This is a genomic window from Vibrio proteolyticus NBRC 13287 (assembly GCF_000467125.1).
Lineage (GTDB): Bacteria > Pseudomonadota > Gammaproteobacteria > Enterobacterales > Vibrionaceae > Vibrio > Vibrio proteolyticus.
This window is the reverse complement of sequence record NZ_BATJ01000011.1, coordinates 57,672-114,109: the sequence shown is the minus strand read 5'-3', so window position 1 is coordinate 114,109 and position 56,438 is coordinate 57,672. Positions and strand designations below refer to the sequence as shown.

General features: G+C 51.2%; 57 protein-coding genes (2 of these 57 cut by a window edge). 24 read left to right on the top strand and 33 right to left on the bottom strand.

Translation table 11 applies throughout. The features are described 5' to 3' along the window. From VPR01S_RS14440 to VPR01S_RS14415, 6 genes are all read left to right on the top strand, one after another. On the top strand, positions 1-146 hold the final stretch of the coding sequence (locus VPR01S_RS14440) for an efflux RND transporter periplasmic adaptor subunit (protein ID WP_021706090.1). It extends 742 nt beyond the left edge of the window; 146 of the gene's 888 nt are visible here — the last part of the coding sequence; the start codon falls outside the window, past its left edge; the stop codon is at positions 144-146. A gap of 26 nt (positions 147-172) precedes the next feature. Continuing rightward, positions 173-859: a potassium channel family protein gene (locus tag VPR01S_RS14435; RefSeq protein ID WP_021706089.1), complete on the top strand. Its 687-nt coding sequence runs from the start codon at positions 173-175 to the stop codon at positions 857-859. Next, a complete protein-coding gene (locus VPR01S_RS14430; RefSeq protein ID WP_021706088.1) occupies positions 852-1,988 on the top strand; it encodes an AI-2E family transporter in 1,137 nt (378 codons plus the stop codon). Before VPR01S_RS14435 ends, VPR01S_RS14430 begins: the two co-directional genes overlap by 8 nt. Before the next feature lie 390 nt (positions 1,989-2,378). Then, complete coding sequence (locus tag VPR01S_RS14425; RefSeq protein ID WP_021706087.1) at positions 2,379-3,344, top strand: OmpA family protein; 966 nt, start codon at positions 2,379-2,381, stop codon at positions 3,342-3,344. A gap of 77 nt (positions 3,345-3,421) precedes the next feature. Then, positions 3,422-3,772, top strand: coding sequence for a hypothetical protein (locus tag VPR01S_RS14420; protein WP_021706086.1), 351 nt, complete (start codon positions 3,422-3,424; stop codon positions 3,770-3,772). Positions 3,773-3,844: 72 nt separating this feature from the next. Then, positions 3,845-4,768 (top strand): LysR family transcriptional regulator, encoded by a 924-nt coding sequence (locus tag VPR01S_RS14415; RefSeq protein ID WP_021706085.1) that lies wholly within the window; start codon positions 3,845-3,847, stop codon positions 4,766-4,768. A 24-nt stretch (positions 4,769-4,792) separates the two neighbouring features. On the opposite strand, the gene VPR01S_RS14410 is transcribed toward VPR01S_RS14415, so the two are convergent. The 4 genes from VPR01S_RS14410 to VPR01S_RS14395 all read right to left on the bottom strand — a co-directional run bounded on the left by VPR01S_RS14410 (position 4,793) and on the right by VPR01S_RS14395 (position 7,992). Next, on the bottom strand, positions 4,793-5,821 hold the full coding sequence (locus VPR01S_RS14410; protein ID WP_021706084.1) for a zinc-binding alcohol dehydrogenase family protein: 1,029 nt from the start codon (positions 5,819-5,821) through the stop codon (positions 4,793-4,795). Positions 5,822-5,847: 26 nt separating this feature from the next. After that, positions 5,848-6,138, bottom strand: a complete 291-nt coding sequence (locus VPR01S_RS14405; protein WP_021706083.1) for a putative quinol monooxygenase — start codon at positions 6,136-6,138, stop codon at positions 5,848-5,850. Positions 6,139-6,140: 2 nt separating this feature from the next. Next, a complete protein-coding gene (nfsB, locus tag VPR01S_RS14400) occupies positions 6,141-6,794 on the bottom strand; it encodes an oxygen-insensitive NAD(P)H nitroreductase (RefSeq protein ID WP_021706082.1) in 654 nt (217 codons plus the stop codon). A gap of 106 nt (positions 6,795-6,900) precedes the next feature. Next, positions 6,901-7,992 (bottom strand): alkene reductase, encoded by a 1,092-nt coding sequence (locus VPR01S_RS14395; RefSeq protein WP_021706081.1) that lies wholly within the window; start codon positions 7,990-7,992, stop codon positions 6,901-6,903. A 392-nt stretch (positions 7,993-8,384) separates the two neighbouring features. Between VPR01S_RS14395 and VPR01S_RS14390 the strand changes: the two genes are divergently transcribed. Beyond that, a complete protein-coding gene (locus VPR01S_RS14390) occupies positions 8,385-9,680 on the top strand; it encodes an alpha/beta fold hydrolase (protein WP_021706080.1) in 1,296 nt (431 codons plus the stop codon). A gap of 155 nt (positions 9,681-9,835) precedes the next feature. Then, positions 9,836-10,819, top strand: a complete 984-nt coding sequence (gene trhO, locus VPR01S_RS14385) for an oxygen-dependent tRNA uridine(34) hydroxylase TrhO (RefSeq protein ID WP_021706079.1) — start codon at positions 9,836-9,838, stop codon at positions 10,817-10,819. Positions 10,820-10,891: 72 nt separating this feature from the next. On the opposite strand, the gene VPR01S_RS14380 is transcribed toward trhO, so the two are convergent. The 7 genes from VPR01S_RS14380 to VPR01S_RS14350 all read right to left on the bottom strand — a co-directional run bounded on the left by VPR01S_RS14380 (position 10,892) and on the right by VPR01S_RS14350 (position 17,334). Beyond that, the gene (locus VPR01S_RS14380) at positions 10,892-12,109 is read right to left on the bottom strand and encodes a Bcr/CflA family multidrug efflux MFS transporter (RefSeq protein WP_021706078.1); all 1,218 of its coding nucleotides are present in this window, start codon (positions 12,107-12,109) and stop codon (positions 10,892-10,894) included. Between the two features lie 78 nt (positions 12,110-12,187). After that, positions 12,188-13,036: an MBL fold metallo-hydrolase gene (locus VPR01S_RS14375; RefSeq protein ID WP_021706077.1), complete on the bottom strand. Its 849-nt coding sequence runs from the start codon at positions 13,034-13,036 to the stop codon at positions 12,188-12,190. Between the two features lie 142 nt (positions 13,037-13,178). Next, positions 13,179-14,081 carry a LysR family transcriptional regulator gene (locus tag VPR01S_RS14370; RefSeq protein WP_021706076.1) on the bottom strand — a complete coding sequence of 301 codons (903 nt, stop codon included), beginning with the start codon at positions 14,079-14,081 and terminating at the stop codon, positions 13,179-13,181. A 172-nt stretch (positions 14,082-14,253) separates the two neighbouring features. Then, on the bottom strand, positions 14,254-15,510 hold the full coding sequence (gene tyrS, locus VPR01S_RS14365) for a tyrosine--tRNA ligase (protein ID WP_021706075.1): 1,257 nt from the start codon (positions 15,508-15,510) through the stop codon (positions 14,254-14,256). 91 nt (positions 15,511-15,601) lie between these two features. Then, positions 15,602-15,748: a hypothetical protein gene (locus VPR01S_RS14360; RefSeq protein WP_040902812.1), complete on the bottom strand. Its 147-nt coding sequence runs from the start codon at positions 15,746-15,748 to the stop codon at positions 15,602-15,604. Between the two features lie 341 nt (positions 15,749-16,089). Continuing rightward, entirely contained in the window at positions 16,090-16,302 is a 213-nt protein-coding gene (gene cspE, locus VPR01S_RS14355) for a transcription antiterminator/RNA stability regulator CspE (RefSeq protein ID WP_021706074.1), read from the bottom strand. Positions 16,303-16,515: 213 nt separating this feature from the next. Beyond that, positions 16,516-17,334 (bottom strand): helix-turn-helix transcriptional regulator, encoded by an 819-nt coding sequence (locus tag VPR01S_RS14350; RefSeq protein ID WP_040902833.1) that lies wholly within the window; start codon positions 17,332-17,334, stop codon positions 16,516-16,518. 195 nt (positions 17,335-17,529) lie between these two features. On the opposite strand from VPR01S_RS14350, the gene VPR01S_RS14345 reads away from it, so the two are divergent. Then, the gene (locus VPR01S_RS14345) at positions 17,530-17,988 is read left to right on the top strand and encodes a carboxymuconolactone decarboxylase family protein (RefSeq protein WP_021706071.1); all 459 of its coding nucleotides are present in this window, start codon (positions 17,530-17,532) and stop codon (positions 17,986-17,988) included. A gap of 12 nt (positions 17,989-18,000) precedes the next feature. After that, entirely contained in the window at positions 18,001-18,765 is a 765-nt protein-coding gene (locus tag VPR01S_RS14340) for an AraC family transcriptional regulator (RefSeq protein ID WP_021706070.1), read from the top strand. Positions 18,766-18,816: 51 nt separating this feature from the next. Here VPR01S_RS14340 and ppsA read toward each other — a convergent pair whose 3' ends face one another. Then, positions 18,817-21,207, bottom strand: a complete 2,391-nt coding sequence (gene ppsA, locus VPR01S_RS14335; RefSeq protein ID WP_021706069.1) for a phosphoenolpyruvate synthase — start codon at positions 21,205-21,207, stop codon at positions 18,817-18,819. 159 nt (positions 21,208-21,366) lie between these two features. Here ppsA and ppsR point away from each other — a divergent pair, with 159 nt between their 5' ends. After that, a complete protein-coding gene (gene ppsR / locus VPR01S_RS14330) occupies positions 21,367-22,200 on the top strand; it encodes a posphoenolpyruvate synthetase regulatory kinase/phosphorylase PpsR (protein ID WP_021706068.1) in 834 nt (277 codons plus the stop codon). Positions 22,201-22,258: 58 nt separating this feature from the next. Here the strand turns inward: ppsR and VPR01S_RS14325 are convergent, their stop codons facing one another. Next, complete coding sequence (locus VPR01S_RS14325) at positions 22,259-22,834, bottom strand: aldolase/citrate lyase/malate synthase family protein (protein ID WP_021706067.1); 576 nt, start codon at positions 22,832-22,834, stop codon at positions 22,259-22,261. Positions 22,835-23,026: 192 nt separating this feature from the next. Between VPR01S_RS14325 and VPR01S_RS14320 the strand changes: the two genes are divergently transcribed. Next, positions 23,027-24,550, top strand: coding sequence for a DUF3612 domain-containing protein (locus VPR01S_RS14320; protein ID WP_021706066.1), 1,524 nt, complete (start codon positions 23,027-23,029; stop codon positions 24,548-24,550). A 291-nt stretch (positions 24,551-24,841) separates the two neighbouring features. Here the strand turns inward: VPR01S_RS14320 and VPR01S_RS14315 are convergent, their stop codons facing one another. Next, on the bottom strand, positions 24,842-25,276 hold the full coding sequence (locus VPR01S_RS14315) for an Mpo1 family 2-hydroxy fatty acid dioxygenase (protein ID WP_021706065.1): 435 nt from the start codon (positions 25,274-25,276) through the stop codon (positions 24,842-24,844). 54 nt (positions 25,277-25,330) lie between these two features. Next, positions 25,331-26,698, bottom strand: a complete 1,368-nt coding sequence (locus VPR01S_RS14310) for a diguanylate cyclase (RefSeq protein ID WP_021706064.1) — start codon at positions 26,696-26,698, stop codon at positions 25,331-25,333. A 237-nt stretch (positions 26,699-26,935) separates the two neighbouring features. Here VPR01S_RS14310 and VPR01S_RS14305 point away from each other — a divergent pair, with 237 nt between their 5' ends. Both VPR01S_RS14305 and VPR01S_RS14300 read left to right on the top strand, forming a co-directional pair. Continuing rightward, positions 26,936-27,541: an alpha-ketoglutarate-dependent dioxygenase AlkB family protein gene (locus tag VPR01S_RS14305; protein ID WP_021706063.1), complete on the top strand. Its 606-nt coding sequence runs from the start codon at positions 26,936-26,938 to the stop codon at positions 27,539-27,541. Positions 27,542-27,641: 100 nt separating this feature from the next. Beyond that, on the top strand, positions 27,642-28,727 hold the full coding sequence (locus VPR01S_RS14300; RefSeq protein ID WP_021706062.1) for a DUF3541 domain-containing protein: 1,086 nt from the start codon (positions 27,642-27,644) through the stop codon (positions 28,725-28,727). Positions 28,728-28,789: 62 nt separating this feature from the next. Here VPR01S_RS14300 and VPR01S_RS14295 read toward each other — a convergent pair whose 3' ends face one another. Then, positions 28,790-29,725, bottom strand: a complete 936-nt coding sequence (locus tag VPR01S_RS14295; RefSeq protein ID WP_021706061.1) for a DMT family transporter — start codon at positions 29,723-29,725, stop codon at positions 28,790-28,792. 91 nt (positions 29,726-29,816) lie between these two features. Here VPR01S_RS14295 and VPR01S_RS14290 point away from each other — a divergent pair, with 91 nt between their 5' ends. Continuing rightward, positions 29,817-30,719: a LysR substrate-binding domain-containing protein gene (locus VPR01S_RS14290; RefSeq protein ID WP_021706060.1), complete on the top strand. Its 903-nt coding sequence runs from the start codon at positions 29,817-29,819 to the stop codon at positions 30,717-30,719. Here VPR01S_RS14290 and VPR01S_RS14285 read toward each other — a convergent pair. Continuing rightward, positions 30,700-30,972, bottom strand: a complete 273-nt coding sequence (locus tag VPR01S_RS14285; protein ID WP_021706059.1) for a hypothetical protein — start codon at positions 30,970-30,972, stop codon at positions 30,700-30,702. The two genes, VPR01S_RS14290 and VPR01S_RS14285, sit on opposite strands and share 20 nt — an antisense overlap. 179 nt (positions 30,973-31,151) lie before the next feature. On the opposite strand from VPR01S_RS14285, the gene VPR01S_RS14280 reads away from it, so the two are divergent. Then, the gene (locus tag VPR01S_RS14280; RefSeq protein ID WP_021706058.1) at positions 31,152-32,000 is read left to right on the top strand and encodes a pirin family protein; all 849 of its coding nucleotides are present in this window, start codon (positions 31,152-31,154) and stop codon (positions 31,998-32,000) included. A 110-nt stretch (positions 32,001-32,110) separates the two neighbouring features. Here VPR01S_RS14280 and ppnP read toward each other — a convergent pair whose 3' ends face one another. Then, a complete protein-coding gene (ppnP, locus tag VPR01S_RS14275; protein ID WP_021706057.1) occupies positions 32,111-32,395 on the bottom strand; it encodes a pyrimidine/purine nucleoside phosphorylase in 285 nt (94 codons plus the stop codon). A gap of 216 nt (positions 32,396-32,611) precedes the next feature. Here ppnP and VPR01S_RS14270 point away from each other — a divergent pair, with 216 nt between their 5' ends. Both VPR01S_RS14270 and VPR01S_RS14265 read left to right on the top strand, forming a co-directional pair. Then, entirely contained in the window at positions 32,612-33,937 is a 1,326-nt protein-coding gene (locus VPR01S_RS14270; RefSeq protein ID WP_021706056.1) for an ABC1 kinase family protein, read from the top strand. Positions 33,938-34,106: 169 nt separating this feature from the next. Then, a complete protein-coding gene (locus tag VPR01S_RS14265) occupies positions 34,107-34,547 on the top strand; it encodes a DUF2850 domain-containing protein (protein WP_021706055.1) in 441 nt (146 codons plus the stop codon). 1 nt (position 34,548) lies between these two features. Here VPR01S_RS14265 and VPR01S_RS14260 read toward each other — a convergent pair whose 3' ends face one another. Then, positions 34,549-35,916, bottom strand: a complete 1,368-nt coding sequence (locus VPR01S_RS14260; RefSeq protein ID WP_021706054.1) for a TrkH family potassium uptake protein — start codon at positions 35,914-35,916, stop codon at positions 34,549-34,551. After that, positions 35,913-36,575: a potassium channel family protein gene (locus tag VPR01S_RS14255; protein WP_021706053.1), complete on the bottom strand. Its 663-nt coding sequence runs from the start codon at positions 36,573-36,575 to the stop codon at positions 35,913-35,915. Before VPR01S_RS14255 ends, VPR01S_RS14260 begins: the two co-directional genes overlap by 4 nt. 201 nt (positions 36,576-36,776) lie before the next feature. Here VPR01S_RS14255 and VPR01S_RS22680 point away from each other — a divergent pair, with 201 nt between their 5' ends. After that, on the top strand, positions 36,777-36,938 hold the full coding sequence (locus VPR01S_RS22680) for a hypothetical protein (RefSeq protein WP_021706052.1): 162 nt from the start codon (positions 36,777-36,779) through the stop codon (positions 36,936-36,938). A 27-nt stretch (positions 36,939-36,965) separates the two neighbouring features. On the opposite strand, the gene VPR01S_RS14250 is transcribed toward VPR01S_RS22680, so the two are convergent. Next, positions 36,966-38,216 carry an MDR family MFS transporter gene (locus VPR01S_RS14250; RefSeq protein WP_021706051.1) on the bottom strand — a complete coding sequence of 417 codons (1,251 nt, stop codon included), beginning with the start codon at positions 38,214-38,216 and terminating at the stop codon, positions 36,966-36,968. Between the two features lie 166 nt (positions 38,217-38,382). Then, positions 38,383-39,546, bottom strand: a complete 1,164-nt coding sequence (locus tag VPR01S_RS14245) for an MBL fold metallo-hydrolase (protein WP_040902804.1) — start codon at positions 39,544-39,546, stop codon at positions 38,383-38,385. 110 nt (positions 39,547-39,656) lie between these two features. On the opposite strand from VPR01S_RS14245, the gene VPR01S_RS14240 reads away from it, so the two are divergent. Both VPR01S_RS14240 and VPR01S_RS14235 read left to right on the top strand, forming a co-directional pair. Then, positions 39,657-40,262, top strand: a complete 606-nt coding sequence (locus VPR01S_RS14240) for a TetR/AcrR family transcriptional regulator (protein ID WP_021706049.1) — start codon at positions 39,657-39,659, stop codon at positions 40,260-40,262. A 242-nt stretch (positions 40,263-40,504) separates the two neighbouring features. Then, a complete protein-coding gene (locus VPR01S_RS14235; protein WP_021706048.1) occupies positions 40,505-41,833 on the top strand; it encodes an anaerobic C4-dicarboxylate transporter in 1,329 nt (442 codons plus the stop codon). Between the two features lie 54 nt (positions 41,834-41,887). Here VPR01S_RS14235 and VPR01S_RS14230 read toward each other — a convergent pair whose 3' ends face one another. Further along, positions 41,888-43,087 carry an MFS transporter gene (locus VPR01S_RS14230; protein ID WP_021706047.1) on the bottom strand — a complete coding sequence of 400 codons (1,200 nt, stop codon included), beginning with the start codon at positions 43,085-43,087 and terminating at the stop codon, positions 41,888-41,890. 100 nt (positions 43,088-43,187) lie between these two features. Here VPR01S_RS14230 and VPR01S_RS14225 point away from each other — a divergent pair, with 100 nt between their 5' ends. Next, the gene (locus VPR01S_RS14225; protein ID WP_021706046.1) at positions 43,188-44,093 is read left to right on the top strand and encodes a LysR family transcriptional regulator; all 906 of its coding nucleotides are present in this window, start codon (positions 43,188-43,190) and stop codon (positions 44,091-44,093) included. A gap of 46 nt (positions 44,094-44,139) precedes the next feature. On the opposite strand, the gene ahpF is transcribed toward VPR01S_RS14225, so the two are convergent. The 4 genes from ahpF to VPR01S_RS14205 form a co-directional block, all read right to left on the bottom strand. After that, the gene (ahpF, locus tag VPR01S_RS14220) at positions 44,140-45,708 is read right to left on the bottom strand and encodes an alkyl hydroperoxide reductase subunit F (protein WP_021706045.1); all 1,569 of its coding nucleotides are present in this window, start codon (positions 45,706-45,708) and stop codon (positions 44,140-44,142) included. Positions 45,709-45,853: 145 nt separating this feature from the next. Continuing rightward, the gene (gene ahpC, locus VPR01S_RS14215; protein WP_021706044.1) at positions 45,854-46,411 is read right to left on the bottom strand and encodes an alkyl hydroperoxide reductase subunit C; all 558 of its coding nucleotides are present in this window, start codon (positions 46,409-46,411) and stop codon (positions 45,854-45,856) included. A gap of 175 nt (positions 46,412-46,586) precedes the next feature. Continuing rightward, positions 46,587-47,195, bottom strand: a complete 609-nt coding sequence (locus VPR01S_RS14210) for a bifunctional 4-hydroxy-2-oxoglutarate aldolase/2-dehydro-3-deoxy-phosphogluconate aldolase (protein ID WP_021706043.1) — start codon at positions 47,193-47,195, stop codon at positions 46,587-46,589. Between the two features lie 9 nt (positions 47,196-47,204). Further along, positions 47,205-48,581, bottom strand: coding sequence for a GntP family permease (locus tag VPR01S_RS14205; RefSeq protein ID WP_021706042.1), 1,377 nt, complete (start codon positions 48,579-48,581; stop codon positions 47,205-47,207). Between the two features lie 153 nt (positions 48,582-48,734). Here VPR01S_RS14205 and VPR01S_RS14200 point away from each other — a divergent pair, with 153 nt between their 5' ends. Next, the gene (locus VPR01S_RS14200; RefSeq protein ID WP_021706041.1) at positions 48,735-49,256 is read left to right on the top strand and encodes a gluconokinase; all 522 of its coding nucleotides are present in this window, start codon (positions 48,735-48,737) and stop codon (positions 49,254-49,256) included. Further along, positions 49,253-51,049, top strand: a complete 1,797-nt coding sequence (gene edd, locus VPR01S_RS14195) for a phosphogluconate dehydratase (protein ID WP_021706040.1) — start codon at positions 49,253-49,255, stop codon at positions 51,047-51,049. Before VPR01S_RS14200 ends, edd begins: the two co-directional genes overlap by 4 nt. Before the next feature lie 48 nt (positions 51,050-51,097). Here the strand turns inward: edd and mdtI are convergent, their stop codons facing one another. The 6 genes from mdtI to VPR01S_RS14165 form a co-directional block, all read right to left on the bottom strand. Further along, a complete protein-coding gene (gene mdtI / locus VPR01S_RS14190) occupies positions 51,098-51,427 on the bottom strand; it encodes a multidrug/spermidine efflux SMR transporter subunit MdtI (protein ID WP_021706039.1) in 330 nt (109 codons plus the stop codon). Continuing rightward, positions 51,424-51,801, bottom strand: a complete 378-nt coding sequence (locus VPR01S_RS14185) for an SMR family transporter (RefSeq protein ID WP_021706038.1) — start codon at positions 51,799-51,801, stop codon at positions 51,424-51,426. The genes mdtI and VPR01S_RS14185 overlap by 4 nt, the downstream gene beginning before the upstream one ends. Positions 51,802-52,026: 225 nt before the next feature. After that, entirely contained in the window at positions 52,027-52,941 is a 915-nt protein-coding gene (locus VPR01S_RS14180; protein ID WP_021706037.1) for a LysR family transcriptional regulator, read from the bottom strand. 27 nt (positions 52,942-52,968) lie between these two features. Further along, a complete protein-coding gene (locus tag VPR01S_RS14175; RefSeq protein ID WP_040902829.1) occupies positions 52,969-53,976 on the bottom strand; it encodes a substrate-binding domain-containing protein in 1,008 nt (335 codons plus the stop codon). A gap of 133 nt (positions 53,977-54,109) precedes the next feature. Beyond that, positions 54,110-55,633 (bottom strand): DHA2 family efflux MFS transporter permease subunit, encoded by a 1,524-nt coding sequence (locus tag VPR01S_RS14170; RefSeq protein ID WP_021706035.1) that lies wholly within the window; start codon positions 55,631-55,633, stop codon positions 54,110-54,112. Positions 55,634-55,645: 12 nt separating this feature from the next. Continuing rightward, positions 55,646-56,438: the 3' portion of an HlyD family secretion protein gene (locus VPR01S_RS14165; protein ID WP_021706034.1), read on the bottom strand. Its footprint extends 272 nt past the window's final position; the window shows 793 of its 1,065 coding nt (coding positions 273-1,065); the start codon falls outside the window, past its right edge; the stop codon is at positions 55,646-55,648.

Sequence of the window (56,438 nt, the reverse complement as noted above, 5' to 3'; positions counted from 1 at the left end):
TAAACCCGGTCTTTCAGTGGATCCGTCTCGCACAGCGGATTCCGGTACGAATCACCATCACCGAGCTGCCGCAAGGCGTGGACCTGAGGTTCGGTCTGACCGCCTCAATCATGGTCATCGCCGACGATCAAAGCACTCAGCAGTGAACCGGATATCAGCACAGGAAAACAACATGGCAATCGGACAACCGCTTAAAAACATCAATCAGGAAAATAATTTTTTCTATCTTACGCTGGCCCTGACTTCGCTTTTGATCAGCGCCGCTCTGGCGCAGGTGGTCGGCAGTGGCGTACTTGAGCAGATTCTGACCCTGTTTACGATCGTCACGTTCATCGTCTGCCTGGTCAGTTTGCGTTTTGATAAAAACTGGTACCGATTTCTGGTGACGCTGGTGTGTGCCTGGGTCGTCGCTATCGCAGTTCGCAACCTGCTGGGTGTCAAGAGTATGGATGTGGTGTCGCTGCTCCTGACCTTCGCATTCTTCTTCGGTACTTTTAAGTCCATCGCCCGGCAGATTCTGTTCAACGGAAAAGTAGATACCAACAAAGTCATCGGCTCAGTCGCCTTGTTTTTATTGCTCGGTCTGATGTGGGCGATTGTCTATCTGGTCATTCTGGAATTCTCTCCTCAGTCGTTCACCGGACTTACCGCCCAGTCCTGGGGAGAGAATTTTTCCAATGCCGCCTACTTCAGTTTCGTCACCCTCACCACGCTGGGTTATGGCGATATCAGCCCAATCACACCGATCGCTCAGGTCATCGTTTATCTGGAAGCCATTGCCGGCGTATTTTACATGGCGATCGTGGTTTCCAGCCTTGTCAGTTCTAATATTGAAAATCAGGTAAAGAAAAATGGATAAACAACTGGAACAGCAACAAAGCAAGATTTTCATCAGCAATATGGTGGAATCAGCGATTCGTATCGGCTTGCTGCTGATACTGCTGATGTTTACATACGATATTATCAAGCCGTTTATCATCCCTGTGATTTGGGGAGCGATTATCGCCGTCGCCCTGATGCCACTCACATTGAAAATGCAACGCTGGTATGGTGGGCGTCGTGGTCTGGCAGCCACCACCATCGCCCTGCTGGGGATCGCCTTATTGGTGACACCGTTTGTGATGATTTCGGGCTCCATTTATGAAGGAGCAACCCGGGTACTTGAAACATTGCAGCAAGGCCAAATTACCATCCCGGGGCCAAGCAGCAAAATCTCTGCTATTCCGGTGATCGGCGATAAGCTGTTCGAGGTATGGGATCTGTTCGCCACCAACCTGGAAAAAGCCATTCAAACCTTCCTGCCGGAAATCAAATCGGCGGTATCCTCATTTGCTGGTGTGCTCGGCGGTGCGCTCGGCGGCCTGCTCCTGTTCATCATCTCGCTGGCGATTGCCGCGGGTTTTATGACCTACTCCGAACAGATCGCTAACTCGCTGAAGACCGTTGCCGTGCGCGCTGCGGGTAAGAATGCGGAGCGTTGGACATCGCTGATTGCCGCAACCATAAAAAGTGTCTTGCTGGGCGTGGTCGGTGTCGCAGCCATACAGGCGCTGTTAATTGGTGCCGGATTCTTCGTCTTTGGCATCCCGGCTGCAGGCCTGCTGACACTGATCCTGATGATTTTATGTATTGCTCAGCTCCCGGCGCTGATTGCCGTTTTACCAGTCATCATCTACATGTACGTGATGCAAGACAGCACCACCGCCACCCTGTTTACCGTTTGGGTAGTGGTCGGCGCCCTGTCGGAAAACCTGCTTAAACCTATGTTAATGGGCCGTGGCGTAGACGTGCCGATGCCCATTATCCTGATTGGTGCGATTGGCGGCATGTTGTTCTATGGCATTGTCGGCCTGTTCCTGGGAGCGGTCATACTGGCAATTTGGTATGAACTGTTTGTGTTTTGGATCCAGCTCGAACAACAGGAAGACGCAGCGGCCAATACACTGGCTCAGCCAAATACAGTTAATTCAGAAAAGGCTGACACATAAATAGATTTAATATGAGTCCATCCTTTTTCTTATAACCATGTTTTTTCTTTATTGCAGTCCTGATTAAGGGCTGCTTTTTTACATAACTTTCACCGTCGGACATAAACATGACGTTCATTGTTCGATTAAAGATGAACAATGAATAATAAATTCAATAAAAATCAAACAAATAACAAAAAACACTCGCCTGATGATTTTTTCATTTCCCACATAATAAAAAATTAATATCTTTCGTTAACTTGCATAAAACCTAACAATTACTTTCGGCACAAAACCTAGTATCTCTAACGAAGACACATGACGCGTCTTTTATTTCCCTACAAGATAAAAAATTTAGCACAGCGAATATTTCCGCTGATCAAATGCTAATCATTAATTAAGGAAAATATAATGAAAAAGCTAGCAGTCCTAATTTCAACTTCGCTCATGTTTGCATCCGCACCTTCGTTTTCAGAAGTGTATGTCGGAGCAAAAGTAGGTAAATCATGGTTAGATGATTCCTGTACCAGTTCGGTGTGTGACGACGAAGACTCAACCGTCGGCGCCTTCCTCGGTTATCAGATGTGGGACTTCCTCTCTTTGGAAGCAGGATACGATTACCTAGGCGAATTTCAGAATGGTTCAATGAAAGATGATATCAGCGCCATTACGCTCGCCCCAAAAGCCAATCTTGCATTAACGGATGACATCTCGCTTTACGGTAAGCTCGGTGGGGCTTATGTCGATTATGGCAGCAAGAACGACTGGTCTTACTTAGGGGCTGTGGGCCTGGAGTTTGACTCTCATCAGAACGTACTGGTTCGTCTGGAATACCAGACACTCACCGACATGAACAATGACGTGGTGCGTGCTGCCGGTAATTCCGCAACGCTTGGCGTGGTATATACCTTTGGTGGAGCATCTCAGGCCGAGCCAGCCCCCGTTGTCGAACCGGAAGTAATGGTGGTCGAGCAACCTGAGCCGGAACCGGAACCTACATGGGTCGACAAAACCTACCAGACGACAACACTAGGTGAAAGTTACTTTGCACTCAACAGTACCGAGTTAAAACCAGAAAGCGCTCCGGTGCTGGATAAACTGGTCGATTTCCTGGCAGAGTATCCGGAATCTGAAGTCGTGATTATCGGCCATACCGATTCCACCGGCAGCGAGCAGTACAATCAGATGATTTCAGAAAAGCGCGCCCAATCGGTCTCGGACGCTCTGCAACAACGTGGCATCGAACAACAACGGATTTCGGTTGAAGGGCGCGGTGAACTTGAGCCGAAATCGTCCAACAAAACACGTGAAGGCCGCAAACAGAACCGCCGTGTCGAAATCGTCATTCCTTCCTTCGATTACCAGATCCAACAATAAATCTACGACAGAGCCCTGCCCATCAGGGCTCTGTGCCATCTATACTTAAATCAGGTTACGCAGGTGAGGATGGCACAATGCGTTATTTCACATCCAAAGGACTTATCACGCTGGCGCTGCTGACGATCAGTCCGATTACGCCCGCTCAGTTCAATACCGCCCCGCTAAGATGTGAGTTGACGGACACCGCCGATTATTTTCTTTTTTATCAGGATCAACTGGTTTATCAGAGCGATCAATTCGCCATCTTTCAGAATTTCAAAGGCCGGGTCAGTAGTCAGGTGGACCTGAAAACTGGCGAACTGGTTCGTACCACCTACATCGGTGAACCGTTTGAACCCAAAATTCAGATTCTTTATGGCCACTGCATGAATCCACAGTCAACCTTGAAAATGTGGGAAATGAGCAAAGTCCCGTACGACGACTAACCCACAGACAGCGGTTCAGTTCGTCTGGCAGATGTTTTATAGTCAAGCCTCCCCAACCTTTTCGGATCAGACATGAAGGCACTGAACGACCTCAATATCTTCGTAGAGACATCACGACAAGGCAGCTTCTCTAAAGCCGCCAACAGCATGGATTTGACACCGGCCGCCATCAGCGCTTCAGTCAAACGACTGGAAGAACAGATAGGTTTTCCACTCTTTGTCCGCTCAACTCGCAGTCTCCGCCTGACCAATGAAGGGGAGATATTCCTCACAAAAACTCAGACGGCACTGCACGCTCTGCAAGAAGGTCTGGACCAGATCGCCAGCTCAAGGGGAGAGCTGGCCGGCCATCTTTACATTACGGCCCCGTCGGATTTTGGCCGCAATATGCTCCTCAACTGGATCGATGAATTCATCGAGTTGCATCCAAATGTTCACATCAAACTTGAGTTGTCAGACAGTCTGACCGACATGTATTCCAAACCCGTCGACATTGCGATCCGTTATGGTGAGCCTGCCGATTCCAATCTGATTGCCATTGCGCTGTGTACGGCGAATGAACGCATTCTGTGTGCTTCTCCGGAATACGTCGCTAACCACCCGGCGCTCACTCAGCCCGCCGATCTGCTCGCACATAACTGCTTGTGTTACATGGTCTCCGACAGCCTGTATAACAAGTGGACGCTTAACCATAAGCAGGACACCGAAAGCGTGATTGTCAAAGGTAATCCAACCAGCAACGACAGTGAGGTTGTGCATCGTCAAGCCCTCAAAGGCAAAGGCATTGCCAATAAATCATTGATGGACATCAGCCAGGACATTTTGGATGGGAAACTGGTGCGAATTCTGCCCGAATGGGACGGTGGGTCAGTGCCCATTTACATGGTGTGCGCAGACCGTCGTCTGTTAACGCCGACCATTCGCGCTTTTCAGGCGTTTGTGCGAGAAAAGTGCTGCCAGCAACGCAAAATGGTTCTGGCAGCCATCGACGTTTAAGTGTCTGAGTTTACTGGTGTATCGTTAGTCGAAGTTAACGGCGATCTTACCGATAGCACGGCCACTTTCAATCAGCTCATGAGCCTGCCTCAGTTGCTCGGCGCCAAAACCTTCAATGGTGTCAGTCAGCGTGGAGCGAATTCGGCCGGCATCAATCAGATTCGCAACCTGAAAGAGAATATCTCGCTGTTTGGCCATGTCGTCGGTTTTAAACAAGGTACGGGTGAACATCAGTTCCCATATAAAACCAGCCGATTTGCCCTGCAATTTGGATAAATCCACCCCGCCATCAAACTCAACAATAGATGCAATCATTCCCTGAGGCGCGATCAATTCCGCCATCGCATCCCAGTGGCCTTTGGTGTCGGCGACATTGAAAATGTAGTCCACCGTTTCCAGCCCTTGCGCTTTCATTGAGTGGACCAAGTCACGATGATCAACCACGTGGTCTGCACCCATCTCCCGGACCCATGCCTGAGTTTCAGGTCGCGAAGCAGTTGCAATCACCGTAAGATGAGTCAGTTGTTTCGCCAGCTGAATGGCAATCGAACCAACACCGCCCGCCCCGCCAATAATCAGCAGAGATTTTTTCTCGCTCGGCGTAATCCGTAACCGGTCAAACAAAGCCTCCCAGGCTGTTAATACCGTTAGCGGCATTACGGCCGCTTGTGGGTCCGTCAAGCTGTGCGGTGCGTGTGAAGCAATCCGAGCATCCACTAGCTGATACTCCGCGTGAGAACCTTGTCGCGTCACATCACCGGCATAGTAGACCCGGTCACCTGGCGCAAAACCGTCGACCTTGTCCCCGACAGCCGCTACGATACCCACCGCGTCATAGCCAACCACTCTGGGGGTTTCGAGCACTTTGTCAGCAGCGGCGCGGCAACGAATTTTCGCATCCGCCGGATTAATGGACACCGCGTTAACTTTCACCTGAAGATCATAGTCACCCGGTGTCGGTACTTGCGTGTCATATTCGAACAAGCTTTGCTCATCGCTGATCGGCAGTGAGCGAGTAAAACCGATCGCTTTCATTGTGGTAGGCACAGACATCATCATTCTCCCTAACATTTTTATTTTTAGCCGATGAAATTCATCGGACGCAGTTGTACGTATTCGACCAGTTCAAGACGGTCTGATTCTAGTTTGAAATGGTTGAAGTGCTCACTGACCAAATGTTGGTCCAGGGTTTCTTGTGAACACCAAATTTCTTGCATTATGTACAGCCCCGGGATCTGCTGATCGGCAAACAACTCGTACTGACAGCAGCCATTTTCTTCCCGTGTAGGTTCAAGTAAGCCCTTTAACAAAGCTTCCAGTGCCGCCTCACAACCGGAGGCGGCTTTAATTTCCGCAATTAAATGAATCATGGTTACAGCTCCGTCATCACCGTGTGGTGGTCCCAGCGCGATTTCGGCAACTTAGCGTTAAAATCGTCTTCGCTGTGATAGCCCAGCGGCACAATCACAACTGAGGTATAACCTTTTTCACGTAACCCAAACTCTTCATCGAGAATTTTCGGGTCAAAACCTTCGATAGGTACAGCATCAATATCCATCGCCGACGCGCCCAGCAGCAGCGTACCAACATTCAGATAAACCTGTTTCTCCATCCAGTGATTGGCATCCTTGAGATCAAAACGATGCATGTTGACGAAAAAAGAGCGTCCACCATGCATACCCTGCTTCGCCTCCGAATTGGCAAAGCGGCCGTCTTTGTCTTCCTGCTCAAGTAGCGCCTGCAAATACGCTTCATCAATGCTGGTTTTGGCGCAAAACACCACCACATGAGAAGCGTCCAACACTTTGCGTTCGTTGAAGGCGTAGCCCCCTTGCGTTGCCTTGGCAATACGCGCTTTGCCTTCGTCGCTACTGGCGACAATAAAGTGCCATGGCTGTGAGTTCACGCTAGACGGACTCATGCGGATCAACGTTTTAATGGCGTCGACGTTATCCGCCGGGATTTTGCGGCTGGCATCAAAAGCTTTGGTTGAGTAACGGGATTGTGCGGCCTGAACAATAGACATAATTTTCTCCAGATATTCAGTTATTCATATTGCGATGGCAGCTACAATAGCGTCCGGCTCCTTCTGGAAAAACCACCAGCGCGTTGAATGATTTTCAAATATTTTTTTAAAATTGACTGGGATAATCGCTGTACCCCTTTTCATTGCCACCAAATAAAGTTGCCGGATCGAGTTCCGCCAACGGCGCGTTGTGCTGCATTCGGGTGACCAGGTCCGGATTGGCGACAAACGGGCGGCCAAACGCGACCAAATCGGCATACCCTTTAGCGAGCACGGCTTCGCCTCGCTCAATCGAATAACGGCCAGCGACGATGATGCAGTTGGTAAAGTTAAGGCGCAGTGCCTGACGAAATGACTCTGGAATCGTGGGGGCATCATCCCAGTCAGCTTCCGACAAATGCAGATACGCAACACCTTTGTCTTGCAGAGCTTTGGCAGCAAGCAGTATGGTGGGGACGATATCCGGACAGTTCATGTCTTTAAACGTGATGAATGGCGCCAGACGCACACCCACTTTCTCGGCACCAATTGCCGCGCTGACGGCGTCAACCACCTGGAGTAAAAAGCGAATACGATTTTCGCGGCTGCCACCGTACTCGTCCGTGCGTGCGTTGGAATTGGTGCGCAGAAACTGGTCAATCAAATAGCCATTACCTGCGTGGATCTCGATACCATCAAAACCGGCGCGTACAGCTTGCCTGGCAGCATGGGCGAAGTTTTCAATCACGCGTTCAATGTCGGCCTGAGTCATCGCGCGCGGTGTCGGACAGTCGATCATCTCACCGTCACCGTGTTCGTTCGCGATCCACACTTGCGTATCCACCGGCTTAAGCGCCGAAGGCGCCATCGGCGCTTGCCCGCGCTGGAAGACCGGATGAGAAACCCGACCAACATGCCACAATTGGTTGAAGATCTTGCCGCCATTAGCATGCACAGCCTGAGTCACTAACTTCCAGCCTTCAACCTGCTGTTCGGTGTAGACACCCGGTGTAAATGAGTAGCCCTGGCTGTCATCTGAGATCTGCGTCGCTTCGGTAATGATCAAGCCGGCAGACGCACGCTGCGCGTAATACTCGGCCATCATGGCGTTGGGAATATTGCCCGGTTGACTGCTGCGCGCGCGTGTCATCGGCGCCATCACAATTTTGTTGCTCAGTGACAGTTGTTTCAGTTGGGTCGGTTCAAATAATAAAGTCATAGTGGCCTCTTTATGTGCTCTCAATTCATCTTGTAGATTCGGATGAGAAAAGCTTATCAGGATAGAAATTGGCGAGAATCCCATGCCAATTGAATTCACTATTTGGTAAGAGTGAATAATCCTTTCATGAGGAGATGGACAAGAGTGCCCCCACTCATCAATACCGGGAGAGCGGGCAGGCCGCGCCCTTGAGTCTCATAAAATGGACGGGGACGATCCACTTTGTAAGCCAGCGGATCAGAGGCTTGCATGAAGCTTGAGCTCCAGACTTCGCTTACCTTACTCTGAGTGCAGCGACACATGTCCAAAGGGATTTATTGTTGTCACTCTCGACGGTTTTGCGGCAGACTAGCCGCCATAAGGACCCCATCCAAAATCAAAAAAGGAATCTCATGTTTGCTCAAGCTTTTGTTGACGCAGGTTTGCATTACGTCCCGCACTATTTCGATGTGCCATTGGATTACCACCACAGCGAGAAGGGACGCATCCACGTCTTTGCCCGTGAAGTCACCCAAGCTGGCGACCGCCATGCAGATAAGCCGTGGCTGGTGTATTTTCAGGGCGGACCTGGTTTCCCTTCCCCACGACAGAATGGCAACACCGGCTGGATCAAACGGGCTCTGAAGGATTATCGGGTGTTGCTGCTCGACCAACGTGGTACTGGCAACAGTTCGGTCATTAGCCATCAGACACTGGCAACAAAGAGTCCCGTACAACAAGCGGAATATTTGAGTTACTTTCGCGCCGATAACATTGTGCGGGACGCCGAATTCATCCGCGAGCAGTTGGGCGTTACACAGTGGGCAATTCTAGGTCAAAGTTTCGGTGGTTTCTGCTCACTGACCTATTTATCAATGTTTCCACAGAGCTTGCTGCGCAGCTACATCACCGGTGGTGTACCCTCGATTTCACGCCATGCCGATGACGTCTATCACGCAACGTTCAAACGTACTAAAGAGAAAAATCAGGCTTTTTTCCAGCAATTTCCTCAAGCGCAGGCGCAGTGCCAAAAGATCGCCGACCATCTACTGCAACACGAAGAGTTCCTGCCCAACGGCCAGCGCCTGACCGTCGAACAGTTCCAGCAAATCGGCATCAGTTTCGGGGTCAGTGACAGCTTCCTGCCAACCTACTACCTACTGGAAAACGCCTTGGTTGAGATCGACGGGCAGCCGCGCCTGCGTTACGAATTTCTCAATGAAATATTGATGCAGCAGTCATTTCAGACTCACCCGATTTATGCCATTTTGCACGAGTCGATTTACTGCCAGGGCTTTGCCTCGTCATGGAGTGCCCATCGGGTTCGTCAGCAACACCCCGAATTCAACTATCAAACAGGCCAGCCGTTCCTGTTTACCGGTGAGATGGTATTCCCATGGATGTTCGATCAATACATCAACTTGCAGCCGCTCAAAGCCGCCGCAGACATGCTGGCAGAGAAATCCGACTGGGCTGCCCTGTACGACGAGAAACAGTTGGCGAACAATAAAGTGCCGGTCAGTTGCGCGGTGTACGCCGACGATATGTTTGTCGAAATGGACATCAGCCGTGAGACCCTGGCACTGATGCCAAACGCCAAGGCGTGGATCACCAACGAATATGAGCACAATGGTCTGCGAGCGGATGGCGAACACATTTTTGACCGACTGATCGCAATGGGCAACCAGACCGCAGCCACACTGGCCTAAAACCTCTAACATCACACCAACCACCGGCCAGGTGGTTGGTTTTTGACATCTTTTCCCCTCACGCGCTATACCCCTATTAACTGTCGGTATTTGTCGTATTATTACTTGGTTACAATGCGCCCCAATTTCTATGTTAGCGGTTAAAAGGAATCGTCATGAATCACTATGTTGTCTGTGCTCTGTACAAGTTCGTCGAGCTGGAAAATTATCAGGAGCTTCGGGAGCCTCTAAGAGAGTTGATGGAACAACATCAGGTGCGCGGTACATTGCTGCTGGCGAAAGAGGGCATTAATGGCACAGTGGCCGCCCCCCGTAAAGGTATTGATGCGCTACTGGCATGGCTAAACGCAGATTCTCGCCTGGCGGGCATCAGCTATAAAGAGTCACTCAATCATGAACAGCCATTTAACCGCACTAAGGTCAAACTCAAACAGGAAATCGTCACCATGGGCGTTGAAGGCATCGACCCTCGTCACGTGGTCGGCACTTATATCAAACCCAAGGAATGGAATGACCTGATTTCTGATCCAGAAGTGTTTGTGGTCGACACCCGGAACGACTATGAAATCGAATTGGGTACGTTCCAGAACGCCGTTAACCCAAAAACCGAGACGTTCCGTGAGTTCCCGGATTATGTCAAACAGAACATGGACCCGAGCAAACACAAGAAAGTCGCGATGTTCTGTACAGGTGGAATCCGCTGTGAAAAATCCACCGCTTACATGAAAGAACAGGGCTTCGACGAGGTTTACCATCTCGAAGGCGGCATCCTGAAGTATCTTGAAGAAGTGCCTGAAGAAGAGAGCTTGTGGCAAGGTGACTGCTATGTGTTTGACGGCCGTGTTGCGGTCAACCATCAACTGGAAAAGAGCGAATACGACCTGTGTAACGCGTGTCGCCTGCCAATCACAGAAGCAGATAAACAGTCCGACAAATTCGAACAAGGCGTCAGTTGTCCGAAATGCCACGGCACACACAGTGAAGAGCAAGTGATCCGTTTCCGTGAGCGCGAAAAGCAGGTGCAGCTCGCCCGTGAGCGTGGTGAAAACCATGTGGGTGGCGATGCCGTCAAAACAGCTGAGCAAAAGCGTCAGGAAAAATTGCAACGCAAGCAAACGCAGCGACAGCAAAACAGCTGAGCCACACCACCAGCGCAGCCTTAACCGACAAGCCCCGCAATGCGGGGCTTTTTGTTGAAGATCAAAATGACATCAGGCATCAGCGGAGGATTCTGCAAGGTGACGACTGGCGTAATGGAATGTCGCCCATGACCCAACACCACACAGACACATCGCGACGGCCATTGGCATGGCGCCATAGTGAGACAACATAGAAACACAAGCGCCGACAATCCCTGCCAGGGCAAAGCGCAGCGTCCCGGCCACAGCGGCCACTGTGCCTGCCATTTGAGGGAAATCACTCATTAGCAACCCCATGGCGTTGCTGCCAATCAGGGCAACGTTGCCGACAAATATCATGATGCAGGCCACCATAAACGGGTAACTTAGCCCCAGCAGTTCCACCAGTACTAAACCCATTCCGGCCAGCACCTGCATCCCCAAACCAACCCGGAGCATCGCAGGAATGCCCACTTTTTTAACGTAGCGTCCGTTGATGCTGGTGATCACCATCATCACGACGATATTCAGGGCAAAATAGTAGCCAAAGTGCTCCGGCGGAATGTGATAAAGCGTAATGTAAACAAACGATCCTGCGGTCAGAAAAGCAAACATTCCGGCAAATGAAAACGCACCACACAAGACCAGACAAAGCACTCGCATATCGCGCGAGAGCGCACCATACGCCGCCAGCGTCGCCCACAGTTCAAACGGACGCCGATGCTCGGCACTGAGCGTTTCCGGCAGACAGAATGCCACCAGCGCAACAATAATCAGAGCCAACAACGCCAGAACATAGAAAATCGATTCCCAGCCCAAATACAACGACAGATAGCCACCAACCAGGGGGGCCATCAGCGGCGCAACCGTCACCACCAGGCTGACAAACGACATGGTACGAGCGAAATCTTCACGGTCAAACATATCCCGAACTAGCGCCTGAAGCACCACGGCACTGGCCGCGCCCGCCATTCCCTGAACGATGCGTAGCGCAATAAACATTTCAATTGAGTGTACGTTGGCCGCCAGCGCACAACCCAAACCAAACAGCAAAGTCCCCACCACCATCACGGGTTTGCGACCCAGGCTGTCTGATAGCGGACCATGGATCATCTGGGCCAGCGCAAAACCAATGGAATAAGCGGTCAACGTGATCTGCACTGCACTGGCTGGCACCGCAAGATCCTCGGCGATCGCCGGCATCGCCGGCAAATACATGTCAATGGCGAACGGGGTCAGGGCTCCGATGGCGCCAAGAATAATATAAAGAAACAGCGAAGGTTTGGTGGTTCCGCTCTGAGTCAGTTGCATGGATTCTCTTTTCGATTGGACGATAAATAAAAACACGGCTTCTTTACAGAAGCCGTGTTGCATCAGGTTAAGCAGGGATTACCAGTTCATTTCACCCATGCTAACCTTAGCACCCAGTTCCAAACCGGCATCCGCTTCAAACTGAGGGTAGGCTTGCATCGTTTTCTTAATCAGTTCAGCAGAATTTTGTGAGTTTGCCACGTTAACGTCGTAAGTCGCGACGTAATCACGGTTAAACGTTACGGCGTCTGTGCCTACAGGCTCTTCACCAATGTAGTGACCCGGAATCACGCGTGTCGGTTTCAGTGCCAGCATGCGATCCAGTCCCTGAACCCACTCGATGCGTTTCTCATGTGTCGCAGCATCCGCCATCCAAACATGACCACCTGACGCCACAGACACGCCACCCAGTACAGTTTTCAGTGAAGGAATCCAGTAATAAGCCTGATGCGTACCGCCTTCTTTCAGTTCAATGCTTTCCCCTTCCAGGCTAATGTTACCGTTGAACACTTGCGGCACATAAACAGATTTTGGTGCATTTTCACCTAAGATCGGGCCCCAGTAACTGATCTTCTGATCTTTAGTACGCTTGATGTGATCGACCACCGCTTGAGTGGCATAGATGTTCACGTCCGGATACGCTTTAACGATCGGCTCTAAGCCAAAGTAGAAGTCCGGGTCGCCTGCAGTAATGTAGATTGCCTGAAGTTGTTTACCCGATTTCTGAATCATATTCAGAACGTGTTTCCCTTCTTCTACGCCAAATTGAGCATCAAAAAGAACGGCGTTTTTCTCTCCCTCAATCAGAGTAGAAGCGACAGGAAAGATGCCTTTATCCTGAGGGTTATAGGTGGTCAGAGTCAGGTCTGCCATTGCAGAGCCAGAAGCCAGAGCGGTGGTTAAAATCAGTGTGGTAACAGGTTTCATAGTTTTTGCCTCATCAGTAACTAACGAGGCCTACTTTACCAACTGAACGAAAAAGAAATAGCCACGCTCTCGCACATAACTAGTGCATATTTTGCAACAATAATGGTATATATTACCGAACACTATTTCATTTTACGCACATTTAAGCGCTGTTCCACACCGGATCCCGGTGCATCCGCTCCACAACAAAATCGATAAACTGGCGCAGTAACGTCGTGACCTGGCGGCGGTTGGAATACACCAGGTGCACCCCCAACTGTCTCGGTTCCCAGTCAGTCAGCAATGGCACCAGCTCACCAGAACGTATGTATGGCTGTACACTGGCCAGCGGCTGCATACTCACGCCACCGCCACTGAGCGTGGCGTTGAGTAGAATCGTTGAAATATTGGCCGTCAGCTGGCCCGTTACCGGCACCGATTCACTGTTGCCCTCTTTGTCAAAATGCCATTCACTTTTGCCAAAATAGCTGAAAGTCAGACAACTGTGCGCGCGCAGCGCTTGAAGTGAATCGGGGGTGCCGTACTTGCTGAGGTACTCGGGCGCAGCGACGACTACCGAGCGACACACCCCGATTTGGCGCGCAATCACATTGGTATCAAGGTCGTTACTGATGCGCACGGCCAGATCGATGCCTTCCTCGACCAGGTGAATGCTGCGATCGGCCACCACCAGTTCAATCTGCACCTTGGGCCATAGTGCGCAAAAGTCGTTGATGGCGGCAAGCAGAAACGCATCGATCATCGAATAGCTGCAGGTGATCCTCAACCGCCCGGACAGGGTATTGTGTTGTCGATCTGAAATGGCTCCGATGTCATCGGTTAAATTCAGGATTTGGTAGGCACGTTCCAGTGTTTGCTCACCAGCTTCCGTCAGACTCTGAGTACGAGTTGTACGGTGCAGCAGGCGGGTACCAACCCACTCTTCCAGCTCAGAAAGGTGGCGGGATACTTTGGTTCGCTCGATATCCAGGTGTTTGGCTGCCGCTGACAGGCTGCCCTGTTCGACGATTGAAACAAATATTTTCAGTGCGCTGATTCTGTCCATGCATCCCACTCAAAGAAAAGTCGTGCCAGGCAGTTAACACTGTGCTGGCGAGATCTCCTTATGATATCGACCCTTGTGACGAAATCCACGCTCAAATACATAAATTTCGTCATTCACGCTACGACGTCCAGGCAAAGCTGATGCGGCCTACCATTGGCTGACCGCGACTGCACTATTGCAAACAAAGTAAGTGGAAGCTTTTTTTGCCGCGCTGAATCACCCAATAACGATCAAATAAGGCAAAGTAACCACTGAGGTTGTCGTGTTGCACTCGCTCACCATTGACACGAATGGCTCCGTTGCTGATCAACTCACGTGCGATACGACGCGATTTTGCCAGGCCACTCGTGACCAGTGCTTGTGAAAGCGAAATACTCGACTCAATCGCCGTAACGGGCAGGCCATCCTGAGCAATCTGTGCGAGCTCAGCTTGCGTAAGTGTTTGCCACTGGCCATCAAACATCGCCTGAGTGATACGCTGAGCACTGCTGAGTCCATCTTCACCATGCACAAACCGAGTCACCTGCTCGGCCAGCACTTGCTGAGCCCGTGGCTTTCCCACACGCTGTTTGTCTTCGACTTCCAATGCCTCAATGTCATCCAGTGACAAAAAAGTGTAGTAGCGTAAAAAACGGTACACATCGTCATCATTGGTATTGAGCCAGAATTGGTAGAAGCTGAACGGTGAGGTTTGTCTGGCATCGAGCCACACCGCCCCACCTTCGGTTTTGCCGAATTTGGTGCCATCGGCCTTTGTGATCAATGGCAGTGTCATACCAAACACTTTATTGCCATTCAGTCGCCGGGTCAGATCGATCCCGCTGACAATATTACCCCATTGGTCACTGCCGCCAATTTGCAGTGTGCAGCCATGTTTTCGATTGAGGTAGGCAAAATCGTACGATTGCAACAACGCGTAACTGAATTCGGTAAAGGATATGCCCTGTTCCGCACGCTCCAAACGCTGGCGAACCGACTCGCGATTCATCATCGCATTGATGGAAAAGTGCTTGCCGATATCACGCAGAAATTCAATCACGTTTAGCGAGCCGATCCAGTCGGCGTTGTTCACCACCTCAAAGGCCACCGCGTCCTCCGCCGGGAGGATACCGCGAATTTGTTGTGCCAGTTGGGCGACCCAGCCTTGCACCGTCTCGGCGCTGTTGAGCATGCGTTCGGTGGCTTTAAAGCTCGGATCGCCAATCATACCGGTCGCTCCGCCAATCAAAGCCAGAGGCTTGTGCCCTGCTTGTCTAAAACGCTGCATCAGGATAAGTGGCACCAGGTGACCAATATGCAGGCTGCCTGCGGTCGGATCGAAGCCGCAGTAAATCACTTGTGGTTCGGTGAGCAGAGAGTGGAGTGTATCGAGATCGGTGGCCTGTGCGATCAGGCCACGTTGTTGAAGGTCATCTAAAATCGAGGTCATGGTTCCGCCTGTGTGTATTTTTTCACAGACTAACCAGATTGAGCAGCGGACTCGATATCCCTATAGGGACAATTACTGCAATCAGCCGGCTTTACAGTTCAAACTGACGCTCAAACTCACGCTGTTCCATGATGTCTTCGATTCTTCTGCGTACTTTGCGTTGCACTGTGCCAGCCGATTCGCGTGCTTCGCTGTTCTTGTCGCGTTTCTTTTTCGTTGTCTTTTTTCCTTGTGACATACCTACCTTCCTGACGTGAGTGAGCCAAAGCGTGGCCTGTTAGAATATGTATCCGCGTCGCCTTCCGACGCCGCCAAGCTGCCTTTGATATCGGAAAATACCCGTTTTCAGCATGAATAAAGGTAAAGTCCCTGAAACAGCCGTTAATCTACAGTATCACGAAACAGGCCTTAGGAGTGAAAATCTCGGCAAATCATTAAGGATGAGACAGATTATTCAAAACAAGTGGAATAAAACGCGCGTAAACGCTGAAAGAGGTACGAAACTAAGAGGGGGCAGTGCTGGAAAAACAAACGGCCGGGGTTGTTACCAACCCCGGCCGTTTATCATAAATTGAGTAATTAGCCTACAACAACGTTGCTAGCTTGAGGACCTTTCTGGCCTTCCTCAACAGTGAAAGTTACTTTCTGACCTTCAGCCAGAGTTTTGAAACCTTCAGAAACGATTGAGCTGAAGTGTACGAATACGTCTTTGCCACCGTTGTCTTGAGAAATAAAACCGAAACCTTTAGTTTCGTTGAACCATTTAACTGTACCTGTCACTGAATTTGACATAATAACCTCTGAGAGTATTAAAAAAATTTATCGCCTGATACGGTTACTGAAAACAAACGCTATTTAATGTCTCAATAAAGCGAAAGGGCACAGCAGAGGTAACGAGCAGAGCCGAACCATTGCTGAGATGTAACTTTAACTAGATGTAGCATTAACAGCTCTCTATATCAGAGCAGCGGCTCAGTATACAGAGAAACCGCATATTGTATAGCTTTATTTTGGTTCTTTGAGATCACACATCCATGACGCCGCCAGCATATGATTGAGAAACAGCTGAAATAGCTCACTGAGTGACCGCACATTGAGCTGCGCGTACACGCGCTTACGATGGTTTTTGACCGTACCGATACCAATCCCAAGAGACTCGGCAATCTCTTGGGAATCGAGTCCCTGAACCAACAGCGCGGTGACTTCCTGCTCCCGCTGTGTCAGCCTGTCAGCCCCAAAACTGGCGAGGGCCGCTTGCAACGCCGATGCCATCCCTGGCTGGTGCAGCGGTGCCTCCGCCAGCACAAAGGCTTGCTGTTGCCATTGCTGATGGCATAGCGCTTCAACAAGACGGAAACCGTGTTGCAACCGTTGCCGGCCCTCAAGGCTAAAACGACCATGTTGTAGCAAGCCGAGATAAATCACGACCCAACGACCTTCGTCCAACTGAATCGTGACGCACAGTTCATCCTGCCAGCCAGTCTGACGATAAAACTCTTGCTGATAATCCCGGTACTCCCCGGCCACCGGCACCACATCATTCAGCCCGTAAACTCCGGGAGCGGAACCGTCTAGGATCGCCTGATAAAACGGGTCTTTAAGAAATGAATCGGTCAGATAGCGCTGAAACAGCAGTTCGCGTTGTGACGGGATCGAGTCATACAGGTAGATAGGGTGTTTGCCCTGTCGGTATCCCAGGATCACAGCGCAGTCAAACGTGATCTGAGCCTGCAACCAAGCTATCAGCCGCGAGGTAAATTGCGGTGTATGGAGCGCTTTCACCACCTCGGCAATATCGGCGTATTCAGCGGAAGCGATCATGATTACCTCAGGATTACACAGGGAACAGACCTCTGAGCTTACCCTAATTTTACGCTCAGACAATGGCTGGATAGCCAACCCGGGGCAAGCGGCGCTTTCTCCGATATCAAGCACTTTGTTACCAATGTCGGAAATCTTCAATATTCCCCGTTTACGCCAGATTATCGTAGAGACTCACTTCAGCAAGGAGATAGCAGCATGAAACGACTGGATTACTACAATACCGCTCCGCAAGCGATGGACATACTGATGCAACAGGAAAGCTACTTCCGTCGCCAGTTCGAGGCGTCGGAAACCATGTCTGTCCGGATCTGGGAATTGGTTAAACTCAGAGTCTCACAGATCAATCAGTGCGCCTTTTGTATTGATATGCACAGTAAAGACGCATTGAAATACGGGGAACAGGCGGAGCGGATCTTTGGCTTGAACGCGTGGCGGGATATGCCCATGTACGACGAGCAGGAACGCACCGCTCTTGGCTGGGCAGAACATCTAACGGCAGGCTCAATCGTCAGCGACGACGAATACCAACAGGTATTAGATTGTTTTGGTCCGCACGCCCTGGTGGATTTGACAATTGCCATTAATGCCATCAATAGTTGGAATCGTATTGTCAAAGTCTTCAAGCCACAAGTGGGCCGCTACCGACCGGAGTAACTCAAGCAACGCATGGATTTCAGACTGTATCAGCCTCAGGGCCGCACCGCAGACCATATTCAGGGAATATGGTCTGTTTACGTATCTTCAGAACATGATGAACCGATTGACAAGCTGCTGTTCGGTGATGCCGGCAGCGGCGTGCTGTTCAATTTTGGCGCTGACGTCTTTTTTGCCGATGCGTGGCACGCTCCGGGCATCGTATTGCTGCCGGTCAGCCTCAAAGCTCAGACGGTCATTCTGCCTGCCGGTACGCTGATGGCTGGTATCCGCTTTTATCCGGCGATGGGGTATCAATGCCTCGGCAAACGCTTCGAGCAGCCTGTTCGCAGCGAACAGGAGCCCGACATCCACACACGGCTCAGCCCCTTGTTTGAACAAATGCGCCACTGCCAAGGCCACAATGGCCGCCTCCGTGTTCTGTACCAGTATGCACAGCAGCACTTCGTCCACGATGGCGACGAACGTAAACAGGTTGTTCGCTTGGTCCAGCATGCGCACTCAAACCCAAGCGCGCCGGCAACGGTCGGACTGCGTCAGATAGAGCGCCATTTTCAAACCTGGATGGGCATGACACCCAAATATTATCAGCGGCTGATTCGGGTCAAACAGGCTCTCGAACAGCTCAAACACTCCCCCTCAACGCCACTGGCCGATTTAGCCGCAGATCTGGGATTCGCTGATCAGGCCCACATGACCCGTGAGTTTCGTGCTCTGGCCAATATCACGCCGAAACACTACGCCCGCCGCTGCCTGCACATAGGTGCACCTAAGTAGCCCGACACAAAAAAAGCGCCCCGGAGGGCGCTTTTGTATGCGTATACAACACTATTTGCCGCTGACGTTACCAAGTTTGAGCCAGGTATCGATCACCGTGTCTGGGTTGAGTGAGACTGAGCTGATGCCCTGCTCCATCAGCCATTCGGCCAAATCATCGTGATCCGATGGCCCCTGACCACAAATACCCACGTATTTGCCGGCTTTGGTCGCCGCGTCAATGGCCATTTTCAGCATGGCTTTCACGGCAGGGTTGCGTTCATCAAACAAATGCGCCACGTCACCAGAGTCACGGTCAAGACCAAGGGTCAGTTGGGTCATGTCATTTGAGCCGATAGAAAAACCATCAAAATACTTGAGGAACTCATCTGCCAGGACCGCATTGGATGGTAACTCACACATCATGATCACTTTCAGCCCCTGGTCGCCGCGACGCAAATCAAACTTCGCCAGCAGGTCGATAACCGACGCCGCTTCGCTTGGTGTGCGAACAAATGGGATCATGATCTCGACGTTTTTCAAACCCATTTCATAGCGCACACGCTTGATGGCCTGAGTTTCCAACTCAAAACAGTCTTCAAATATCGGAGAGATGTAACGCGACGCACCACGGAAGCCCAGCATTGGGTTCTCTTCGTGTGGTTCGTAGTGCTGCCCACCCACCAAGTTGCTGTATTCGTTTGACTTAAAGTCCGACATACGCACAATCACGCGTTTCGGCCAGAATGCCGCTGCAATCGTAGCAATGCCTTCGGTCAGTTTGCTGACGTAAAAGTCGATCGGATCTTGATAACCACGAATGCGCTGGGTAATTTCCGCTTTCAGCTCATCGCTTTGTGCATCAAAGTTCAACAACGCTTTCGGGTGAATACCAATCATCTTATTGATGATGAATTCAAGACGTGCCAGACCAACACCTTCGTTCGGAATCTGAGCGAAGTCGAACGCACGATCCGGGTTGCCAACGTTCATCATCACTTTGGTGGGCAGCAATGGCAGTTCATCCACAGCAGAGCGCTTAATTTCAAACGCCAGCTCACCCTGGTAAACATAACCGGTTTCCCCTTCCGCACAAGACACGGTCACTGTGGTACCGTCGGTCAGACTGTCTGTTGCATTGCCACAACCAACGATGGCCGGAATGCCCAATTCACGCGCGATGATCGCCGCATGACAGGTACGCCCACCACGGTTGGTGACAATGGCCGACGCTTTCTTCATGACCGGTTCCCAGTCCGGGTCCGTCATGTCCGTGACCAGCACGTCCCCTTCCTGAACCAATGACATCTGATCCAGTGAATCCACCAGACGCACAGCACCGCTGCCGATACGCTGTCCGATTGCTCGGCCTTCGACCAGCACGTCCGCCTTGTTGTTCAGCTCATAGCGCTCGATCACATTCTGTTCACTTTGCGACATGACCGTCTCAGGGCGCGCCTGAACGATGTATAACTTGCCATCGATGCCGTCTTTCGCCCACTCGATGTCCATCGGACGCTGATAGTGCTTCTCAATGATCATTGCCTGTTTGGCCAGCTCTTTGATCTCGTCATCGTTGAGCGAGAACTGGTTCCGCTCTTGGGCCGAGGTATCGATGATTTCTACCTGTTTACCAATTTCCTGGCTGTTGGCGTAAATCATCTTGGTCAGCTTAGACCCAAACGTCTTCTTAACGATCGGGTGCTGACCGGCTTCCAGCATCGGCTTGTGGACGTAGAATTCATCTGGGTTCACCGCCCCTTGCACCACCATTTCGCCCAGACCCCAGGCAGAAGTAATGAAGACAACCTGATCAAAGCCCGACTCTGTATCCAGTGTGAACATCACACCTGAAGAGGCCTTGTCAGAGCGCACCATACGTTGAATACCGGCCGATAGGGAAATACCACGGTGATCAAACCCCTGGTGCACCCGGTAAGAAATAGCGCGGTCATTAAACAAAGAGGCATAAACGTGTTTGGTCGCTTCCAGCACCGCGTCGATGCCTTTGACGTTCAGAAACGTTTCCTGCTGACCAGCAAACGAAGCGTCTGGTAAGTCTTCAGCGGTCGCAGATGAACGCACTGCTACTGAAAGCTCAGTGTTACCTTCAATCAGAGTAACGTAGTTGTCGCGGATATCCTGCTCAAGATCAGCAGGGAACGGGGCTTCTAATACCCATTGACGAATGGTGGCACCTGTCTTACGCAGAGCGTCCACATCATCAACGTCCAGTTCATCCAGCAGCGAGTGAATGCGTTCGTCCAGACCTTCATGGTCAAGGAACTGGTTAAACGCGTATGAGGTTGTCGCAAAACCGTTGGGTACCGACACACCGGCATTGGCCAGATTAGAGACCATTTCGCCGAGTGACGCATTTTTACCGCCGACCTTATCGACATCTTCCATGGATAGGCTATTGAACCAGAGGGTGTTCTTTTGCATGTCTTTCTCCAGAAACATTGCAGCTTTTGTAGGGACTAAAGGCAAACGATTACGTACGAGCTGAAAAAAATTCACAAAGAATGTTTAAAGCTGTGGGGGACGTAATTGAACGCCGGGTTTTATTATCTGTATTATGTGTTACATCCTACTCAAAAGATTTTTAAACTTTAAACAAAAATGCAAACAGATACTCAAAGTCGTGATGTGTTCTATGTTTCTGACGGAACCGCGATTACATGTGAAACATTAGGGCATGTTGTACTGGGTCAGTTCCCGGTCAACACCAACGAAAAAACCTTTCCGTTTGTCGACAGCGAAGATCGCGCCGACGATGTAGTCAAAGCCATTGAACACTCCTACCGCCAGTCCGGTCATAAACCGCTGGTGTTCTTTTCGATTGTGGTGCCCGATGTCCGGCGTAAATTGCTTCAGGCCCCCGCCCACAGCTACGACGTACTGGAAAGCATTGTGCAGAAAGTGCAGGAAGACATTCAGATGCCTCCCCGACCCAAACTGCAACGCTCACGCAGTGTCGGTAAAGACTCAGACACTTACTTTGACCGTATCGCCGCCATCGAATACACCCTGGCGCACGACGATGGCATCACCCTCAAGGGCATGGAGCACGCCGACATCATTCTGCTTGGGGTCTCCCGCAGCGGCAAAACACCAACCAGTTTGTACATGGCGATGCAGTTTGGTCTGCGGGTGGTGAACTACCCGTTTATTGCCGAAGACGTCAAATCACTGCGTCTGTTGCCGGAGTTCGAAGTGTACCGTCACAAGCTGTTCGGCCTGACCATCGATCCGGAGCGACTGACTGAAATCCGTGAAAACCGCCTTTCCGGCAGCGATTACGCCAGCACGGAGCAGTGCAAACTCGAACTTCACACCGTTGAAGCTCTGTTCCGTCGTGAGGCGATCCCGTATATCAATACTTCCTCATTGTCGGTTGAAGAAATCTCCACCCGCATTCTCGAAAAAGCCGGGCTAAAACGGCGCCTGTTCTGAACTCGCGCCCACAAAAAAGCCAGCACACAAGGCTGGCTTTTGGTGGTGCTCCCGCCCATTACAGGTGGTAGCAGTAATCGAGATGATAATCGTCACCATTTTTAGCGGTGTACTCTTTATCTTCACTGCACGCGTGCGGTTTGCCTTTCTCATCGCCTTTCACCAGGCTGATCCAGTGACGCATCGCCGCCAGCGGGGTCTCATTGCAAGTCTGAGCGAGCGTGGTGCACGTTTCCAACTGAATGTCGTCAATATCAATCAACTCCACACAGCCAGTGCCTTTGTGGCAACCAAACATCACTTCAACATGACTACCACTGCCATCGCGGAACAGAATTGACTTGGGCTCTTCTTTGCCGCCGGTATAAGCCACAAATTGCTTGGGGTGCTTCAAGCCACTGTGGCGGCCGTCTTTGAAATACGCCATCACGTGGCAGTAGTCGATAACATAACAGGTAACGTCCTGATGCGAACCGGCTTCCAGCGGGAACAGACGATCCAGCAGTTGCTTGGATTTTTTCTGTTTTTCCATCTGCTCGTGAGCGCTGATCGTCTCGACGGCAAAGACGGCTTCAGCGATAAATGGCTTTTGTTGTTTTTGGATTTCGTTTTTATCGAATGTCAGCATATTCATAGTCTTTCCCTCTCTCCGACCAGCCCTTCCTTTGTAACGGGTGGTGACTGCTGCAAAAAAATCTGTCCTAGAGCAAATATTCCAAACTCGTGTTTCATTCCGTGGCGAATTTGTGACCTTGCTTACTTGGTAGACTAGCGGAATTTTGACTACAATTTCACAACAAAAATTTTACAATGTGAATTTTACAAAATGTCGCTGTCAAAAAGCCTGGTTCGTCAGTCCCATTTTTTAGGGACAAAAATTAGAAACCTTAGAAAACGCAATCACTTAACCATGGAAGATCTCTCCGCGAGATGCATACGGGTTAACCCTGAGTACGCGCCATCGGTCTCTTACCTGTCGATGATTGAGCGGGGGAAACGAGTTCCCAGCGTTGATATGCTGGAGGTGATCGCCGAAGTATTCCAAAAAGATCCTGCCTGGTTCTTAGACGACGAGCCAGAGCAGTCTGCGATTACCCCTGACAAAGGCAATCGAGGCGGGATCAGCGGTATGGCACTTGAACCAAGCTTTTTGTTCTCCAACGACATTCTGCAAATTGCCATTCCAGAAATGCTCTCCCAGACCGGTATTACCGGGCGTCAGTTTGCCCACCTGCTGATTCGGGCGCATCAGGAAAATAACCAGAACCATTTTCCGGATTTGGAGCGGGCGGCGGAAGAAGTGGGTCTGAAACGACTCAATCTATCAGTTGAAGACATCATTGATATTGCCAAAAGCCTGGGACTGACTATCCGCTGGACCAGTCGGACGCCAGAAGACGTGGTTGATGAACTGGGGGTCAGCGCCAAACAGTTGATTACCTCCTTTTTTGAACCACCGGGCACGATTTACCTCAACGAAATCCTGCGCGATTACCCAACCCGGCTGAAATACGATCTGGCGGTGTACATTGGCCATTGCGTGTTGCACAGTCGTGACGGGCTGAAGAATGTGCTGTCTGTCGGTCACACCAACAGCTGGGAGGACGCCAATACCGCCCCACAAACCTCTGAACTCAATTCACAGGATATTTTGCAGGCGTGGCGAGATTTCGAGTCAAGCTTTTTCGCGGGCGCCCTGTTGTGCCCGAAAGTACCGTTTCGCCAATTACTGGATCGCAACGGCTATGAAATTGATGTGCATACCAAAGCCGGAGTCTCGCCTTCGGTTGCGATGCGACGGATGACCGTGGTCTCCCCTTACCCACACTGGCATTATTTTGATGCGTACGGTCAAAACAAGCTGAAAGCGGTTTATCGGGGTAATGGTATTCCATTGCCTTGGGGAAACATGCGTAAGGTGAACGACCCGTGTCAACACTGGGCCGTTTTCCGTCGCCTCTCTGAGCCTCAGCCAGGCAGCTCGGCACAAATATCCATTCTCAACGTTGGCGACGAGCCGAGAATTTATTGCTGTGAGTCGGTCAATATGACCGATCCCGCGGGCAACAACCGGGTGCTGTGTGCGGGGATCGATCTCAACCCAGCGATTGACGCACAGGGTGGAAACTCATTGGAAATTGCGGAAGACTTGAAACAACTCTGCGTATCGCACGGCGGCACGGCAACGATTCCGCCTCACATTCGTAAAGAGTTTATTACCATTGCCAAGATCCTCAATATCAAGTGGATAGAGCGCGGTATCGCCAACGATGCTCGGGTGATTTGCTCGCGTGGAGCGGTCTGCCCTCGTAAACCAAGCTGCTACAGCCATTGTCAGGGCGACGAATAAGCAAGTAGGGAGGCCAAATAGAAAAAAAGCCAATCACAATGAGCGTGATTGGCTATGTATAAGTGTGAACAAATGTAAGGTTCACTAACAACGTCAGTTGGCTAGGTGACCCTCGGCTTAATAAGGGTCACTCTAAGTAAAGCACGATGCGTGCCAACTTTTAAAAAATAATTTTCGGCCTGATTTCGGTTAAATAAAGTGCAGTTTCAGCCAAACACCATGCATAACGCTTTTGCATTTTGCAAAAATAAAACGTTTTGCAAAAATTATCAATCGCATAATGCAAAAAAACTAATGTTTACGGAACACCCAGATCGGACCAATCAGCAAAAATTGCACATCTTCCAAGAAAGACGGTTTCTTTCCTTCGATTTTATGACCGATGAACTGGAGCATCCACAACACGCCAAACATCAGCAGAGAAACCGACAACACCGGCCAGCCCAGCAGTTCCATCGACCAGATCAAACCAATGCAGGCGAGTGAAAAGCCCAGCATCATCAGGAAAACACTCGTTGAGAGGCGGAAATAAAAAATCATCACAGGGATCAGCAGTAACCACACCCAGTTGACATTCACATTGGGCATCGGCAGCGCCGGGATGGACCAAATCAAACCAATCACAGAGAGAAAGATGCCCGGGACGGCCACTTTGTGAATTGCCCGGTTAATCGGATGTTGGTGACTCTCACCATAGGCTTCTAACCATTCAGATAACGGACGCACGGCTCATTTCCTCAACCAGATTTACTCATACACTTATCAGTATAAGACACACTGTTACGCCGCTCGACTACGACGTTTCTCACTGTACATTTGCTGATCCGCATCTTTGAGTAAATCATCGATCGTCAGGTGCTCGTGCGAATACAATGCTGAGCCGATGCTGACATGAATCGGAATATGGTGCCCCTCGTACTCAACCGGAATAGAGCACAAAGCCTGCTGGATTTTGTTTTTCACCGCGATAACGTCTTCCTCTCGGCTGATCCGCGGCAGCAGCACTAAAAATTCGTCCCCGCCAATACGCGCAACCACGTCCGACGAACGCAGTGAACGACTGATGCGTCGCGCCGCCTGAGTGAGCACCAGATCACCCGCAGCATGACCATACTGATCATTAATGGCTTTAAACTGGTTCAAATCGATATTGAGCACCGAGAATGTCTTCTGCACATCTTTGTTTCTCAGCGCATTGTCGAAGTGACGTTGCAGGGTAAACATGAAGTAGCGCCGATTGGGTAAATGGGTCAACTCATCGTGCAAAGAACGTCGATTGGCCGTCCGGTAAAGACGGTAAATAGTCACAAAAGCAATCAGGATAAGCACTAACCCCGGATAGCCAACCACCCGGGCCAGATGCACCTGATACCAGGGCAGCTGACTGAGTTGATTGGACTGCTCCGATGCGGCAATTACCCAAGTACCATAAGGAAAAAAGACCGTCTGTACGCTGAACGCACGATTGAACGTCGACGCGTCCCCATAAAAGATATCTCCGCTCGCTCCGAGGCTGTTACGTCCACGAATCGCCAGATGATAACTCTGGTCAAAGTCCTGAACACCGACGTCTTCCAGTAAGCCATCAAGATCAATCACCATACTGGCGACGCCCCAATACACCGGGTTATCCGCGCTGCCGGTAAAAATTGGCAGGCGTACGATCAGTGCCTGTCCCCCCTGAATCAGAGGGACCGGACCAGAAATAAAAATCTGCTTAACATCTCGCGCTTTTTTGACCGAATACCATTGCTCCGGCACTTTCCGGTAGTCCAGCCCGAGTGCCCGTTCATTGCCCTGCAATGGATAGATGTAGTGAATCACATCATTCGGTGCCAGGCCGATGATGCGGACATGACGGCTTTCCTGAATCATACTGGCCGCCAGTGTTTGCCAGTTAAACTGAGTCAGTTCCGGGTTGAGGCTGACAAACGACGTCAGACTGTGAATCCGGTAGATATCCGCCAACATTGTGGCTTCCAGACGTGAACGAATCGAGGCCAAATCTTTGCGCCCTTCTTCGAGCAATTCGTCCTCTAGTTTCGATTTCTGGTTGTAATCAATCAGTTCGATCATCGCGACCGAACTGACTAAAAATAGCGCAAACAGCAAGCTGACAGACCAATGTCTGCGTGAACCATGCGACATTCAAATTCCCCTATGCACGCGTTCAGCCAAACTGTCGTTGATCATTTTTCACTTCACCGGTTATGATTTTTATGATGTGTCCGGCAATGGTATTTATGCTGGTTATGTAAATCACTCAGTGAGACTATTTTGCATAAGCAACCACACACCGAGTGAGTTTATCGTGTAACAGAACATAACGTAATCAGTTACAGATTGCACATTTTGTTGATTATTATCTGGTCAAGGATACGTATTTTGGATTTATTTTCCACGCCCAATTCGCTTATAGAAACGATTGATCTGACTAATGGCACCCTGCTCTGGTCTGCCAATTTTCTCTCTGCGGAGGAAGCTGATCATGTGTTCGCACATCTGCAAAATGAGGTGCCGTGGCAACAAGAGTCAATCAACCTGTTTGGCCGCCAGGTGGCGCAACCGAGACTCCAGGCCTGGTATGGCGATGCGGAATACACATACTCTGGCCTGACAATGCAACCTCTGCCTTGGTCCCCTTTGTTGCTGGAGCTAAAGCAACGCTGTGAAGCCGCAAGCGGCACGCGTTTTAATTCGGTGCTAGCGAACTTGTACCGAGACGGGCAGGATTCGATGGGCTGGCATCAGGACAATGAACCGGAACTCGGCCGCAACCCGGTGATCGCCTCTTTAAATCTTGGCGATAGCCGACGTTTCGTGCTCAAACACAAGCACAATGGCGAAAGGCGCCAGTTGGATCTGCATCATGGTTCCCTGCTCATCATGAGTGGAGAAACGCAGCACTTCTGGCGCCATTGCGTCCCTAAAACCGCCCAGCCAAAATCTGCACGTATTAACCTGACTTTCCGTCAGATAAATTCGCTTTGATCACAATTTTGTATAAATATTAAATATTGACTTATGGCTGGCATACGGCACGCAAATAGTTGTTAAACTTACATTAACTTTCGTTTACGTGTTCACTGATATGCTGCTCAAAAAACTTTACCTGTCGTTTACTGCCAGTGCCGTCTTGCTTGTATCGGCGTCAGCATTGGCACTGAATGAATCTCAAACCACTTACCAACAATCCGCGGACATAATCCGCCACACCTACGAAACCCAACTCTACACGCTACCTGCGTTTAAAGAAGGGCATTATGCGCTGCGAATGTATCGTCAAACGCTCGATCCCAAGTACGCCGCCGCCATCTGGAGTGATTTGGCCCGTGTGGCCAGCCGCTTGAACGAATGTGCTGAAGAGATCAATACCCCGGAGCAAGTGATTCTTTATTCAGAGAAGCGGCTCAACGCTTACCTCGACGACAAAGACGAGCGCAGTGTGCGACGCTACAACGCCACCAAAAGTATGCCGGAGTATTTGTATATCGGGGTCGGTTTACTGGGTTCTATGGCTCGGGCAGACGAATATGGCCTCAAACATGTCAAAGACAAACAGTTGCGTCAATTGCTGCGCCAGTACGATTTTACCAAGTATGTCAGTAATAAAGAGATGGTGAAAGCCTGGGCAGCGCAACTGGCCAATCAAGCATTCTGGTTGCGTCAATTGGGGGAACAAGACGTCGTAGATTTGTTTATTAAAACGTTCCGCGAAACCTATCCTGACTCCGAAGACAGTGAACTGACCAAACAGCAGTACGGCAACAAGCTCTATGGTATGACTCACATTGTGTTTGCCGATTCACGGTACTATCAGCATAAGATCGATGAGAAACAGTACCCGTGGATTTACGACTACATGCGACGCAACATCGATACAATTTTGCTCAGAGCTAAGGAAGATGTCATCGCTGAAGTTGGACTGACTTTCCTGCTCGCCGGATTGGATAATGATCCTGTGGTTGAAAAAACACGCCGGGCGATCCAGGCATCGCTCGACTTACGCCATGGCATGATTCCCTCAACCACCGGCGATTTCGATCTTGAATATGGTGAACATCGCAATGTACTGGCGATCATGTTACTGGACTGGCAAAGCGTCAATGTCGCCCCAACCCTCACCTCAAATCCTGGCATTTTTCTTGGCATGCCTTACGGTTTAATTGCCAAGTAAAACCTGTTTATAACGCCATCAAGCGGTCAGCGCCACTTGATGGCTTTTCCTGCCCCTCAGTTTCAGGTCCCCGGATTCAGCTCACCGGTTTGTGAACGGGTGCGACGTCGAATCAGCTTTGGGACAATCACATTCACCACACTGGCCGCGACAATGAGTGAAATCCCCATCAATTGCAACGCGGTGAAACGCTCATCAAAGAAACAAAACTGCCACACCGCGGTAAACAGCAGATTGGTATAAATCAACGGGGCCAGTTGTGAGTTTGATTCCGCCAGTTGATACGCCTTTGAACGAAATACCTGGGTATTTACGATCAGCACAGATGCGGTCAGCAATGCGACCACAATGGCGACAGTGCTGGCTTGCGGGGCGACCCATGCTTGTGGGTTTAAGCTGATTCCCGAAATGACCAGGACGGGAAACAACAACACCGCTGCACACACGAAGGTCCAGAAGTTAATATCAATGGCTCGCATCCCTCCCTTGCTGGCACGGTATAAGCTGAGTTGAGAGCCGGCATTAAACAGTCCGGCCGCCAGTCCAATCAACAACTCTGGACGCAACTGAATACCAGACACATCGCCAGCCAGCAGTAGCACACCACCGAATGTCATGCACAGCCCGAACAGCGTCAGCCAGCTCAACCGGACCGAAAAAATCAGTTTTTCTAACACTGGAATAAACAAGGGTCCGGTACTGAACAACACCACACTCTCAACCAGGGACAAATGTTGTAATGAAACAATAAAGCAGACCTGACAAGCCGCGATACACAATGCCCTTATCCACATCGGCTTCCACATGCTTCTGGATGGTAAATTAAACCGGGTCAGCATCATTAACCCAGCCAACATCAGGGCTGGCACTACAAAACGCATAAAGCTCAACAACTGAGCATTCATCGCTTCAGCCAGATACTTAGACAATAAGCCTGTCAGCGACAGACTGAATGTCGATGACAGCATAAATACAACAGGACGCAATGAACGGGACATACTTCTCTCCTCTTCTGCCCCGTAGTGTAGTGAGATGACCGGCGAATAAAAAACGAGTAATATTAACCAAACCTGTAAGAAAAACTTACTTATGAAAAAACTCGCACCACTCAAATCGCTGTATTCATTCGTCGCGGTAGCTGAAACCGGCAGCATGACCGAGGCCGCCAAAGCGCTGAATGTCAGTCATTCTGCCGTCAGCCAGGCGATCAAATCGTTGGAAACGCAGTTGGATCAGCCCCTGTTTCACCGCTCAGGTCGCAACGTCACACTCAACGCCAATGGTAAGCAATACTACAAACAGATTGCGCCGGCGCTGGAGCAGATCGTTGTTGCCACTCAGAATCTGATCGAAAAACGCCACTCGCATCGGCTGACACTTAACATGGTCAACTCACTGGCCATGCACTGGTGGATCCCACGGGTACACAGCTTCAATCAGTTCGCGCCCAATATCGACGTACGCATCTCCACCCTGGTAGGTAGCTTTGTTCTGGAACAGGAAGGAGTAGACGTTGCCATCATTCACGGTCACACCGACGAATGGCAGGATTATTACTGTGAATTGTTGGGCAAAGATGAACTGGTGATGGTGTGCAGCCCGGATTTGCTTGAACGAGATAACCCCATCGATCTTGCTGAGCTGCTAAATACTTATCCCGCGATCATCGCAGCCAATGAACGTCGCAAACACGACTGGCAAGTCTGGTGTGATGCGCACCAGCTTCCACTTCCAACGTCAGGACACAATCTCTCTTTCTCAGCCTCTATTCAGGCCGTGCAGGCGACGATACGAAAACTGGGCGTATTCGTCACACACCGCTTATTTGTGCGTGATGACATTAAACTCGGTTTATTGAGAGAGATAGGCCAGCCGGTAACTAACCCGCATCAGGATTTTTATTTTACCTGTCAGAGAGAAAAGCTGCAGAACGAACACGTGCTGCAACTCAGAGCCTGGCTCAGAAATGAGTTCAGCCACTCAGGTACATAACCGACAAACCCACCGCCAGGATCGCTAGCATTGCCAGTGCATATTTTACTTTATGTGAACTGCGGTTGATGCGCTTCGCCCGCCGGATCACCGCAGCCCGTTTCCGTTTGTGAACCGGGATCTCATCTTGCTCCTGACGGCGTTTGACAGCGGTATTCGCCACCTGAGTGTACCGACGGCGTTGATCTGTGGTGAAATCATTCTCCTCGTCGTAACCATGGTGGGGAACAGGATCTCTGCGTGTTACGGCCATACAACCTCCTCTTCCTCAGCGAATCCTTTCAAATTCAGTATAGTGCAGTAACTAGAGTGTAAATTGTGCTTATTCCTCGGTTGATGTTCGAAATTATCGAATAAGACCACCGAAAAGCCCGCCCTCACGACCGCAATTTACCGCGCTACACTGCCTGCATACACACTAAGGAGGCCGTTATGCGCCAAGCGAGAATCATTCAACAAATTATTCCGTCACAAGCCACGTCCGACGGTGACGGCGTTAAAATCCGTCGTGTTGCCGGTTTTGATAATGCGCGATTCTCACCGTTTCTGATGGTGGATGAGCTCAAATCGGACGACGAAGCCGACTATGTTGGTGGGTTTCCGCCTCACCCTCACCGCGGGATTGAAACCTTAACGTATATGCTGCAAGGGCACTTTCAACATCGTGACCACATGGGGAACATCGGTGAGCTGAGAAGTGGCGGCGCACAGTGGATGGCGGCAGGCCGTGGCGTCATCCATAGTGAGATGCCCATTATGCAGGATGGAGCTCTGCACGGTTTCCAGATTTGGATTAACCAACCCGCCAAAAACAAGATGCAACCGGCTCAATACCACGACTTTCAGCCGGAAACCATCACCGAACATCACTCTGCCAGTGAAGGCCTGATCAGGTTGCTGGCGGGAGAGCTCCGATTGGAAGGACAGCAACTGACCGGACCACTGGTCGACACCGGCGTCCCGGCAACCGTAGCGGACTGGCGCACGCAAGCCGGACAAGCCTTAAAAGTGCAAACCAACGGCAATCATACTGTCATGCTGTACAACTATAAAGGAGAGGTCAGACTGGCTGATCGCGTAGTCCGGCAAGGAGAGGTGGCATTGCTGTCCAAAGGGGACGAGTTCACGCTCGACGCAGCTCAAGACAGTGGTGTCCTGATCTTTATAGGTGAGCCGATTAACGAGCCTGTGGTTCACTATGGCCCGTTCGTCATGAACAGCGTTGCTGAGATTGAACAGGCTATCCGGGATTACAACAGTGGTCAGTTTGAATTGTACTAACCCCTCTTAGGTGTCCTTTCGGGGACGATTGGTAAGAGAAAGTTGGATAATCCACTGTCATTCAACTTTTTGTTTGCCACGCCGCCACGGCGTGGCTTTTTTTATCCGGCTCAGCCCAGATATTCACACAGATAGGCCGTGGCCACTTCCACTTTCAGATCAAACGATGAATCGCCCGCCACGTCAAACGACTCACCAGCAGCAAATGTCTGCCAGTCTGCGTCTCCGGCTCGCTTGATGATCAGCGCACCTTTCACAACCGTCATTCGTTCCGGCGCTGCCGTACCAAAAGTGTATTCACCCGGCAGCATAACTCCGACACTGCTGTCGCCGTCTTGCTGGGTAAAACCAAGCGATTTCACACCGCCCTCAAAATAAGTATTTTCCTTAATCATTGTTTTTTCCTGTCTCTGATTTGAGAGTTCAAGTTGTATCGGATAACCTCGAATGGCACAAGATGTTGATGAAAATATAATTGCCGCAGTACACGAGCACCGACTCATCGATGCAACCAGATGGAAGCGAGCGCGTATAAAGAGAATAATTTAGGGAACTTCGTCATCAACCGACATAATGAAGTCAGACGGAATCACAACCAACAGGACGCCACGATGTCACAGCGAGAAAGTAAAATACCGACCCATAGACTGTCTCGTCTCGGCCAGTTTGCCTCTCTTGCCACGCGCGTGACTGGCAATGTGGTCTCCGAGGGTACCAAACAGTGGATGCAAGGCAAACGTCCTTCCGCCAAAGAGCTGCTTCTGACACCGAATAACCTTAAACGGGTCGCGGATCAGCTCGCACATCTGCGTGGTGCGGCAATGAAAGTCGGCCAGATGTTATCGATGGATGCAGGCGATCTCCTCAGTCCGGAATTGGCCGAAGTACTGGCGCGATTGCGTTCAGACGCCAATCCCATGCTGGCGAAACAATTGGCGGCGGTACTGGAAGAAGGTCTCGGACAGGAGTGGAAACAGCAGTTCCTCGCGTTTAACTTCAAACCGATCGCCAGCGCCTCGATTGGACAAGTGCACCAGGCTTACACCGATGACGGCATCAAGCTGGCGGTAAAAGTACAGTACCCAGGCGTGGAGAAAAGTATCGACAGCGATGTCAACAATGTTGGAACGTTGCTCAACGTGGTTGGACTGCTCCCTAAAGAGGTCGATATCGCGCCACTACTGGAAGAGGCGAAAACTCAGTTGCATTACGAGGCCGATTACGTGCGCGAAGCGCACTATCTGCGACGTTACCAAGCGCTATTGAGTGGCGACCCGGCATTTGTGGTGCCACAAGTGTTTCCCGCACTCAGCTCTAAAACCGTCCTAAGCATGTCGTATGTGGAGGGCGTGCCGATCGAATCACTGCACAGCGCTGCTCAGCCGATTCGGGATCAGGTCATGACCCACATACTCTCTCTGTTGTTTCGCGAGTTGTTCGAATTTCAGTTGGTACAAACCGATCCCAACTTTGCCAACTATCTGTACAACCATGCCAGCGGACAAATCGCCCTATTGGATTTCGGCGCGACCCGTGAATACCGCACCACCATCAGCGAAGGCTATCGCATGGCGTTCTCGGCAGTAATGAAGGGGGAAACTGAGAAGCTAGATACTGCTCTGACTCAGATTGGCTTTTTCAGTCAAACCATTGCTCCAGAGCAGCGGGAAGCCATCTTAGCACTGGTCAGAATGGCGTGTGAGCCCATGCTGCATCAGGGTGATTATGATTTTGCCACCAGCGGCCTGGCGCAGCGACTGCGTGATGCCGGCACCGTCCTGAGTATGGAAAAAGATTATTGGCATACACCACCTGCGGATGCGCTTTTCCTCCACCGCAAAATCGGTGGGCTATACTTACTGGCAGCTCGTTTGCACGCCAACGTCGATGTTCAGTCACTGGTCACGCCGTATCTGGATATCCATAACGCTGCATAACAGGCCGTAACCTTTGAGCAGAAGATCAAATTTCTACTGGTGTTATTTGCGACCTTGAGCCAATTATTACACTCTGTCATACGGAGTACGGAATAACTCGTGGCCGGGGATGCAAGGAATGGCAGTCAAAAATCCCGTTACAGGTGTAGGAGTCGACGCTGGGTCTGGAATGGCAAAACAGAGTGCAATCAAAGTTATCTTAGGTTTGATTCTGGCGACGCTTGCCGCCGGGTTTGCCCTGTTGATCTATTTTAGCTATCGCGCTTACACCAACCCAGAACATGTCTATGGAACCTGGATTGAGATCGGGACACCGGTCTACAACACAGATACTCTGACACTCAATGATCACGGCGTGTTCAAGAATGGCCGATTGATCGCCACCCAATACGATTTTACCGGCAAGCGCATCTACGTCGAAACGGGCAGTGGCATCTCGATTTACGAAATGGCCGGAACGGAGCGCTCACCCCAACTCAAACGCCTGCAGCCCAACAGCCCGACTCAACGCTTCATCAAGCAAGGGTTTGAGCATACCATTGACAGAGAAAACGGCGGCCCGGCGAAAAACCGCCGCGCCGCATTGTCGGATCACTTCGGCGGGGACTGAATTACCCCGTCAGCACGTTATCTTCTGGGTATTTCAGCAGCGATGGTTCCGGACGCGCCAACAAATACGCCAGTGTTAACGGGCCGATACGGCCAATAATCATCACCACAATCATGATCCACTTCCCAGGCTCCGACAACTCCGCTGTTAACCCGGCAGTCAGCCCGACCGTGGCAAAGGCAGAAATAGTCTCGAACATAACTTTGTCGAAGCTGGACTGTTCCGTCAGCATCAGCAAGAACATGGCTGTAGTTAACAATAAACCGCTCACCACGATGATCGCCAGCGCTTTGGTGACCGTTGGCCAACTGATGGTGCGCTTGAACAAAACCACATAGCGTTTCTGCGTCAGGAATGCCCAGGTTGCCATAATCGCAACAGAGAAAGTCGAGACTTTGATCCCCCCGCCGGTCGACGTCGAACCCGCGCCAATCAGCATCAGTACAATCATAATCAGCAGCGCCGGTTGAGAAAACTGCGTCAGATCGATGCTGTTAAAACCGGCGGTTCGGGCACTGGCTGACTGAAAGAAAGCCGCCAGCCACTGGGTACCCGGATTCAGCGTCCCCATGGTGTACGGGTTATTGTGCTCCAGCAGCCAGAACATGATGGTGCCAAACACCAACAAAACTGGCGTCATCATTAGCATCAGTTTGGTATGCAAATGCAGATGTGCGAAGCCTTTTTTCAGGTTACTCGACAAGTCACCGATCACTGTAAAGCCCAAACCACCAAAGATAAACAACGCCGCCAACGTGAAGATGACCAGTGGATCGTTCACAAAGCCAATCATGCTGTCGGAGAACAACGCAAAGCCCGCATTGTTAAATGCCGACACCGAATGAAACAGCGCATAAAACATCCCGGTTTGCCAGCCCATTTCTGGCACCCAACGTAGTGAGAGAAGCACAAAGCCGAGCGTTTCAGCCACCATCGCAAAGACGATGATTTTCTTGACCAGGCTGCGCAAATTAACTCTCCGATCCTGTCCTAATGCTTCTTTGGCCAACGCTTGCTGCCTCAGGCTCAGACGGACGCCGAACAGATACAGCAATACGGCTGACAAGGTCATCTGTCCCAGGCCACCAATTTGCATCAGGCACATCAACAGGATCTTACCTTCCAAGGTAAAGTGCTGACCGGTATCCACCACACCAAGCCCCGTCACGCTGATTGCAGAGGTGGCGGTGAACAGCGCGTCAGTCAGACTCAGGCCGGAAACAGAAAACACCGGCAACGTGAGTAATAGTGCCGACGGGATAAGGACACCAAGAAAACTCAAGAGAATAATGCGCGGCTCGCCGCCTTTCTTTTGAGTTTTCTCACTGTCCAGGGCGTAAATCGCCCCGTGCCGTTGAGAAAAAATCATAACTGTTTCAGCCGACTGGCCAGCGCCTCTTTCGGCCCGACAATAATAATAATGTCGCCAATTTCCAGGCTACGATCCATATCCGGCGCCTTGGTGATATCCGGACCACGTTTAAAGCCCAGCACCTGCACGCCTGCCACTTTACACAAGGCCAACTGCCCCAGCGTCTTACCCATCAATTTCGAACCAACAATGATCTCGGTCATCGCCAGACCACTGCCCAGCTCTTGGAATTCAAGCACGCGTTTGTCGAGCATTTTACGTGCCACGCGCACGCCCATATCCCGCTCTGGCATGATCACATGATCCGCACCGATTTTTTGTAAAATCTTGGCCTGAAAGCGATCGCTGGCCTTCACCCATACCGCTTTCACCCCGCTTTCTTTCACCACCAGAGTGGTCAGAATACTGGCGTTCACATCAGCGCCGATGGCCACCATCACCATGTCGTAGTCACTCAGCTTCAGCTCTGAGACGGTCTCTTCATTGGTGCAGTTGGCGACAATCGCCTGCGTCACAAAACCCGCCGCTTCGCGGACCCGATCTTCGTTGATGTCAACCGCCAACACCTGTGCCCCGGAATCTTCCAGCTCCTGACAAACCGACAAACCAAAACGCCCCAACCCAATCACGGCAAACTGTTTATCTCCAGTTTTCATTACTACACCTTCATTAACACGAGAAGAGCAAAGTGTGCGCCTGTCTCTGAGAGTTATCAAATTTGTGTTTCAGACTCGTACCACCAGTGGACTTGTATCAGGCGGTATCGCTCCAAACAAAAGGAATCTTAATTGATTGATTTTTAAAAAGTAGATAAGGACATCTACTCAAGTCAACATTCTCAACAACAAGATACTGGTATGAATGATTTCATCGCTCAAACCGAGGGCGATATCACCCACTTTGTCGAGAACTGGGACAACAGTGTCGTGTTGATTACTGCGGCGAGTTTGGTGGCGTGGTTGTTCTGGCGGCTGATATATGCTCGGCTGGAAACACTGGCCGCCGAGAAAGTGGCGTAAATAAGCCCTCAATCGAGGGCTTAGCATTCAGGCGGTTTCCGCTTGTGTGGTCTCGCGCTCAACCGTATCTTCGCAATGTTCGGCGCGCCAGTACAACCAAATCATCACCCCACATAATACGGCACACAGACTGAACAACCAGTTCGGATTCAGTGATTCGATCACAATACCACCAGCCAACGGAGCCACTGCGAAACCCAGCGAGTAGAGTGCTGCCGCACCAAAATAAGAGCCACGCAAATGCGGTGGGGCCAATCGGTCAATCTGGACATTGAGTGTCGGGAACGCGATCACTTCCCCCAGGCTAAGAATAAAGCTGGCCAACGCCCAGCCAACCGGCCAATCCACTGGCGTGAATAAAAAACCCAGTTGCGCGACGCCCATCAACGCCATGCCGATCCGGGTCCGGGCAAACAACGAAACGTGCTCGAGCCATTTCAACATCGGAAACTGAAAAGTTACGATGGTCAGGGTGTTGATCAACACCAGCATAGCGATCAGTTGCGCCGAGTCTTCGATCGGGCTGCGTACGATGACCTGTGGAATCGACGACTCCACCTGAGCATAAACAAACATCATGATAAAGTTCGCCAGCATCAGTTTCACGAAAATATTGTCTTTGCTGATCACTCTAAGCGTGGCTGGAAAATTCGGCAGCAGTGAAACATCCGGCTTGGTGAATTTTTTGCGTCGCTCAATACCGACAAATACCCAGATACCATACAAAACATATGTAGCACCAGTCACCAGAAACAGTTTTTGTGGCTGTGCCAGCGCCAGAGAAATACCAATCAATGGTCCAATCGCACCGCCAAGATTGAGCAGAAAATAACGGATGTTGAGCGCCAGTTCACGGTCTTTCAGGTTAGGGAGATTGTCGCCGATCACCGCTTTAGAAGGCGCTTCAATCATCGGACGCATCAAACCGGTAATAATGATCAGTACATAAAAATGCCAGATTTCGCTCGCCAGACCAATACCGGAAAAGGACACGGCTGCCACCGCACTGCCGCTTATCATCACCCACTTTCGGCCAAAACGGTCCGACAAATAACCCGCATACAAGCCACTGAATGCGCCCACCAAAGCGGACGCCGCTAACATGGCACCGACATCAACGGCACTTGCGCCATAATCTCGATACAAAAATACAATCAAAAATGGCCAGGCCATGAAGTAACTGGTGCGCGATAGCAGCACGCCGGTCAACACCGTCCATACAGAGCTGTTAAACCGCTTAATCCGTTGTTTCTGAAACAGACTTTCCCCTTTTTCCATACGCTCTCCTTCCCTAACCAATGTGACACACTTCAAATTGTGCGTTATTTGGTCAGTATATGAAGAAAATATGAAAAAGATAGCAGTAATTTAGTAGACATATAAATAAGCCCGCAATTCGCAGGCTTGGATTATATTCTGTCTACTTGTCAGTTAGTTATATATTCTAGTTTTGATAACTTAGCTTGGCTTTAACCAAATTCATTTCTTGGTTTTTCCACCAAAATGACGTGTTTAATTCTTTTTTCACTTCAATCGTCTCTCCAATCATGGGCGTGACCAGATTCGCTGAGGCGGCTTCTGCTTCCGCAATCAGATCCGTCATCGGCTCATCCCATTTGTGGGAGAACAATTCGAAGGTTGACCAGTGCACCGGGAACAATTTGTCGGCGCCAAGATCCTGAAACGCTTTTAACGTGTGACGCGCCTGCATATGTCCCCAATTTTCTACCGGAAACCCTTTGCCCTCTTTAACGTTGGCAGCCACTTCAATAAACGCCATGTCAAACGGACCCAGTCGCTCACCAATCTGCCTGAAATGCTGATCGTAGGCGCTGTCACCGCTGTAGAACAACGCACCCTGTTCACTGCGCAGCGCCCAGGAGCACCACAATGTGGTGTTCGAATCAAATCCGGTACGTCCGGAGTTGTGATTAGCGGGCGCAGAAGTAAACTCAATGCCATTGAGCTGATGACTTTCCCACCAGTCAAACTCACGGATATGGTTCGGCGACACTCCCCATTTTTCCAGGTGTTTGCCAACGGCCAGAGGCACATAAAACAGCACTTCTTTATCGGCATAGTAACGAATGGTCGCTTCTTCCAGATGATCGTAGTGATCGTGAGAAATCAGAATGACATCTGGTTTGGGTAAACGTTCGCGAGTGACTGGCGCGTCAACATTGCGGTCAAACAGTTTCTTGGCGACCCACGGAGAGGCATACTCAAATACCGGATCGACCAGAATCCGGGTAGCGTTCATTTCGATGAACAAGCTAGAGTGTCCCAACCAAGTGACACGCAGCGCGTCACTTGGCTCAGCCAGGGCTTCCAAATCCACCCGGTGATGAGGCAGACGCACTTGCGGCTTCAGTTGCCCACGTTCAAAAAAGAACTTCCACATGGTGGTCGACATACTTTCCGGGCTGGGTACGGCGGGCATGCGCGCGATGGCTTTGCCGTCTTGAAATTGCGGGGAGCGAGCGATTCGGTCCGCACGAAGCTGCGCACTCTGTTGTAGCGCTTCACTGTGCCTGTCTGCTCTGGAGGCCTGATTGATACCCATCACACCCAGAAGAGAAACAAACGAGGCTTTGATTACATTACTCATGTTCATGACCTATTTGGCTACCCAGAAAAGTAAACGATGGTGTATACTTTAGACATCACAACGTTAAAAGTAAACACCATCGTTTACTTCAGTCTTCTACAGGTGTCCACATGGTCAAAAGAAGCGATATAAAACAAGACGATATCATCAAATCTGCCATTGAAGTTTTTTCTCAGAAAGGCTTCGAGCAGGCCAGTATGGAAGGGATATCCAAACAGGCCGGCGTATCAAAGCGGACGCTTTATAAGTACTACCCCAACAAAGACGCCCTGTTCGAAGTTATTGTAGACAAGCTAATATGTCGCTTTGATGACCAAAAAGCCCTGCAGTTTGAACCTTCTGTGTCAGTCGCCAAACAGTTGCAGACTCTGACTCAGCAACAACTGTGTTATATCAATACTGAAGACTTTCAGATGACTGCTCGTATGGTGATGGCAGAGTGCATCCGTTGTCCGCACACCTCACGCCTGTTGATGGAAAAATTCGCCGCGATTGAAGACAGTTACGGTTTAACCGTGTGGGTTAAGCAAGGCATTGCAGCCGGCGTCCTGGAAGTGGAGAATGTGTCCCAGGCCGTAGAACAATATATCGGAAGTATCAAAGCGAGCGTGTTCTGGCCTCAACTGCTTGCTCATCAACCACCGCCAAGTTGCGAGCAGGTAAACGCCGCTATCGAAACCGCGGTGCGCTGCTTTGTTGCCTGCTATGTCAAATAACGCTGCTCTGCCGGGATTTTTATGCATCCGGCTTATTTTCGTTAACTGGCACATTAATATTGCGCAACACTCTCCTTACAAAATCGCCGTAATTACGTCACGAATCCGGCCAATAATGTGCTGAAAATCCGATAAAAAGCATTTCATTTTTGGTGACTTAGGTTGTGTGAAGCGAGTTTCATTTTTTTGGTATCTTACATAAGAGAATGTTAATAACCATAATTTTATAAGGGGTTGTTAATATGCTCTATCTGGAATTTTTATTCCTCTTGCTGATGCTTTATATCGGCTCTCGCTACGGCGGTATCGGGCTGGGTGTCGTGTCCGGTATCGGTCTGGTGATTGAGGTCTTTGTCTTCAAGATGCCGCCAACATCACCACCTGTTACCGTAATGCTGATCATTCTTGCAGTTGTGACCTGTGCTTCGATTCTGGAAGCAGCCGGGGGCCTCAAATACATGTTGCAGGTCGCAGAAAAGGTACTGCGTAAGAACCCAAAACGAGTCACGTTGATCGCCCCGTTTGTGACTTATTTTATGACCTTCCTGCTCGGCACGGGTCACGCTGTCTATTCCATCATGCCAATCATCGGCGACGTTGCGTTGAAAAACGGTATTCGCCCTGAGCGGCCAATGGCCGCCTCTTCAGTTGCTTCGCAAATCGCCATTACTGCATCACCTATCTCAGCTGCGGTGGTGTACTATCTGGCACAACTGTCCAATATTCAGCACGACATTACCCTGCTGTCGATTTTGCTGGTCACTGTCCCGGCAACGCTATTCGGCACGTTACTGATGTCACTGTACAGCTTAAAGCGTGGTAAAGAGCTGGATGACGACCCCGAATATCAGGCCCGCCTTCAGGACCCGGAATGGCGTGAGCGCATCCTCAATACCACTGCCACATCACTGGACGAAACGCTGCCAACCTCGGCGCGTAATTCGGTCCTGCTGTTCATGCTATCGATTCTGACCATTGTGGTGATCGCCATGGTTCCGGAAATCCGCACCATTACTGACGGCTCCAAGCCGATCAGTATGGCCGTGGTGATTCAGATGATGATGCTGTGTTTCGGCGGTGTGATTCTGCTGGCAACCAAAACCGATCCGCGCAACGTGCCCAACGGTGTGGTATTCAAATCCGGTATGGTGGCCGCCATCGCGATTTTCGGTATTGCCTGGATGTCTGACACTTACTTTCAGTACGCCATGCCGCAATTCAAATCAGGCATTGTCGAGATGGTGACGAACTACCCTTGGACGTTCGCACTGGCGCTGTTCATTGTGTCGGTGGTGGTTAACTCGCAAGCCGCCACTGCCCGGATGATGTTGCCGGTTGGCCTCGGGCTCGGACTGGATCCGGCGCTACTGATCGGTATCATGCCCGCCGTCTACGGCTACTTTTTCATTCCGAACTACCCATCCGATATTGCGACGGTCAACTTTGATACCTCCGGCACCACCAAAATCGGTAAGTGGTATTTCAACCACTCTTTTATGTCGGTCGGTCTGATCGGTGTCGTGGGTGCTTGCTGCCTGGGTTACGTTCTGGGCCAGATGGTGATTGGCTAAACCACACCAAACCCTGTCCAAAAGCGGCCTTGGGCCGCTTTTGTTTTCAGCGCCTCAAGATTCCCAACGCCGGTATCGCCACAGCAACACGGGCACCACGCCAAGTGCCGCCGCAGCCCAAAGCATGACGGAAAAATCCAGCTGCCCATGTCGATCTGTGGCGATCAACGCGCTGCCAAGTGCCCCACCAACTCCGACGGCAAAATGTTGCAACGCGTTCTGAATTCCGATGATGTGATTTCTCACAGCGATCGGTAATGTTGCGATCATCTCAGTGGCGAGGATTAAACTTCGCGCAGAACTGGCGATAATGAAGAACACAAAAGCCCCCGCCGCCAACCACACATCCTGTGTATTGAAGCCACAGACCATTGCGCCCAGCATGACAGCGGTCAGTATAAATATCCATTGCCCTGACTGCCCTGACGTTAATCTCAGGCGGGCGTAAGTTTGCATGACGATAAACGAGCCCAGTCCTCCAAATGTATAACAGCCACTGAGCAGCCCGGCCCCGATGGTCAGGTTGAGGTGCAGCATCACCGGAAACTGAGTCGAGACCACAAACGTCCCCAGCACTGCCGAGCTGATCATGGCAACAGCAAACCACAATACTCTGCGCTCAGCGACTGCTTCGGAAAAACGCGGATTTTGCCCGCCGCTGTCAGGCTCAGATCCCGGGGCTACTCTGCGGCAAATCAAGAAAAATACCAGCCACACCGCAAGCAGTGACAACGCAAGGATGGCAAACGACCACTGCCAGTGATCTCCGGCCAACAGGAGCAGTAACGGCACGCCCAGTGTCAGAGCAAGCGGAAAAGCACTCAGTAACAGTGCGGTGTGCTTTCTGCGATGTTCATCATCGACCTGCAACACCATCAGGTTAAGGTTGACTACGGCCAGGCCACCTCCACACACCCCGGCCACTACTCTGGCAATGAGCATCCACTCGAAAGATGCCACCCACACACTCGCGCCTGTTACCAGCGCCAAGCCAAGCAGCAGTGTCAGGCAACGTCGCCGCTCCGTATTAATGTTGTCTGCGCCTTTAAACAGCAGACACGTCACACCCGCAGCCAGCGCATAAGCCATGGTCAGATAACCGGCAAGCGCGCCAGACACCGCCAGTTGCGTCGTGATCACGGCACTAAATGGCACAATCACCAGCGCGTCCAGCGCTAACAGAAAATGCACCAAAAACGCGATGAACAATGGTGACGTATTTTGCGGAGTGGAAAGTGTAGAACTGTGCAACATAGCAATGCCCCTTGAAAGCAAAACCCCAGTTTACAATTGAAGATTATTAGATAAAGGGCGTAAAATTGGTTTGATAATTTCACATAATGGGATAATAAATGTGTTGGATGATATTGACCCAATCTGGCTGAAAAGCTTCCAGTGTGTTTACGAGCAGCACAGTTTTAAACAGGCTGCCGAACACCTCTCCATTCCCACTTCTAACGTCAGTCGTCATGTTGCTCTGTTGGAAGACAAACTCAGCACCAAGTTACTGGAACGCACCACCCGTCGGGTAACGCCCACCCGCGCCGGGGAACAGCTCTACAGTTCGACCAAGCATCTGTTGAGCGCCTTGCATGATGCCCTGCACGAAGTGAGTAATCACACCCGTCATATCACCGGACAACTCAAAGTACTGATGCCTGACATTCCTCCACTGGCTCAGGCTGCCGTGGATTTTTGCTGCTCGTATCCTGACGTTCAGTTCCTGTGCGATACCAGTTTGCACCCAAGAGAAGATTTTCTTGACGGATTTGATCTGATCCTGACCTACAATCGCGGCACACTGGCGGACAGTGGTTGGGTCGCTGTTGAGCTGTGTCGTTGGTCCAGTGTTGTGGTCGCGTCACCGGAACTTATTGACCGCTACGGAACGCCACGCTGCCTCAGTGATCTTCAGCACATGCCGTGCATCACCAGCTTGTCTGCGCTTAACGGTGCGCCTTGGGTATTCCAAGGTGACAAACAACCTGTCACCTTCCATCCAAAGTCTACTTTCCGGGTCAACAGTGGTCACATCGCTAAAGCAGCGGCGATACGCGGGCTGGGGTTGGCCATCATGCCGCAAGCCATGTGTGAGACAGAACTGGCCACTGGCCAGTTGCAAGCCGTCAGCTTAGAGTATCCTGCCAACGACCTTGTGCTGTACGCTTTCTATGCCGGGCGCAAGTTCTTGGCGCCGAAAATATCGGCCTTTTTGCAGTCTGTCTGTTCAGAGCTGGCCAGCAGCCAGCATCACCAATAAAAAAACAAGCCCGATTGGGCTCGTTTAAAAGTGGATAGATTTGCCGTTACGCTTGTTTGCGAATCAGGTAGTCAAAGGCTCCCAAGCTGGCTTTGGCCCCCTCACCCATCGCAATGATGATTTGTTTGTACGGTACCGTCGTCGCGTCACCCGCGGCAAACACACCGTCCATGCTGGTTTCACCCCGACTGCCTACTTCGATTTCACCGCGGGCAGACAACTCAACCTGCGAGTCTTTCAGCCATTCCGTGTTGGGTACCAGACCAATCTGGACAAAGATACCTGACAGCTCCAGTTGTTTGAGCTCATCACTGTTGCGGTCTTTGTACTGCAGGCCCGTCACACGAGTGCCATCACCGATCACTTCTGTGGTTTGCGCCATGGTAATGATGTCAACGTTTGGTAATGAGTTAGCTTTGTCGATCAGTACCTGGTCGGCACGCAGTACATCGGCAAACTCCAATACAGTCACGTGTTCAACGATACCCGCCAGATCGATGGCAGCTTCAATGCCTGAGTTACCCCCACCGATCACGGCGGTTTTCTTGCCTTTAAACAACGGACCATCACAGTGTGGGCAGTATGCAACCCCTTTATTACGGTATTCCTGCTCACCCGGTACGTTCATTTCACGCCAACGAGCACCCGGGCTCAAGATGACACTTTGACTTTTCAGTGTGGCGCCGCTTTGCAGATTGACATGGACTTTACCGTCATTGGTAAATTCCGCGCCCATCAATTTGTCTGCTTGTTGCTCTGTAATGATGTCCACCCCATATTCTTTAAGGTGCTCCGCCATATTGGCTGCCAGCTTTGGACCTTCGGTACGTTGCACAGAGATGAAGTTCTCAATCGCCATGGTATCCATTACCTGACCGCCTAAACGCTGGGCGACAATACCAGTACGAATGCCTTTACGTGCTGCGTAAATTGCCGCCGCTGCGCCCGCAGGTCCTCCGCCAACAACCAACACATCATACGGATCTTTTTCATTCAAGCTGGCCGCCGCTTTTTCAGCCGCACCATCATCTAACTGGTTCAGAATCTCGTTCAATGTCATACGGCCCTGACCAAACAGTTCACCGTTAATGAACACACTCGGCACCGCCATGATGTCTCGCGCTTTCACTTCGTCCTGGAACAACGCACCATCGATCATGGTCGCGCGGATATCCGGGTTGATGGCCGCCATCATATTAAATGCCTGGACCACATCCGGACAGTTCTGACATGAGAGCGAGATAAACACCTCAACATCGAGCTTTTTATCCAGCTTGGCGATTTGTTCAATGACCGCCGGTTCAAGTTTGATCGGATGACCGCCAGAGTGCAGCAGCGCCAGCACCAGCGAGGTGAACTCATGCCCCATAGGCACACCGGCAAAACGCAACTGCGTGCCCGATTTCGGGTTGGTCACGGCCATAACCGGCTTACGTTCACTGGCTGCGTCGTCACGTTCAACGCTGATCAATTCACTCAGCTCCGCAATTTCATTAGCCAAAGCGAGGATGTCTTGTGAGCCTTTGCTTTCATCTAGGCTGACCACTAAACGGACGTCTTCTTTTAAATTTGTCAGATACTGTGATAACTGCTGCTTGATCGCTTGGTCTAGCATACGGGAATACCTTTTTGTTATTGATTCTTAAGAGTGGTCACTCTGGATAAAAGGGAGAGCGAACCGGGCATTTAGGTCGTCAGGTAAAACACTCGGTCCACTCTTTAATTTAAAACGTAATCAAATGTTTATAGATTAGGCGTGGTTAGATTTTGCCAACCAGGTCCAGAGAAGGCGCCAGCGTTTCTTCGCCTTCTTTCCATTTAGCCGGGCATACTTCGCCTGGGTGAGCCGCAACGTATTGAGCCGCTTTCACTTTACGCATCAGATCTTCTGCGTCACGGCCGATGCCTTCGGCGGTGATTTCCATCGCCTGAATCACACCTTCTGGGTCAACCAGGAAAGTCGCACGGTCTGCCAGACCCTGACCTTCACGCATCACACCAAAGTTGTTGGTGATGGTGCCAGTCTGGTCACCCAGCATGAAGTAGTTGATTTTGCCAATAGTGTCTGAGCTGTCGTGCCATGCTTTGTGCGTGAAGTGAGTGTCAGTCGACACTGAGTACACTTCTACGCCGCGCTTTTGTAGCTCTTCGTAGTGGTCAGCCAGGTCGCCCAGCTCAGTCGGACAAACGAATGTAAAGTCCGCTGGGTAGAAGAAAAATACCGCCCATTTGCCCAAAACATCTTGTTCTGTAATGTCAACGAAATCGCCAGATTTGTATGCTGTTGCGCTAAATGGTTTGATCTTAGTATTAATCATAATCTTTGCTTTCCTTTTAGTTATTGGCTTTGCCATGTCTTGCTTTCGGAAACTATATTCCCATGCTCCCCTACTTAAAGAAAATTGCTTGTAACTATCTATTCGATAGGCAAAATCTATAAACAAAAAAACGGCGACCTTCGGTCGCCGTTTTCGTATTCGTGCCGCACACGCCCTATAAAGCGCGCACCAGTTCGGCAATACCTGCCCAGTCTCCCTTGTCCATCAGGTCGGTCGGCACCATCCAGGTTCCGCCACAAGCCACCACTGAATTCAGAGCCAGGTAGTTGGCTACATTATTCGGGTTTACGCCACCGGTAGGCATAAAGTTCACCGGATAAACGGCCGTCAGTGCTTTGAGCATCGAGACACCGCCTGATGGCTCAGCCGGGAAGAATTTCAGCGTACGCAGGCCGAGCTCCATTGCCTGCTCAACCAAACTTGGGTTGTTGACCCCCGGGATGATCGCAATGCCACGTTGCTGGCAATATTTCACCGTGGTCGGATTCAGCCCCGGGCTGACAATAAAATCTGCGCCGGCGTCAATAGCCTGATCCACTTGCGCGGTCGTCAGTACCGTCCCCGCCCCGATCAGCAGCTCCGGATACGCCTGACGCATCTGGCGAATTGACTCTGCGGCCACGTCCGTGCGGAAGGTCACTTCTGCACACGGCAGGCCATTTTCTACCAGTACTTTCGCCAGCGGCACAGCTTGGGCGACGTCATTGATCGCGATTACAGGGACGATTTTGATTTCTCTCAATCGTTGTTCAATGGTTGTCATAAAGAACCTCTAAAGAATAAAGCTTAATGTTGCAACGATAATAAATGCGATGCCACCAAGTAAAGTTTCCATCACTGTCCACGTCTTCAGTGTGGTTTTTTCATCCATTTCCAGCAGGCGTGACACCAGCCAGAAACCTGAGTCGTTAAAGTGTGACAGGACGGTTGCGCCACCAGCAATGGCGATCACGATAAAGCACAGATCCAGTTCACTCAAGCCTACTGTGGCGGCGATCGTTGGCGCAATCAGGGCCGCCGTGGTGGTCAGCGCCACCGTTGCAGAGCCCTGCGCCACACGCAAACAGGTTGAGATCACAAACGCTGCCACAATCACAGGCATCCCCGTATCAGCCAGCACGCCCGCCAGTGCATCACCAATACCGCTCGCACGTAAAACGCCACCGAACATCCCACCTGCACCTGTCACCAGAATCACGGCACAGATCGGCGCCAGAGAGTCACCACACAATTTTTCCAACTTCGCCATACCGTAATCTTTAGCAAACACCAGCATACAGGCAAGCAGTGTGATCAATAGCGCGATTGGCGTTTTACCCAGCATACGCAGCAGCTCGACCGCCGGAGACTGACCGTCAATGACCCCCGCTACGGAGAGCGTATTCAACCCCGTGTCGAGACAAATCAGCAACACTGGCAGGATCAGGATGGTCATGACGGTGGCAAACTTAGGCAATTTGGCTTCATCGATAATGGCATCGGTGTTGAAAAACGCTTTCGACAGCGGAATATCGAACTTCTTCCCTGAATAGAGACCAAACAGGTAGGCACCCAGATACCAAGTCGGGATCGCAACCAGAATACCGATGAACAACAGCAGACCGATGTTAGCGCCGAGCAGATCCGCCGCGGCAACCGGGCCTGGGTGAGGCGGCACAAAGGCGTGCATCACAGCAAAAGCACCAGCCGATGGCAACGCATATTTCAGCGGAGAGCCACCGAAACGCTTCGCGACACTGAAAATGATCGGCATCATCACAACCAATCCCGCATCAAAGAAGATGGGGAAGCCAAACAACAAAGACGCTATCCCAAGCGCTAGCGGCGCACGCTTTTCTCCGAAGCGGCCAATCAGAGTGTCGGCCAGTACTTTTGCACCGCCCGTCACTTCTAAAATCTTACCGATCATGGCTCCCAGGCCAACCAGCAATGCCACCGAAGCCAGTGTGCCGCCAAAACCACTCAGCATGGTCGGCACCACTTTGTCCGTGGTGACGCCAGTGGCGATGGCAGTGCCTAAACTGACCAGAGTTAAAGAAGCGAAAGCGTGAACTTTCAGCTTAATGATTAAGACCAGCAGCGCTGCAATTGCTATCGCTGCCACGGTTAACAGATACGTAGGATCTGATGTTTGGGCGATGTGCTCCATGTGTTCACCTTTCAGAATTATTGTTTGTGTTATAGTTCACATTTATTTACGTTACCGGTAACATGTTACCGATAACATAAATAAGATAAACCCATATTTTGAAGTGAATTTTAAAAATGAGATCACGCGCAAATTTGGTTTAAAGGAGTCGTTATGGCTGGTAGTAGCGTCATTGTAATGGGCGTATGTGCTTGTGGTAAAAGTACAATTGGTGAACAACTGGCAGCAAAGCTGGGACGTAAATTCATCGATGGTGATGACCTCCACCCTAGAGCAAATATTCAAAAAATGGCCTCGGGCCAACCGCTGGATGATGACGATCGGAAACCGTGGTTGGAGCGCATTCGTGATGCTGCCTACAGCCTGGAAAACAAGAATGAGCACGGCATTATCGTCTGTTCCGCCCTTAAGCAGAAGTACCGTGACCAGATCCGCGATGGCAACCAGAATGTCACGTTCTTATTTCTGGATGGCGATATGGCGCTGATCCTTGAACGTATGCGCCAGCGTCAGGGGCACTTTATGAAAGAGAACATGGTCAAAAGCCAGTTCGAAACACTGGAGCGCCCGGACAACGAAGCAGGCACACTAGTGGTCAGCATCGAGGGATCGATTGATGACGTGGTGGCGCACGCCGCAGAACTGTTGCTCAAACAGAGTGAGGCCGCCGCATGACCCATCCGACCGTCCTTGCCGTGACTGAGCGGTTGATTGAGCGCAGTCGAGACTCGCGCGCTGCGTTTCTGTGCCGCACACAAGAGCAGGCCCGGACTGGCAAGGGCCGCACTGGTTTATCCTGTGGCAATCTGGCGCACGCCGTCGCCGCCTCCTGCTCAAGCGAAAAAAAACAGATCCTCGACTTTACCCACGCCAATGTCGCGCTGATCAACGCTTACAACGACATGTTGAGTGCACATCAGCCCTACCAGCACTATCCGGATCAAATCAAAGCGGTGCTCGCCCAGTATGGGCATACCGCTCAGGTTGCGGGAGGCGTGCCCGCCATGTGCGACGGCGTCACTCAAGGGCAGCCGGGCATGGACATGTCACTGTTCTCGCGCGATCTGATCGCTCAGGCCACGGCGCTGTCACTCAGCCACAACGTTTTCGATGCAACCCTGCTGCTTGGGATCTGTGACAAAATCGCGCCCGGTCAACTGATGGGCGCACTCAGTTATGCCCACCTGCCCACCGCCTTTGTACCCGCCGGCCTGATGGCAACCGGGATCAGTAACGAAGAAAAAGTGGATATTCGCCAGAAATACGCCGCAGGCGAAGTGGGTAAGGAAAAGCTACTGGACATGGAATGCCGCGCCTACCACTCCCCCGGCACCTGCACGTTCTATGGCACCGCCAACACCAATCAGCTGGTTTTTGAAGCCATGGGGCTGATGTTGCCCGGCTCGGCGTTTGTTCACCCACATTCGCCGCTTCGCCAGGCATTGACCGACGCAGCGGCAATAAAAGTCGCCGCCATGACATCCGGCTCTGCCCATTTCAGGCCACTGGCCGATGTGGTCACAGCGCACAGCCTGATCAATGGCATCGTCGCCTTACTCGCCTCTGGTGGCAGCACCAACCACACCATTCACATGGTCGCGGTTGCCCGGGCGGCTGGTCTGATGCTGACCTGGCAAGATATCAGTGACCTGTCGGATGTGGTCCCGTTGCTGGCCAGGGTATACCCAAACGGTCCGGCAGACATGAATGCCTTCCAGCAAGCCGGCGGCGTCCCCGCCCTGATGAGAAGGCTGGATCTGTCACAGTTGCTTCACCGCGACGTCACCCCCGTATTCGGCACCTTTGATGATCAGCTCAGCCAACCAGACTTAGTCCATGGCAAGCTGGGCTGGACGGCTTGCCATGGGACACAGAATGCCGAGGTGATCGCCGCAGACGGTGAGGTTTTCCAGAACACGGGTGGCACCCGGGTGCTCAGTGGCAACCTCGGACGTGCGGTGATCAAGGTATCGGCGGTGAAACAGGATCAGCAGTGCATTGAAGCGCCTGCCGTGGTATTTCGCTGTCAACATGAGGTCGAGGCAGCCTATCAACGGGGAGCGCTCAATCGTGATTGTGTCGTCGTCGTGACACACAATGGTCCGGCGGCCAACGGTATGCCAGAGCTACACAAGCTGATGCCGATTCTGGGGAACATTCAAAAGGCGGGTTATCAGGTTGCGTTGGTGACGGACGGGCGTCTGTCTGGCGCCTCGGGCAAGATCCCTTCCGCGATTCATGTTTCACCAGAAGCCCTGCGTGGTGGTGCGATTGGTCTGATCAAAAATGGCGATATGGTGCGGCTCGACTGCCAGTCTGGCGTGTTACAAAATCTCTCTGAGATGGACGGGCGTCAGGCTGGGGAAACCAACGCCGATACTGACCAGTCCACCTGGGGGCGCGATCTGTTTCGGGTGATGCGACAAACGGTGTCCAGCGCAGAGGACGGAGCCAGTTTCATCGTGTGATTGGAAAATGAAAAAGGGCGGTTTTTCCGCCCTTTCTTTGTTTTGCGCTTAGGCCGTTTTCATCACCACCACCGCCATAATGACAACAAAGATCCCAGCCCAGCCTATCGGTTTGAGTTTTTGCTTAAACAGGATTGAACCGCCCACAGCCGTGCCGAGGATACCAATCGCTCCCCAGGAGGCATACGCCACGGCCAGATCAATCTCTTTCACAGCCTGAGCTAACAGGGTAAAGGCAGCCAGTACCAAGGCAATCGCTGTCACACCCCAGATTTTATGGCGAAAACCATCCGAGCGGGTCAGCGCCATGTTGGCCATAATGTCGACAATCGCCGCCAGCACCACAAAACCAAACGAGAGCGTCATAAATTGATTCATGATTCACACCTCACCGTCGTTGAGATCGATGTCTTGTCGGCTGGGGTACTGTGCTGCTCCCCACTGGTCACCATCACAATTCCGACAACGGCCATCGCCAAGCCAATCAGCTCCTGAGCGTTCAAATCTGCATCGAACAGGAACAGCGCCACCAGGGTGATCAGAGCAATGCCCAGCCCTTCCCAAACCGCGTACGCCACACCGATGGCGATCTTCTTCGCCGCCAGTGAAAGAAAGTAATACGACACCGAAATCAGAGCGTACATCACAACATAGCCCCACAAGGAACCATGCACGCCAATCAGCTTCATGGTACTGGTGCCCGCCACCTCAGCCGAGATGGCTAATAACAGAAATATTCGTGCAAGAAACATAATTCACCTTCTACAAGTTCTTAAAAATATGCATAACGGAGAATTGCGTATTACAGCTGGGTTTAACTGATACGTCTGGCCAGACGGAATAATTGAAACGTCAGATTGGTAAGATATAAAGCAACTCTTCTCTTCTGTGGTTTCAAGATTATCGTGCAGTAAGAAAAGAGAACAGGTAATTGAGATATTCATTTTTGAATATCTTATTAAGCAAATCCATGCACCTTACTGGGCAAATACCTGCTGTAGGACTTGATGGAGGTACTGATGCAACGGATGATTTCGGTAGACCTGTAAATATCCTCCGGATACAACAAAATGGCTGAACTCCCGATTGACAGGCGGCATGGTATAAGACGCCAGTTCGGGCATCAGGCGGGCTGAGCTGTTGCTGGCAAACATGATCGCATTGGTTTCCAGCAACATCTGACACGCGACCCGTAGATTATAAGACTTCAACACCACATCCGGCTCGTACCCCATGCGCTGGTATTCAGACTCGACCGTACACAGTGGTTTGTACGACGCTGGAGCTGGCAATGAGACCAGTGGCAAACTCGCCACTGTTTCCCAGTCGTTGGTTTCGCTCAGAGTGGGGTGATTTTTCCGAGCCAGTATGACTCTTTTTTCACTGAACAACGGACGCATGTAAATGTCTTTTGCGATGTCAGTTTCCTGATCGAGGATGCAGTAGTCGTGAACCCCTTCCAGCATTTCATCCTGGCTGTAGGCTGTCCAGCTGGCGAAGGTAAACGTGGCCTGAGGAAATGCCTGATAGCAACAGGTCAGCAAGGTCTGGCCTTGCTCGTCCATCAAATACGGATCCACCACCAGCGAGATATGACCGGTATAACGCTCGGGATCAAACTCCTCAAATTCGAGCAGCACTTTTTCCAATGGCGCCAGCATGTTGTCAAACTCAGCCGCCAGACGCACCGCCATCGGCGACGGCTCCACGCCGTGCGCTTTGCGCACAAACAACGGGTCATTGAACACCTGTTTGAGCTTCATCACTCCTCGACTGGCACTGGGCTGAGAAATACCCAACTGCATCGCGGCCAGTTTAATGCTCTTGTTATCGACCACCGCTTTGAGTAAGCGCATCAGATCGAGATCCAAATTGTCCAACTGATGTGACATCACACTCCCTCACAATCCCGCAGCGGCTCAGACGCTGTCACCATCGGTAATTCGGTAACCAATATCCACCCGACACTGCTCAGGCCGTGTCCCTTTGAGCGCGGCAATCAGCAGTTCCGCACTTCGCTCACCGATCTCGTAACGCGGAGTATCCACACTGGTGAGCTTTGGCCGGATACTTTGGCCGATGTCCAGCGCGTTGTAGCCAACGACCGACAGTTGTGCCGGCACCTCCATCCCCCGCTGCTGCGCAGACAAAATGGTGCCGATGGCGATATCGTCGTTGGTGCAGAACACACCGTCTAGTTGCGGATACTGTTGCAGCGCCGTATCCAACAAGGTTTGCGCCAAAGAGAAGCTCGAATGGTCCCCCGTCAGTATGTGTTTTGGGGTCAGCCCGGCTTCCTGCATCGCTTGATCGTAGCCCTGCATCCGCAGTTTGGTCCGGGTATCCAGCCGCGCGCCAAAATACACGATGGTGCGCTTACCCGCCGCCAGCATCTGTTTTACCGCCTGATAGGACGCGTCGACGTGGTTCATTCCCACGGCCATATCAATCGGATGCTCCGGCAGCTCCATGGTTTCAACCACAGGCACACCGGCGCTCTGGATCATCTGCAAGGTGCGTTTGGTGTGGTGGCTTTCGGTCAGAATAAGGCCGTCAACCTGATACGACAACAGCGACGCAATTTTGCGCTCCTCTTCGTCCTGATCGTAACTGAAGTGGGCAATCAGCGTTTCGTATCCGTTGGCGTTGGTCACCGATTCAATTCCCTGTACGAATGAGGCAAAAATCTGGTTGGACAAAGAAGGCAGCAAAATCCCAATGGCTTTACTGGATGACTTTGACAACATCGCCGGCGCGCGGTTCTCGATGTAGCCCATCTCTTCAATCACCCTGGCAATTTTTTCGCGGGTTTTCTCAGCCACCGATTCGGGATTACGCATATAGCGCGATACGGTCATTTTCGTGACGCCAACCTGATCGGCGACATCTTGCAGTGTGGTGCGGGTTTTCTTGTTTGCTTGCGCCATAAACGTGTGAATTATCAGTAATGTTACATGTAACATTATGAACAATCCCCCTTAACGACACAACTCTCACGTTACCTTCAGGCAAATAAAAACCCGGCCTAAGCCGGGTTTTACTGACAAGGTGCCGCTCGTATTACGCTCTGCGCTGGGGTTTACTCAATAGCCCCAGCAACGGAAACATCGCCAGCACCACAAACATCATGAACCGAAAATCCTGCAGATACCCGAGAATAGCCGCCTGACGGGTGACTTCTGTGTTGACGCTGACCAAACCGATGTCCGAGTGAATGTTGTACATACCATGTTGCATCGCCTGTTGCAGGCCTGTATTAAACGGCGTGATGTACTCTGAAAATACCGCATGATTGATCTGCATCCGATGCGATAAGTAAGTGGTCACAATCGAAATACCGATACTGCTGCCGATGTTACGAATCAAGCTGAACAGCGCCGTACCTTCATTACGAAACGATGCCGGCAGCGTTGAGAACGTCAGCGTAGACAGCGGCACAAACGTCAACCCCAGCCCCAAGCCTTGTACAATCCCGGTCCGGATGATGTCCCATTTGGTCACATCGACCGAAAACAGTGTCATCTCCCACAACGACACGATCATCAGCAGCAAACCGATAGCAATCACGTAACGCAGGTCAACTTTATTGGCAATCCGGCCGACAATCATCATTCCTGCCATGGTGCCAAAACCGCGTGGGGTCAGCAAAATACCGACATCAATCACCGGATAATTCATCAATCCCTGCAAAAACGGCGGCAGCAGTGCCATGGTCGCCAGCAGGATCACCCCGAGCATAAAGCCAAATAACAACCCGACGCTGAAATTTCGGTCCCTGAACATTTGCGGTTCCAGGAACGGCTTACGAGCCGTAAACATATGAGCGATAAACAGATACATGGTTAAGCCGGCCAGCGCCGCCTCAAGCACTATCTCCATGCTCTCAAACCAGTTTTGCGACTCCCCCCGGTCAAGAAACATCTGCAGACTGCCGATCGCCAGACTGAGCAAAGCAAAACCGAACAGATCAAAACGACGCTTGGGATCCAACTCCGTCTCTTTGACGAAGGCTGAGATCCCCATCCAGGCCAGAATGCCAAACGGGATATTGATGTAAAACACCCAGCGCCAGTTGTAATATTCGGTCAGCCAGCCGCCCAGCGAGGGGCCGAGGATAGGCCCGACCATCACGCCGACGCCCCACATCGCCATCGCCGACCCGTGTTGTTCACGCGGGTACGTGTCCAACAGCACCGACTGAGACAGCGGCACCAGACTGGCCCCAAATATCCCCTGTAACAAACGGAACAGCACGATTTGTTCCAGTGACTGCGCCGCACCACACAACATCGACGCGACCGTAAAACCAATCACTGAGTAGCTAAACAGACGTTTGCGCCCGATTCGCGCGGCAACAAAACCGGTCAACGGCATCGCAATCGCGGCTGCCACGATGTAAGACGTCAGTACCCAGGAGATCTGATCCTGTGTTGCTCCCATCGCACCTCGCATATGGGGCAACGCTACATTGGCAATGGTGGTATCCAATGCCTGCATAATGGTGGCGAGCATCACCGACAGGGTGACAAATCCGCGTTTGGCTATATCGCCCTGTTCCACAGGAGCGCGTTCAGCAACAGCCATGTGCCCTCCTTATCAGAGCGAAAGCTCGCGATGATGCTGGGTGTCCACCGTCACCACCGCACTCAAACCAGCACGCAGCGTGGGTGCATCTTGAGCATCTTCAATCTGGATACGGACAGGAACCCGCTGAGTAATCTTAACCCAGTTACCGGTGGCGTTCTGAGCCGGAATAACCGAAAACTCCGCTCCCGTGGCAGGGCTCAGACTGGCCACTTTGCCATGCCAGGTATAATCCGGTGCATAATCAACGTTGATTTCCACCTCCTGTCCCTGACGAATGTTCGTCAGCTCTTTTTCAGTAAAGTTGGCTTCGACCCAGAGGTGCGAATCGGCCACCAGAACCATTGCGATCGTGCCCGGAGAGGCGTACTCCCCTTTCTCTATCACTTTGCTCACCACCCCGTCGGCCGGCGCATACACATTCACGTGCTTCAGATCGTTTTCTGCTTTCGCCAGATCGGCCTGCGCTTTCTTATAGTGTGGGTTGGTTTCGATCGGTGCCCGAATGTCGCCGCCGTAGCTGGCTTCTACCTGTTTGAGTTGTTTTTGTAAGGTGTTGACTTCCAGCTCCATCAACAGCGTTTTCTGATGCGCCGCATCGTACTGTGAGTCTGAGCTGTAACCGTTTTTCTTCAGGTTCGCCTGACGCTTTTCTTCACGTTTGGCGTACGCCAACTGACTGCGTGAGGTGTCAATGTTGGCCAACTTGCTGTCATATTCGGCTTTGGTGGTATTGAGGTCCACTGCCGTACTCTTCAGGTTTGCCTGTGCCTGGGCAACCGCTATCTCATAAGGTTCGGGATCA

What these genes read in the sequence shown, in the direction of transcription:
- tyrS (WP_021706075.1), bottom strand. Translation starts at nt 15,510, where the DNA reads ATGACCTCGATTTTAGATGACCTTCAACAACGTGGCCTGATCGCACAG.
- VPR01S_RS14265 (WP_021706055.1), top strand. Translation starts at nt 34,107, where the DNA reads ATGGCAAAACAGAGTGCAATCAAAGTTATCTTAGGTTTGATTCTGGCG.
- ppsR (WP_021706068.1), top strand. Translation starts at nt 21,367, where the DNA reads ATGCAAACAGATACTCAAAGTCGTGATGTGTTCTATGTTTCTGACGGA.
- VPR01S_RS14270 (WP_021706056.1), top strand. Translation starts at nt 32,612, where the DNA reads ATGTCACAGCGAGAAAGTAAAATACCGACCCATAGACTGTCTCGTCTC.
- VPR01S_RS14280 (WP_021706058.1), top strand. Translation starts at nt 31,152, where the DNA reads ATGCGCCAAGCGAGAATCATTCAACAAATTATTCCGTCACAAGCCACG.
- VPR01S_RS14205 (WP_021706042.1), bottom strand. Translation starts at nt 48,581, where the DNA reads ATGGAGCACATCGCCCAAACATCAGATCCTACGTATCTGTTAACCGTG.
- VPR01S_RS14370 (WP_021706076.1), bottom strand. Translation starts at nt 14,081, where the DNA reads ATGGACAGAATCAGCGCACTGAAAATATTTGTTTCAATCGTCGAACAG.
- VPR01S_RS14170 (WP_021706035.1), bottom strand. Translation starts at nt 55,633, where the DNA reads ATGGCTGTTGCTGAACGCGCTCCTGTGGAACAGGGCGATATAGCCAAA.
- VPR01S_RS14325 (WP_021706067.1), bottom strand. Translation starts at nt 22,834, where the DNA reads ATGAATATGCTGACATTCGATAAAAACGAAATCCAAAAACAACAAAAG.
- VPR01S_RS22680 (WP_021706052.1), top strand. Translation starts at nt 36,777, where the DNA reads ATGAATGATTTCATCGCTCAAACCGAGGGCGATATCACCCACTTTGTC.
- VPR01S_RS14360 (WP_040902812.1), bottom strand. Translation starts at nt 15,748, where the DNA reads ATGTCACAAGGAAAAAAGACAACGAAAAAGAAACGCGACAAGAACAGC.
- VPR01S_RS14375 (WP_021706077.1), bottom strand. Translation starts at nt 13,036, where the DNA reads ATGAAACCTGTTACCACACTGATTTTAACCACCGCTCTGGCTTCTGGC.
- ahpF (WP_021706045.1), bottom strand. Translation starts at nt 45,708, where the DNA reads ATGCTAGACCAAGCGATCAAGCAGCAGTTATCACAGTATCTGACAAAT.
- edd (WP_021706040.1), top strand. Translation starts at nt 49,253, where the DNA reads ATGACCCATCCGACCGTCCTTGCCGTGACTGAGCGGTTGATTGAGCGC.
- VPR01S_RS14295 (WP_021706061.1), bottom strand. Translation starts at nt 29,725, where the DNA reads ATGTCCCGTTCATTGCGTCCTGTTGTATTTATGCTGTCATCGACATTC.
- VPR01S_RS14345 (WP_021706071.1), top strand. Translation starts at nt 17,530, where the DNA reads ATGAAACGACTGGATTACTACAATACCGCTCCGCAAGCGATGGACATA.
- VPR01S_RS14245 (WP_040902804.1), bottom strand. Translation starts at nt 39,546, where the DNA reads ATGAGTAATGTAATCAAAGCCTCGTTTGTTTCTCTTCTGGGTGTGATG.
- VPR01S_RS14390 (WP_021706080.1), top strand. Translation starts at nt 8,385, where the DNA reads ATGTTTGCTCAAGCTTTTGTTGACGCAGGTTTGCATTACGTCCCGCAC.
- cspE (WP_021706074.1), bottom strand. Translation starts at nt 16,302, where the DNA reads ATGTCAAATTCAGTGACAGGTACAGTTAAATGGTTCAACGAAACTAAA.
- VPR01S_RS14250 (WP_021706051.1), bottom strand. Translation starts at nt 38,216, where the DNA reads ATGGAAAAAGGGGAAAGTCTGTTTCAGAAACAACGGATTAAGCGGTTT.
- VPR01S_RS14290 (WP_021706060.1), top strand. Translation starts at nt 29,817, where the DNA reads ATGAAAAAACTCGCACCACTCAAATCGCTGTATTCATTCGTCGCGGTA.
- VPR01S_RS14200 (WP_021706041.1), top strand. Translation starts at nt 48,735, where the DNA reads ATGGCTGGTAGTAGCGTCATTGTAATGGGCGTATGTGCTTGTGGTAAA.
- VPR01S_RS14420 (WP_021706086.1), top strand. Translation starts at nt 3,422, where the DNA reads ATGCGTTATTTCACATCCAAAGGACTTATCACGCTGGCGCTGCTGACG.
- VPR01S_RS14175 (WP_040902829.1), bottom strand. Translation starts at nt 53,976, where the DNA reads ATGGCGCAAGCAAACAAGAAAACCCGCACCACACTGCAAGATGTCGCC.
- VPR01S_RS14380 (WP_021706078.1), bottom strand. Translation starts at nt 12,109, where the DNA reads ATGCAACTGACTCAGAGCGGAACCACCAAACCTTCGCTGTTTCTTTAT.
- VPR01S_RS14310 (WP_021706064.1), bottom strand. Translation starts at nt 26,698, where the DNA reads ATGTCGCATGGTTCACGCAGACATTGGTCTGTCAGCTTGCTGTTTGCG.
- VPR01S_RS14210 (WP_021706043.1), bottom strand. Translation starts at nt 47,195, where the DNA reads ATGACAACCATTGAACAACGATTGAGAGAAATCAAAATCGTCCCTGTA.
- VPR01S_RS14255 (WP_021706053.1), bottom strand. Translation starts at nt 36,575, where the DNA reads ATGAAAACTGGAGATAAACAGTTTGCCGTGATTGGGTTGGGGCGTTTT.
- trhO (WP_021706079.1), top strand. Translation starts at nt 9,836, where the DNA reads ATGAATCACTATGTTGTCTGTGCTCTGTACAAGTTCGTCGAGCTGGAA.
- VPR01S_RS14285 (WP_021706059.1), bottom strand. Translation starts at nt 30,972, where the DNA reads ATGGCCGTAACACGCAGAGATCCTGTTCCCCACCATGGTTACGACGAG.
- VPR01S_RS14395 (WP_021706081.1), bottom strand. Translation starts at nt 7,992, where the DNA reads ATGACTTTATTATTTGAACCGACCCAACTGAAACAACTGTCACTGAGC.
- VPR01S_RS14240 (WP_021706049.1), top strand. Translation starts at nt 39,657, where the DNA reads ATGGTCAAAAGAAGCGATATAAAACAAGACGATATCATCAAATCTGCC.
- VPR01S_RS14340 (WP_021706070.1), top strand. Translation starts at nt 18,001, where the DNA reads ATGGATTTCAGACTGTATCAGCCTCAGGGCCGCACCGCAGACCATATT.
- mdtI (WP_021706039.1), bottom strand. Translation starts at nt 51,427, where the DNA reads ATGAATCAATTTATGACGCTCTCGTTTGGTTTTGTGGTGCTGGCGGCG.
- VPR01S_RS14415 (WP_021706085.1), top strand. Translation starts at nt 3,845, where the DNA reads ATGAAGGCACTGAACGACCTCAATATCTTCGTAGAGACATCACGACAA.
- VPR01S_RS14260 (WP_021706054.1), bottom strand. Translation starts at nt 35,916, where the DNA reads ATGATTTTTTCTCAACGGCACGGGGCGATTTACGCCCTGGACAGTGAG.
- VPR01S_RS14435 (WP_021706089.1), top strand. Translation starts at nt 173, where the DNA reads ATGGCAATCGGACAACCGCTTAAAAACATCAATCAGGAAAATAATTTT.
- VPR01S_RS14320 (WP_021706066.1), top strand. Translation starts at nt 23,027, where the DNA reads ATGTCGCTGTCAAAAAGCCTGGTTCGTCAGTCCCATTTTTTAGGGACA.
- VPR01S_RS14300 (WP_021706062.1), top strand. Translation starts at nt 27,642, where the DNA reads ATGCTGCTCAAAAAACTTTACCTGTCGTTTACTGCCAGTGCCGTCTTG.
- VPR01S_RS14405 (WP_021706083.1), bottom strand. Translation starts at nt 6,138, where the DNA reads ATGATTCATTTAATTGCGGAAATTAAAGCCGCCTCCGGTTGTGAGGCG.
- ppsA (WP_021706069.1), bottom strand. Translation starts at nt 21,207, where the DNA reads ATGTTTCTGGAGAAAGACATGCAAAAGAACACCCTCTGGTTCAATAGC.
- VPR01S_RS14185 (WP_021706038.1), bottom strand. Translation starts at nt 51,801, where the DNA reads ATGTTTCTTGCACGAATATTTCTGTTATTAGCCATCTCGGCTGAGGTG.
- VPR01S_RS14180 (WP_021706037.1), bottom strand. Translation starts at nt 52,941, where the DNA reads ATGTCACATCAGTTGGACAATTTGGATCTCGATCTGATGCGCTTACTC.
- VPR01S_RS14235 (WP_021706048.1), top strand. Translation starts at nt 40,505, where the DNA reads ATGCTCTATCTGGAATTTTTATTCCTCTTGCTGATGCTTTATATCGGC.
- VPR01S_RS14425 (WP_021706087.1), top strand. Translation starts at nt 2,379, where the DNA reads ATGAAAAAGCTAGCAGTCCTAATTTCAACTTCGCTCATGTTTGCATCC.
- VPR01S_RS14410 (WP_021706084.1), bottom strand. Translation starts at nt 5,821, where the DNA reads ATGTCTGTGCCTACCACAATGAAAGCGATCGGTTTTACTCGCTCACTG.
- ahpC (WP_021706044.1), bottom strand. Translation starts at nt 46,411, where the DNA reads ATGATTAATACTAAGATCAAACCATTTAGCGCAACAGCATACAAATCT.
- nfsB (WP_021706082.1), bottom strand. Translation starts at nt 6,794, where the DNA reads ATGTCTATTGTTCAGGCCGCACAATCCCGTTACTCAACCAAAGCTTTT.
- VPR01S_RS14430 (WP_021706088.1), top strand. Translation starts at nt 852, where the DNA reads ATGGATAAACAACTGGAACAGCAACAAAGCAAGATTTTCATCAGCAAT.
- VPR01S_RS14230 (WP_021706047.1), bottom strand. Translation starts at nt 43,087, where the DNA reads ATGTTGCACAGTTCTACACTTTCCACTCCGCAAAATACGTCACCATTG.
- ppnP (WP_021706057.1), bottom strand. Translation starts at nt 32,395, where the DNA reads ATGATTAAGGAAAATACTTATTTTGAGGGCGGTGTGAAATCGCTTGGT.